The sequence below is a fragment of the Streptomyces sp. NPDC059534 genome (assembly GCF_042743475.1).
GTDB lineage: Bacteria > Actinomycetota > Actinomycetes > Streptomycetales > Streptomycetaceae > Streptomyces.
The window spans coordinates 1-50,659 of the sequence record NZ_JBHWAQ010000045.1; the positions used below are offsets into that span (position 1 = coordinate 1).

The 50,659-nt window shown below is 70.9% G+C and carries 43 protein-coding genes; 17 read left to right on the forward strand and 26 right to left on the reverse strand.

Annotation, left to right across the window (positions count from 1 at the left end):
• Positions 1 to 283: 283 nt before the first annotated feature.
• From ACFVZH_RS34535 to ACFVZH_RS34585, 11 genes are all read right to left on the reverse strand, one after another.
• Entirely contained in the window at positions 284 to 3,421 is a 3,138-nt protein-coding gene (locus ACFVZH_RS34535) for a glycoside hydrolase N-terminal domain-containing protein (protein WP_384903693.1), read from the reverse strand.
• 356 nt (positions 3,422 to 3,777) lie between these two features.
• Entirely contained in the window at positions 3,778 to 4,473 is a 696-nt protein-coding gene (locus tag ACFVZH_RS34540; protein WP_384903695.1) for a FadR/GntR family transcriptional regulator, read from the reverse strand.
• A 39-nt stretch (positions 4,474 to 4,512) separates the two neighbouring features.
• Positions 4,513 to 5,382, reverse strand: a complete 870-nt coding sequence (locus ACFVZH_RS34545) for an amidohydrolase family protein (RefSeq protein WP_384903697.1) — start codon at positions 5,380 to 5,382, stop codon at positions 4,513 to 4,515.
• Positions 5,379 to 5,690 (reverse strand): L-rhamnose mutarotase, encoded by a 312-nt coding sequence (locus ACFVZH_RS34550; RefSeq protein WP_384903699.1) that lies wholly within the window; start codon positions 5,688 to 5,690, stop codon positions 5,379 to 5,381. Before ACFVZH_RS34550 ends, ACFVZH_RS34545 begins: the two co-directional genes overlap by 4 nt.
• Positions 5,687 to 6,337, reverse strand: coding sequence for a lactate utilization protein C (locus ACFVZH_RS34555; RefSeq protein ID WP_384903701.1), 651 nt, complete (start codon positions 6,335 to 6,337; stop codon positions 5,687 to 5,689). Before ACFVZH_RS34555 ends, ACFVZH_RS34550 begins: the two co-directional genes overlap by 4 nt.
• The gene (locus ACFVZH_RS34560; RefSeq protein ID WP_384903703.1) at positions 6,334 to 7,809 is read right to left on the reverse strand and encodes a LutB/LldF family L-lactate oxidation iron-sulfur protein; all 1,476 of its coding nucleotides are present in this window, start codon (positions 7,807 to 7,809) and stop codon (positions 6,334 to 6,336) included. The genes ACFVZH_RS34555 and ACFVZH_RS34560 overlap by 4 nt, the downstream gene beginning before the upstream one ends.
• Positions 7,806 to 8,546, reverse strand: coding sequence for a (Fe-S)-binding protein (locus tag ACFVZH_RS34565; protein WP_384903704.1), 741 nt, complete (start codon positions 8,544 to 8,546; stop codon positions 7,806 to 7,808). Before ACFVZH_RS34565 ends, ACFVZH_RS34560 begins: the two co-directional genes overlap by 4 nt.
• On the reverse strand, positions 8,546 to 9,544 hold the full coding sequence (locus ACFVZH_RS34570; RefSeq protein WP_384903706.1) for an aldo/keto reductase: 999 nt from the start codon (positions 9,542 to 9,544) through the stop codon (positions 8,546 to 8,548). The genes ACFVZH_RS34565 and ACFVZH_RS34570 overlap by 1 nt, the downstream gene beginning before the upstream one ends.
• Positions 9,541 to 10,302, reverse strand: a complete 762-nt coding sequence (locus ACFVZH_RS34575) for an SDR family NAD(P)-dependent oxidoreductase (RefSeq protein ID WP_384903708.1) — start codon at positions 10,300 to 10,302, stop codon at positions 9,541 to 9,543. The genes ACFVZH_RS34570 and ACFVZH_RS34575 overlap by 4 nt, the downstream gene beginning before the upstream one ends.
• On the reverse strand, positions 10,299 to 11,636 hold the full coding sequence (locus ACFVZH_RS34580) for an L-fuconate dehydratase (protein ID WP_384903710.1): 1,338 nt from the start codon (positions 11,634 to 11,636) through the stop codon (positions 10,299 to 10,301). The genes ACFVZH_RS34575 and ACFVZH_RS34580 overlap by 4 nt, the downstream gene beginning before the upstream one ends.
• An 11-nt stretch (positions 11,637 to 11,647) precedes the next feature.
• Positions 11,648 to 12,499, reverse strand: a complete 852-nt coding sequence (locus tag ACFVZH_RS34585; protein WP_384903712.1) for a fumarylacetoacetate hydrolase family protein — start codon at positions 12,497 to 12,499, stop codon at positions 11,648 to 11,650.
• 387 nt (positions 12,500 to 12,886) lie between these two features.
• Here ACFVZH_RS34585 and ACFVZH_RS34590 point away from each other — a divergent pair, with 387 nt between their 5' ends.
• From ACFVZH_RS34590 to ACFVZH_RS34605, 4 genes are all read left to right on the forward strand, one after another.
• Complete coding sequence (locus ACFVZH_RS34590) at positions 12,887 to 13,930, forward strand: sugar ABC transporter substrate-binding protein (RefSeq protein WP_384903714.1); 1,044 nt, start codon at positions 12,887 to 12,889, stop codon at positions 13,928 to 13,930.
• Positions 13,931 to 14,027: 97 nt separating this feature from the next.
• Positions 14,028 to 15,584: a sugar ABC transporter ATP-binding protein gene (locus ACFVZH_RS34595; RefSeq protein ID WP_384903716.1), complete on the forward strand. Its 1,557-nt coding sequence runs from the start codon at positions 14,028 to 14,030 to the stop codon at positions 15,582 to 15,584.
• Positions 15,568 to 16,599 (forward strand): ABC transporter permease, encoded by a 1,032-nt coding sequence (locus ACFVZH_RS34600; protein ID WP_384903718.1) that lies wholly within the window; start codon positions 15,568 to 15,570, stop codon positions 16,597 to 16,599. The genes ACFVZH_RS34595 and ACFVZH_RS34600 overlap by 17 nt, the downstream gene beginning before the upstream one ends.
• A gap of 87 nt (positions 16,600 to 16,686) precedes the next feature.
• Positions 16,687 to 17,370 (forward strand): FadR/GntR family transcriptional regulator, encoded by a 684-nt coding sequence (locus ACFVZH_RS34605; protein ID WP_384903720.1) that lies wholly within the window; start codon positions 16,687 to 16,689, stop codon positions 17,368 to 17,370.
• Positions 17,371 to 17,636: 266 nt separating this feature from the next.
• Here the strand turns inward: ACFVZH_RS34605 and ACFVZH_RS34610 are convergent, their stop codons facing one another.
• From ACFVZH_RS34610 to ACFVZH_RS34620, 3 genes are read right to left on the reverse strand one after another with little or no spacing between them, the layout of a single operon-like run.
• The gene (locus ACFVZH_RS34610) at positions 17,637 to 18,299 is read right to left on the reverse strand and encodes a phosphatase PAP2 family protein (protein WP_384903722.1); all 663 of its coding nucleotides are present in this window, start codon (positions 18,297 to 18,299) and stop codon (positions 17,637 to 17,639) included.
• Positions 18,300 to 18,331: 32 nt separating this feature from the next.
• On the reverse strand, positions 18,332 to 18,973 hold the full coding sequence (locus ACFVZH_RS34615; protein ID WP_384903724.1) for a phosphatase PAP2 family protein: 642 nt from the start codon (positions 18,971 to 18,973) through the stop codon (positions 18,332 to 18,334).
• Positions 18,973 to 19,644 carry a DedA family protein gene (locus ACFVZH_RS34620; RefSeq protein ID WP_384903726.1) on the reverse strand — a complete coding sequence of 224 codons (672 nt, stop codon included), beginning with the start codon at positions 19,642 to 19,644 and terminating at the stop codon, positions 18,973 to 18,975. Before ACFVZH_RS34620 ends, ACFVZH_RS34615 begins: the two co-directional genes overlap by 1 nt.
• A gap of 149 nt (positions 19,645 to 19,793) precedes the next feature.
• On the opposite strand from ACFVZH_RS34620, the gene ACFVZH_RS34625 reads away from it, so the two are divergent.
• The 4 genes from ACFVZH_RS34625 (at position 19,794) to ACFVZH_RS34640 (ending at position 22,571) form a co-directional block, all read left to right on the forward strand.
• Positions 19,794 to 20,168, forward strand: coding sequence for a BlaI/MecI/CopY family transcriptional regulator (locus ACFVZH_RS34625; RefSeq protein WP_384903728.1), 375 nt, complete (start codon positions 19,794 to 19,796; stop codon positions 20,166 to 20,168).
• On the forward strand, positions 20,165 to 21,106 hold the full coding sequence (locus tag ACFVZH_RS34630) for a M56 family metallopeptidase (RefSeq protein ID WP_384903730.1): 942 nt from the start codon (positions 20,165 to 20,167) through the stop codon (positions 21,104 to 21,106). Before ACFVZH_RS34625 ends, ACFVZH_RS34630 begins: the two co-directional genes overlap by 4 nt.
• An 80-nt stretch (positions 21,107 to 21,186) precedes the next feature.
• Entirely contained in the window at positions 21,187 to 21,885 is a 699-nt protein-coding gene (locus tag ACFVZH_RS34635; RefSeq protein ID WP_384903732.1) for a hypothetical protein, read from the forward strand.
• 2 nt (positions 21,886 to 21,887) lie between these two features.
• A complete protein-coding gene (locus tag ACFVZH_RS34640; RefSeq protein WP_384903734.1) occupies positions 21,888 to 22,571 on the forward strand; it encodes a TetR/AcrR family transcriptional regulator in 684 nt (227 codons plus the stop codon).
• A gap of 275 nt (positions 22,572 to 22,846) precedes the next feature.
• On the opposite strand, the gene ACFVZH_RS34645 is transcribed toward ACFVZH_RS34640, so the two are convergent.
• From ACFVZH_RS34645 to ACFVZH_RS34675, 7 genes are all read right to left on the reverse strand, one after another.
• Positions 22,847 to 23,557, reverse strand: a complete 711-nt coding sequence (locus ACFVZH_RS34645) for a response regulator (RefSeq protein WP_384903736.1) — start codon at positions 23,555 to 23,557, stop codon at positions 22,847 to 22,849.
• Positions 23,554 to 24,963 (reverse strand): sensor histidine kinase, encoded by a 1,410-nt coding sequence (locus tag ACFVZH_RS34650; RefSeq protein WP_384903738.1) that lies wholly within the window; start codon positions 24,961 to 24,963, stop codon positions 23,554 to 23,556. The genes ACFVZH_RS34645 and ACFVZH_RS34650 overlap by 4 nt, the downstream gene beginning before the upstream one ends.
• The gene (locus tag ACFVZH_RS34655; protein ID WP_384903740.1) at positions 24,956 to 26,251 is read right to left on the reverse strand and encodes an acyltransferase; all 1,296 of its coding nucleotides are present in this window, start codon (positions 26,249 to 26,251) and stop codon (positions 24,956 to 24,958) included. Before ACFVZH_RS34655 ends, ACFVZH_RS34650 begins: the two co-directional genes overlap by 8 nt.
• Positions 26,244 to 27,236: an alpha/beta hydrolase gene (locus ACFVZH_RS34660; protein ID WP_384903742.1), complete on the reverse strand. Its 993-nt coding sequence runs from the start codon at positions 27,234 to 27,236 to the stop codon at positions 26,244 to 26,246. Before ACFVZH_RS34660 ends, ACFVZH_RS34655 begins: the two co-directional genes overlap by 8 nt.
• Before the next feature lie 306 nt (positions 27,237 to 27,542).
• A complete protein-coding gene (locus ACFVZH_RS34665) occupies positions 27,543 to 28,343 on the reverse strand; it encodes a TIGR01458 family HAD-type hydrolase (RefSeq protein ID WP_384903744.1) in 801 nt (266 codons plus the stop codon).
• 530 nt (positions 28,344 to 28,873) lie between these two features.
• Positions 28,874 to 29,692, reverse strand: a complete 819-nt coding sequence (locus ACFVZH_RS34670; protein ID WP_384903746.1) for an SDR family NAD(P)-dependent oxidoreductase — start codon at positions 29,690 to 29,692, stop codon at positions 28,874 to 28,876.
• A gap of 124 nt (positions 29,693 to 29,816) precedes the next feature.
• A complete protein-coding gene (locus tag ACFVZH_RS34675) occupies positions 29,817 to 34,409 on the reverse strand; it encodes a CHAT domain-containing protein (protein ID WP_384903748.1) in 4,593 nt (1,530 codons plus the stop codon).
• Between the two features lie 160 nt (positions 34,410 to 34,569).
• On the opposite strand from ACFVZH_RS34675, the gene ACFVZH_RS34680 reads away from it, so the two are divergent.
• From ACFVZH_RS34680 to ACFVZH_RS34690, 3 genes are all read left to right on the forward strand, one after another.
• A complete protein-coding gene (locus ACFVZH_RS34680; protein ID WP_384903750.1) occupies positions 34,570 to 34,980 on the forward strand; it encodes a hypothetical protein in 411 nt (136 codons plus the stop codon).
• A 3-nt stretch (positions 34,981 to 34,983) separates the two neighbouring features.
• Positions 34,984 to 35,943, forward strand: coding sequence for a hypothetical protein (locus ACFVZH_RS34685; RefSeq protein WP_384903752.1), 960 nt, complete (start codon positions 34,984 to 34,986; stop codon positions 35,941 to 35,943).
• 237 nt (positions 35,944 to 36,180) lie between these two features.
• Positions 36,181 to 37,695 (forward strand): DHA2 family efflux MFS transporter permease subunit, encoded by a 1,515-nt coding sequence (locus ACFVZH_RS34690; protein ID WP_384903754.1) that lies wholly within the window; start codon positions 36,181 to 36,183, stop codon positions 37,693 to 37,695.
• A gap of 360 nt (positions 37,696 to 38,055) precedes the next feature.
• On the opposite strand, the gene lanL is transcribed toward ACFVZH_RS34690, so the two are convergent.
• From lanL to ACFVZH_RS34710, 4 genes are all read right to left on the reverse strand, one after another.
• Positions 38,056 to 40,623 (reverse strand): class IV lanthionine synthetase LanL, encoded by a 2,568-nt coding sequence (gene lanL / locus ACFVZH_RS34695; protein WP_384903756.1) that lies wholly within the window; start codon positions 40,621 to 40,623, stop codon positions 38,056 to 38,058.
• Positions 40,624 to 40,625: 2 nt separating this feature from the next.
• Positions 40,626 to 40,796, reverse strand: coding sequence for an SflA family class IV lanthipeptide (locus ACFVZH_RS34700; protein ID WP_384903758.1), 171 nt, complete (start codon positions 40,794 to 40,796; stop codon positions 40,626 to 40,628).
• 390 nt (positions 40,797 to 41,186) lie between these two features.
• The gene (locus ACFVZH_RS34705; protein WP_384903760.1) at positions 41,187 to 42,155 is read right to left on the reverse strand and encodes an Ldh family oxidoreductase; all 969 of its coding nucleotides are present in this window, start codon (positions 42,153 to 42,155) and stop codon (positions 41,187 to 41,189) included.
• 71 nt (positions 42,156 to 42,226) lie between these two features.
• Positions 42,227 to 42,691 (reverse strand): thiamine pyrophosphate-dependent enzyme, encoded by a 465-nt coding sequence (locus ACFVZH_RS34710; RefSeq protein ID WP_384903762.1) that lies wholly within the window; start codon positions 42,689 to 42,691, stop codon positions 42,227 to 42,229.
• Between the two features lie 45 nt (positions 42,692 to 42,736).
• Here ACFVZH_RS34710 and ACFVZH_RS34715 point away from each other — a divergent pair, with 45 nt between their 5' ends.
• The 5 genes from ACFVZH_RS34715 (at position 42,737) to ACFVZH_RS34735 (ending at position 48,131) form a co-directional block, all read left to right on the forward strand.
• A complete protein-coding gene (locus ACFVZH_RS34715) occupies positions 42,737 to 42,919 on the forward strand; it encodes a hypothetical protein (RefSeq protein ID WP_384903764.1) in 183 nt (60 codons plus the stop codon).
• Between the two features lie 114 nt (positions 42,920 to 43,033).
• Positions 43,034 to 43,987, forward strand: a complete 954-nt coding sequence (locus tag ACFVZH_RS34720) for a sugar ABC transporter substrate-binding protein (RefSeq protein WP_384903766.1) — start codon at positions 43,034 to 43,036, stop codon at positions 43,985 to 43,987.
• A 608-nt stretch (positions 43,988 to 44,595) separates the two neighbouring features.
• Positions 44,596 to 45,828, forward strand: coding sequence for a hypothetical protein (locus tag ACFVZH_RS34725; RefSeq protein ID WP_384903768.1), 1,233 nt, complete (start codon positions 44,596 to 44,598; stop codon positions 45,826 to 45,828).
• Between the two features lie 26 nt (positions 45,829 to 45,854).
• The gene (locus ACFVZH_RS34730) at positions 45,855 to 46,511 is read left to right on the forward strand and encodes a peptidoglycan DD-metalloendopeptidase family protein (protein ID WP_384903770.1); all 657 of its coding nucleotides are present in this window, start codon (positions 45,855 to 45,857) and stop codon (positions 46,509 to 46,511) included.
• 1,293 nt (positions 46,512 to 47,804) lie between these two features.
• Entirely contained in the window at positions 47,805 to 48,131 is a 327-nt protein-coding gene (locus ACFVZH_RS34735) for a GNAT family N-acetyltransferase (RefSeq protein ID WP_384903772.1), read from the forward strand.
• A 30-nt stretch (positions 48,132 to 48,161) separates the two neighbouring features.
• Here the strand turns inward: ACFVZH_RS34735 and ACFVZH_RS34740 are convergent, their stop codons facing one another.
• A complete protein-coding gene (locus ACFVZH_RS34740; RefSeq protein WP_384903774.1) occupies positions 48,162 to 49,127 on the reverse strand; it encodes a LuxR C-terminal-related transcriptional regulator in 966 nt (321 codons plus the stop codon).
• Between the two features lie 267 nt (positions 49,128 to 49,394).
• Here ACFVZH_RS34740 and ACFVZH_RS34745 point away from each other — a divergent pair, with 267 nt between their 5' ends.
• The gene (locus ACFVZH_RS34745) at positions 49,395 to 50,627 is read left to right on the forward strand and encodes a hypothetical protein (protein WP_384903776.1); all 1,233 of its coding nucleotides are present in this window, start codon (positions 49,395 to 49,397) and stop codon (positions 50,625 to 50,627) included.
• Positions 50,628 to 50,659 lie beyond the last annotated feature (32 nt).

Below are 50,659 nucleotides of genomic sequence, written 5' to 3' on the forward strand. Positions count from 1 at the left end.
CTCCCCCACATTCGGGTGGGCCCCAAAAAGCATGGGGGCCCCCTCCGGTATTGGGGCGTCGCAAACACAGGTGCCCCCGCAGGGGGTACACCAGGGCGCGGATGCGGTGGCCGCGGGCGCTGGCCTACTGAAATACGAGAGTCCCCGTGCGGCCGCCGCTGCCGTGCAGTCCGCGCGAGAAAGGCGCCCGACGGGCGGAAGCCCAGGTCGGGCTCCTCCTTTTGCGCCCCTGGAAGCAGCCGAGCTTCTTCGGCCAGTACGACACCGGAAGGCCCGGCCGGTGTCACCTGGAAGGCTTGAGCGGCCTCACTTTGCGGGCTGTGCCGTTCAGCCGCACCGTGACATTCCCCCGGTTCCGCGCCCGGTCGGCCACGATCCTGTACGACGTCACCTTCCCGTCCCGCCACTCGCAGCTGACCTCGTAACCGCCACGAGCGCGGAGCCCGGTGAACGAGCCCTTGGCCTTCCACGTGTCCGGCAGGGCGGGCAGCAGGTGGATGACGCCGTCGTGGCTCTGCAGCAGCATCTCCGCCACCGCGCCCGTGATGCCGAAGTTGCCGTCCATCTGGAAGGGCGGGTGGTTGCAGAACAGGTTGGGCAGCGTGTTGTAGGTCAGCAGTCCGCGCAGCATGATCTGGGCGCGCTGTCCGTCACCGAGCCGGGCGAAGAGAGCCGCCCGCCAGGGCCAGGTCCACGAGCGGCGGCTGTCGCCCGACACGGTCGCGGCCGTGAAAGGGACGCCTTCCCGCTCGCCGCAGCGTGCTTTGAGCGAGACGAGGGCCGCGGCGGCGAAGTCAGGCGTCTTCGGGGTGATCTGGCGCCCCGGGTAGACCGCGAAGAGGTGCGAGGTGTGGCGGTGGATGTCGGTGGGGCTGTCGATGTCCTCCTGCCACTCCTGCAGTTGACCCCACCGGCCGATCCTGTTCGGCGCGAGCCGCGTCTGCATGTCCGCGACCTTGGCCCGGTAGACGGGATCCGCGTCGAGCGCCGCCTCGCAGTCGAGGTAGTTCTGGAACAGGTCCCAGATGAGCTGCTGGTCGTACATGACGCCGTCCTCGCGCGGACCGTGCTCGGGGGACCAGCCGTCCGGCGCGACGAGGAGTCCGTCCTCGCGCTCCTTGAGGCGGTCCTCCCAGAACTCGCAGATCTCCTTGATCATGGGGTAGGCGACGGTACGCAGGTAGCCGAGGTCCTGGGTGAACGCCCAGTGCTCGTACAGGTGCTGCGCGTACCAGGCGCTTGCGACGGTGTTCCACTCCCACGCGTTGCCGCCGAAGATGCTCTGGCTGGTGCGGGCGGTCCAGCCGCGCGTGTCCTGGCCGAAGGCGTTGCGGGTCGCGACCCGGCTGGGTACCGCCACCTGCCGGATGAACCCGACGAGCGCCTCGTGGCACTCCGGCAGGTTCGTCGTCTCGGCTCCCCAGTAGTTCATCTGGACATTGATGTTGGTGTGGTAATCGGAGGCCCACGCGGGCTGGTTGCTGTCGTTCCAGAGGCCCTGGAGGTTGGCGGGCAGGCCGTTCGGGCGAGAGGAGCTGATCAGCAGGTACCGGCCGTAGTCGAACATCGTCTGCTCGAGTTCCGGGTCCGCCCCGCCCTCCGCGTACCGCACCAGCCGGGACTTGGCCGGCAGAGCGACGACGGCGGCGTCGGAGGTGCCCCAGTCCACCGAGACGCGGTTCATCAGGGCGCGCGTCTCGGCTGTGTGCTCGTCGCGCAGTTCGCCGTAGGAACGGGTCGCCGCCCTGCCGAGGGTTCTCGTCACGACCGGGGCCGGATCGCCTCCGCGCCACCCGGCGGCGGCGTCGAGCCTGTAGTCGGTGCGGGCGTCGAGGAGCAGGGTCAGCGTGGTGCAGCCGCTGAAGCGGAGCAACGAGCCGTCGGTGTGGAAGCTGCCGTCGGTGTGTACGGCCTGGACGGCGCACGCGTGCTTGAGGCCGTTGCCCATGACGCCGGTGAAGGCGATCCGCCGGGCGCCGGCGTCGACGGTCGTCGGGGTCTCGTCCTGTGCGGACGTCAGCGAGATCGCTCCGGAGAGTCCGCCGACTCTGTCCGACGTGTACCGGAAGACCATGACGTCCGCGGACCGGCCGGCGAATGCCTCCCGCAGCACGCGCCGTCCCGGCGCGCCGAAGCGGGTGACGTGGACGCCGTCCACGAAGTCGAGGGCACGCTGGTAGTCGACGACCGCGCGCTGCGTGCGCGTGTCGAAGCCCGCGCCTTCGAGCGCGATCTCCGCGATCTGCAGGCCGGTGGAGGAGGCTCCGGGAGTCAGGGTGAGCCGGTAGCTGCGGTAGGCCGTGGTGTCGGTGATCCGGAAGGTCCGGGTCTCGCCGCGGCCGGCGAAGGGCGCTCCTGGGTTCTGCGTATCCAGGGTCACCCAGGCATCACCGTCCTTCGACGCCTCGAGCGCCCATCGCCCGGGGTCGTCCTGAGGACGGTCGAGGGCCGCTGTCAGGGAGTACGAGGCGACGACGACCGCGCGTGCCAGGTCGACCTGCCAGACGACCGCCGGGGCGGCCGCGTCGACCCGCCAGACGGTGGCCGGATCGCGGTCCACCGAGCACGAGAGGTCCGTGGCCGGGCGGCCGGTCCCCGCGCCGGATCCCTCGGCGTGCCCGCTCGGCGACGAGACGTACATCGCATCGCCCGCGAGGTCGACACCGGTCAGCCCGATCTCGCTCACCTGGAAGTGGCTGACACCTGCCTTGGGGACGAAGTCGAACCGGTAGAAGCGGTAGGCCCCGGCGTCGGCACAGGTGAACTGCTTCGTCTGGAAGCGGCTCTCGAAGGGTGTCGCCAGTGTGCGGCTGTCCAGAGTGGTCCAGTCGGCCCCGTCGGCGGAGCCGGAGAGCGTCCATTCCTGCGGGTCGCGCTGGGGCACGTCGTTGGCACTCGTCAGACGGTAGGACGGGACCGGGACGGGTTCGGGAAGCTCCACCTGCCACTGCACCCTCGAACCGGGTGCCTCGATGCACCACTTGGTGCCCGAGCTGCCGTCGTAGGTCTTGTCGACCCCTTCCGACGAGGAGGTCCGGTACGGTCCCCCCGGGGCCGTGACCTTGGGGGCGGGAGCGAAGGTGACGACGACGTCACCGAAGTTCCGGTACGAGCCGAAGCCGGTCATGCCGGTGTCGAAGACGCTGTCCGGCTCGCCCGCGAGGGCGTTGTCGTAGTTGTCGAGGCCGCCCCACAGGCTCTGCTCGTTGAACTGGATGCGCTCCACATGAGGATCGGCGAAAAGCATGGCGCCGAGTCGGCCGTTGCCGATCGGCAGGGCCTGCGACTGCCAGTCCGTGGCGGGGGCGGTGTACCTCAGCGCCTTGCGGGACAGGGTCGGCCACTGGACGGGGGGCGGGGCGTCGGTGCCTGCGGCGGACGCCTGGGCGATCGGAGTGCCGCCGGTCAGCTGAGTGACCAAGGGCGCGAGGGCGAGGGCACCGCTGAACTTGAGAAGGCTTCTACGCTTGGGCTCGTTTTCATGGATCACGATGAGACCTCCCGGCCAATTCATCGGCTCTTTCGTGGAGAAAGTGGCAGCCGCATCTGCGTTCATCGAGGGCGCCGCCATCATTTCCACTGAATAGATCGGATGTCTAGGGGCGTGCAGCGCCGACTCATCGCACACGGACGGACACGAAGAGTGACCTGTCGGGGGATGGGGCGAGCAGCTCTCTGGCGCAAGCCGGCCATGACGCCCGAAGGGAACGGGGTTCTGTAGGGCCACGAGCGGCGTACCGCCACGACCTCGGGGTCGTACGGCCGCGCCGGGCTGGGTCAGGCGTGTGCGGACCCGTCCACGCCGAGGGTCTCGCGCAGCCACTGCTCGACCTCGCCGACGTGCACCGTCGCCCACGCCTGCGCGAGTTCGGGCCTGCGGGCGGCGATGGCCTCGTAGATCGCCCGGTGCTGCTGCTGGGTGCGTGCCACGGCACCGTCGTCCACGCGGCCACGCCACACCCGGGCGCGTGCGGTGGGACCGGACAGGCCCTCGATCAACGACGCGAGCACCGCGTTGCCCGAGCCCGCTGCCAGCCGGCGGTGGAACTCGAGGTCGTTGTCGATCAGGGCGTCCAGCGACGGGTTGTCGTCGAGCCGGTCGAGGACCTCGCCGAGCGCGGCGACCTCCTCGTCCGGCATCACGCGGGCGGCCATGGCGGCGGCGGCCGGTTCGAGGACGCGCCGGACTTCCAGGATCTGCAGCACGGTGTCGTCCTGCTGGAGGTCCGCCACGAAGGTCAGCGCGTCGAGCAGCAGGTCGGGTTCCAGGCTCGTCACGTACGTGCCGTCGCCCTGGCGGACGTCGAGGACCCGGATGAGCGAGAGTGCCTTGACCGCCTCGCGGAGCGAGTTGCGGGAAAGACCGAGCCGCACGGCCAGGTCGGCCTCGCGCGGGAGTTTGGAGCCCGGGCCGAGTTCACCGCTGACGATCATGGCTTTGATCTTCTCGATCGCCTCATCGGTGACTGGCACGACCTCGCCCCTCTCGAGTTCTGGTCCGTGCAGGATAGGTCACTTCCGTGGGTGGGGCCCAAAGCCGTAGACATCGATCGCGTTGTCATGGAAGACCGCGTCCCGCTCCGCCGGGCTCAGCCGGTCGGTGAGGCGTTCGGCGGTCATGACGACCTCTCCGTAGGTGGCCTGGAGCGTGCAGACCGGCCAGTCCGAGCCGAAGAGCAGCCGTCGCGGGCCGAAGGCGTCCAGGACGGTGTCGACGTACGGAGCGAGCTCCTCGACCCGCCATATGCCGGGGGCGGCCTCGGTGACCATGCCGGAGAGCTTGCACACGGTGTGGGGGAGGGCGGCCAGACGGCGTACGGCTGCTGCCCAGGGTTCGAGAGCCCCGCTGCTGATCGGCGGCTTGCCGAGGTGATCGAGAACGAAGGTCAGCCCGTCGAGCCGTGCCGCCGCCTCCTCGCAGGCGGCCAGTTGATCCGGCGTGACGACGAGGTCGTAGGCGAGCCCGGCGTCGGCGTCGGCGGCCAGTCCGCGCTGTACGTCGGGCCGCAGCAGCCAGTCGGGGTCCGGTTCTTCCTGCACCTGGTGGCGGACGCCCACCAGCCGTTCACCGCCCGGTCCTTCGCGCAGTGCGGCGATGGCGTCGGCGATGTCGGGGGCGGTCAGGTCGGTCCAGCCGACGACGCCGGCGATGAGATCGCTCTCCGCGGCGAGCGTCAGGAGTTCGGGCGTCTCCTCGGGGACACAGACGGTCTGGACGACGACGGTGGCGGCCACGCCGGCCGCCCGCGCCTCGGGGGCCAGGTCGCCGGCCGAGAAGGAGCGGGCCAGTGGTGCGAGCGCCTCGCCGGTGATCCAGGGCTGGGGACGTACGGCCAGGTCCCAGACGTGGTGGTGCGCGTCGATGATCCGTCGGTCCGTCACAGCTGCCACACCACCGGAAGTCCGGCTCCGGCGCCGTGCTCGGAGTAGTCGTGGGTCACGTCGAGGAGGTCTGCCATCCGCGCCTGCCAGGCGACGTTGACCGGGAGGTGTTCCAGTTCGGCGAGCAGGCGGGCGTAGTCCTCGCATTCGAGGAGGTGGAAGAGTTCGTTGCCGCTGCGCCAGATCGTCCAGGAGCTGACTCCCGCGGCCCGGATGGCGGTGGTGAGCTCGTCGGGCACCTCCCGGTGTGCGGCCTCGTACTCCTCGATCCGGTCCGCGCGGACGCGCGTGTGCAGGGCGATCCTCATGGTTTCTCCGGGTGGGTGGGGTCGACGACGATGACGTCCAGGGTGCGGGGGCCGTGTACCCCTTCGACGCGGTTCAGTTCGATGTCGCTGGTGGCGGAGGGCCCCGAGACGAACGTGAGCGGCCGGGTCGGGTCGAGCCGGGCGAGGGCGTCGGGGACGTCGGCGGCGATCTGCTCGGCGTACACGACGCACAGATGGTAGTCGGGGATCAGGGTGAGGCTGCGGCGGCCCTGTCCGGGGCCGGTGTCGAGAACGACGGTCCCGGTGACGGCGATGCCGGCTGCCGCGAGGGTGAGCGTCCCGTCCAGCGCGTCCACGTCGGACACGTCCAGCGGTTCCCTGTGCCAGGTCCAGGGGCCGGGAGGCAGCAGCTCGACGGGAAAGCCGCTCGGCAGGGCCAGGTGGTCGACACCACGGGACGCGAGTGCGGCGGCGATCGCGCCGGTCAGTCCGGCCTCGTCGGTGCGGTGGACGGTGGCGCGGTAGTCGGTGACCCGTTCCGCGAACAGGGCGACGAGATCCTCGCCGGGCGCGGTGTGACTGCGGAGGTAGTCGCGGGGTACGGGAACGTCCTGCGGGGTTTCGTCCGCGGGCACGTCCGCGAGTGCGGTGCGGACGCGGCCGAGGATGGCGTCGCGGCTGCTCATCGTTCCCCTTCGTTCTGCGAGCGGTTCTTGCGCCACCAGGTACGGAAGGACTCGGCCGGGGGTACCGGGGTGTCGCGGGTCTCGGACCAGCCGCGCATCGGTCCGGGCAGGCGGCCGATGCGTCCGCGCCGGGCGAGGGCGCGGCCGCCGATGCTCGCTGCCTTCTGGGCTGCGCCGAGCAGTGCCGGTGAGTCGAGGACGGTGGCGGCGGCTTTCATAGCCAGGGCCTCGGGGGTGGGCAGGCGTTTCGCGGACCGTTCGGCCTCGACGACCTCGGCCCGCAGGTGGGCCAGTACCTCCGGGATGTCGATCTTCACGGGGCAGGCGTCGTAGCACGCGCCGCACAGCGTGGAGGCGAACGGCAGGGAGGCCGCGTTCTCGACGCCGACGAGCTGCGGGGTGAGGACGGCGCCGATCGGGCCGGGGTAGACCGATCCGTACGCGTGACCGCCGGTGCGCTCGAAGACCGGGCAGACGTTGAGGCAGGCCGAGCAGCGGATGCAGGCGAGTGCCTGGCGGCCGACGGTGTCGGCGAGGGTGTCGGTGCGGCCGTTGTCGAGGAGGACCAGGTGGAACGCGGACGGTCCGTCGCCGTCGGTGGTGCCGGTCCAGGTGGAGGTGTAGGGGTTCATCCGCTCGCCGGTGGAGGAGCGGGGCAGGAGCTGGAGGAAGACCTCCAGGTCGGACCAGGTGGGGATGACCTTCTCGATGCCCATGACGGTGATGAGGGTCTGCGGGAGGGTGAGGCACATCCGGCCGTTGCCCTCGGACTCCACCACGACGACGGTTCCGGTGTCGGCGACGGCGAAGTTGGCACCGGAGACGGCCACCTTGGCGGTGAGGAACTTCTGCCTCAGGTGGCGGCGGGCGGCCTCGGCGAGTTCGGCGGGATCGTCGCCGAGGCCGTCGGGCGCCGGCTCTCCCCAGCGGCCCATCTCGGCGGCGAAGAGGTCGCGGATCTCGGTGCGGTTCTTGTGGATGGCGGGGACGAGGATGTGGGAGGGGCGGTCGTCGCCGAGCTGGACGATGAGCTCGGCGAGGTCGGTCTCGTACGCGGTGATCCCGGCGTCGGCGAGGTGCTCGTTGAGGCCGATCTCCTGGGTCGCCATCGACTTGATCTTCACGACCTCGCGTTCGCCGGTGGCCCGGACGAGGTCGGTGACGATGCGGTTGGCCTCGGCCGCGTCGGATGCCCAGTGGACGGTGCCGCCGGCGGCCGTGACGGACTGCTCCAACTGCACGAGGTAGTGGTCGAGATGGCGGGCCGTGCGCTTCTTGATCGCGGCGGCCGACGTCCGCAGCTCTTCCCAGTCGTCCAGCTCGGAGGCGACGGCGAGCCGCTTGTCGCGGATCGTGGACGTGGCCCGGGCCAGGTTGGCGCGCAACCGGGTGTCCTTGAGCGCGCTTCTGGCGGCGTCGGGGAAGGAGGGCGAGCCGAGCCAGACGACGCCGCGGTCCGTGGGCGCGCTCATCGTGTGCCTCCTGCGGTGGCGGCGAGGATCTCCGCCAGGTGCATGGTCCGTACGGTGCTGCCCTGGCGCGAGAGTCCGCCGCCGATGTGCATCAGGCAGGAGTTGTCCGCGGCGCACAACACCTCGGCGCCGCCGTCCAGGATTCCTCGCGTCTTGTCGGCGAGCATCGCGCTCGACGTCTCGGCGTTCTTGACGGCGAAGGTACCGCCGAAACCGCAGCAGGAGTCGGCGGCCGGGAGGTCGACGAGCTCGATGTCCTCGACCGCACGCAGGAGCTGATGCGGCCGGTCGCCGAGGCGCAGGCCGCGCAGGGAGTGGCAGGTGGGGTGGTACGTCACCCGGTGCGGGAACCGTGCGCCGACGTCCGTGACTCCCAGCACGTCGACGAGGAACTCGGTGAACTCATGGACGCGGGGCACCACTTCGGCGACCGCCCGCTGGAGCGCGGCGGATCCGTGGTCCCGGGCGAGGACGGGGTGCTGGTCGCGGATCATGCCCGCGCAGGATGCGGAGGGCGTGACCACGGCGTCGTACCCGTCGAAGGTCCGCGCGAAGCGGTCCACCAGGGGAACGGCCTCCGGCCGGTAGCCGGTGTTGAAGTGCATCTGCCCGCAACAGGTCTGCTCCTGCGGGAAGTCGACGGTGTGGCCGAGCCGCTCCAGAACGGTGACCACGGCGCGGCCGGTGTCCGGGAACATGGTGTCGTTGAAGCAGGTGAGGAACAGGGCGACGCGCATCAGCCGGCCTCCCCGGGGGTCGGGACGTCCACGGGCAGCAGCCTGCGTTCCTTGAGTTCCGCCCACAGCGCGTCCGGGACGGTGTGGCCGAGCATGGCGGCCGCGTCGCGGGCCTCGGCGGCGCTGCGGGTGCCGACCAGGACACTCGCGACGGCTGGGTGCCCGAGGGGGAAACGGAGGGCGGCGGCGCGCAGCGGCACCCCGTGGCGTTCGCAGACGGCCTTGAGGTCCAGGGCCCGGGACAGCAGGTCGGGCGGCGCGGCGGTGTAGTCGTACGTCGCGCCGGGGCGCGGGTCGGCGAGCAGGCCGGAGTTGAAGACGCCGCCGATCACGACGTCCACGCCGCGGTCGGCGGCGAGCGGCAGCAGTTCGGTGAGGCCGCGCTGGTCGAGGAGGGTGTAGCGGCCGGCGAGGAGGATGGCGTCGATGTCGGTCTCGCGGATGAAGCGGGCGAGGAGGTCCGCCTGGTTCATGCCGACGCCGATCGCGCCGACGGTTCCTTCGTGGCGCATCCGCGCGAGCTCCGGGTACGCCTGGTCGAGGGCCGGCCCGGCGTGGTCGTCGGGGTCGTGGAGGTAGACGGCGTCGATCCGGTCGAGGCCGAGCCGCTCCAGGCTCCCCTCGATCGACTGTCGTACACCCCGTGCGCTGAAGTCCCAGCGCCGGCGGTGGGTGGCGGGGACCGCGAAGCCGTTCGCGAGGTCGTCTCCCGGGGCCCCCGGCGTCGGCTCCAGGACGCGGCCGACCTTGGTGGACACGACGTACTCGTTCCGGGGGCGGGAGCGCAGGGCTGCGCCCAGCCGCCGTTCGGACAGGCCGAGGCCGTAGTGCGGGGCAGTGTCGAAGTACCGTACGCCCGCGTCCCATGCCGCGTGGACGGCCTGCTCGGCCTCGGCGTCGGTGACGGCGGTGAACAGGTTGCCGATCGCGGCCGCGCCGAAGGAGAGCTCGGTGACCCGTACGGTGCTGCGACCGAGTGCGTTCCGGTACAGGGTCAAGGCTTCGGCTCCGGTCGCAGGCGCAGTCCGGCCATGCCGCCGTCGACGGCGAGGGCGGTGCCCGTGGTGCTGCCGGCGGCCGGGGAGGCGAGGTAGGCGATGGAGGCGGCGACCTCGTCGGCGGAGACCAGCCGTCCGGTGGGCTGGCGCGCGTCGAGTGCGGCGCGCTCGGCGGCCGGGTCGGCGGCGGCGTCGAGAAGGCGGCCGACCCAAGGGGTGTCGACGGTGCCGGGGTTGACGCAGTTGACCCGGATGCCTTCGCGGACGTGGTCGGCGGCCATGGCCAGGGTGAGGGACAGCACCGCACCCTTGCTGGCCGAGTACAGCGCGCGCTGCGGCAGTCCGGCGGTCGCGGCGATGGAGCAGGTGTTGACGATCGCTGCGTGTGCCGACCGCCGCAGGTGCGGCAGCGCGGCCCGGGTGGTGCGGACGACGCCGAGGACGTTGACGTCCAGGACGCGGTGCCACTGCGCGTCCGGGTTGTCCTCGACGGTACCGGCGGCCCCGATGCCGGCGTTGTTGACCAGGATGTCGATGCCACCGAGAGTCTCGGCTGCCGCCTGCACGGCGCGGCGCACCGACTCGTCGTCGGAGACGTCGGCGGTGAAGCCGTGCAGGGGGGCGGGGGCGCCGCTCGGGTCGAGGTCGAGGACGGCGACGTCCGCTCCGCGCTCGGCGAGCAGCCGGGCGGCGGCGAGGCCGATGCCGGAGGCACCGCCGGTGACCAGGGCGGTGAGCCCCGCGAGTTCGGTCGTCATGCCCGTCCCTCCGTGTCCTGGGCCGCGTCGGCAATCCAGAAGACGCCGTGCGGGAAGGTGTACGTGTCGATGCTGGACTGCTTCATGGTGGCGGAGAAGCCGGGTGTGGTGGGGGCCCGGTAGTGTCCGCGGTCGACCACGACCGGGTCGAGGAAGTGCTGGTGGAGGTGGTCGACGAACTCGACGACCCGGTCCTGGGTGGTGCCGGAGAGCGCCACGTAGTCGAACATCGAAAGGTGCTGGACGAGTTCGCACAGTCCGACGCCGCCGGCGTGCGGGCACACGGGGATGCCGAACTTGGCGGCGAGCAGCAGGATGGCGAGGTTCTCGTTGACACCGGCGACGCGGGCGGCGTCCAGCTGGAGGACGTCGACGGCGCCGGCCTGGAGGAGCTGCTTGAAGACGATGCGGTTCTGGACGTGCTCGCCGGTGGCGACCTTGACCGGGTGGACGCCGCGTCGGATGGCGGCGTGGCCGAGGACGTCGTCCGGGCTGGTGGGTTCCTCGATCCAGTACGGGTCGAACTCCGCGAGCGCGTTCGTCCACTCGATGGCCTGGTCGACGTCCCAGCGCTGGTTGGCGTCGATCGCCATGCGGATGTCCGGCCCGACTGCTTCCCGAGCAGCGCGGCAGCGGCGTATGTCGTCGGCGAGGTCGGCGCCGACCTTGAGCTTGATCTGGGTGAAGCCGTCCGCGACGGCCTTCTCGGCGAGGCGGGTGAGCTTCTCGTCGGAGTAGCCGAGCCAGCCGGGAGAGGTGGTGTACGCCGGGTAGCCCTGCCGCAGCAGGCCGGCGGCGCGCTCGGCCGCACCCTGCCTGCCCTTGGTCAGCAGGTCCAGGGCCTCGTCCCGGGTGAGCGCGTCGCTGATGTACCGGAAGTCGATCTGGCTCACCAGCCACTCCGGGGCGGCGTCGGCGAGGAACTGCCAGACCGGCTTGCCCTCGCGCTTGGCGGCGAGGTCCCAGACGGCGTTGACGACGGCGCCGATCGCCATGTGCATCACGCCCTTCTCCGGTCCGAGCCAGCGCAGCTGGCTGTCACCGACGAGGGCGCGGTAGAGGTCTCCCGGATCGGCGCACAGCTCGTCGACGCTCCTGCCGACGACGTGCTCGCGCAGGGCGTCGATGGCGGCGACCTGGACGTCGTTGCCGCGACCGATGGTGAAGGTGAAGCCGTGGCCTTCGTGCTCGCCCGCGGACGTGCGCAGGACGACGTAGGCGGCGGAGTAGTCGGGGTCCGGATTCATGGCGTCGGACCCGTCCAGTTCCCGCGAGGTGGGGAAGCGGATGTCGTAGGTGTCGACCGCGGTGATCCGGGCTTCGGCTGAGGACAACTCGGTGCCTTTCACGCGTTGATGAACGTCTGGCGCTGGGTGCCGAGGCCGTCGATGGACAGCTCGACGGTGTCACCCGCGCGCAGGTAGGGGGTGCCGGGCAGGCCGAGGGCCACGCCGGCCGGGGTCCCGGTGTTGATGACGTCTCCCGGGCGCAGCACCATGTACTGGCTCAGGTACCAGACGAGGTACGCGACGTCGAAGATCATGTTCTTGGTGTGACCGTTCTGGCGGACCTCGCCGTTGACGGCCAGGCCCAGGCGCAGGGTCTGAGGGTCGCCCGCCTCGTCGGGGGTGACCAGCCAGGGGCCGAGCGGGTTGAAGGTCTCGCAGGACTTGCCGAGGTCCCACTGGGGGGAGAACTCGAGCTGGAACTCCCGCTCGGACACGTCGTGGCTGACGGCGTAGCCGGCGATGTGGCCGGGGGCGTCGGCGGGGCTCGCGAGGTAGCGGGCCTCCCGGCCGATGACGACCGCGAGTTCGACCTCCCAGTCGGTCTTGACCGACCCGCGCGGGATCAGCACGTCGTCGTACGGGCCCACGACGGTGGAGGGGTCCTTCATGAACACCACCGGCCGCTCGGGGACGGGCGCACCGGTCTCCTCGGCGTGGTCACGGTAGTTGAGGCCGACGCACACCACCTTGCCGGGCCGGGCCACCGGGGCCCCGGTCCGCCGGCCGGTGACGTCGAGGCGCGGCAGCTCGCCTCCCGCGAGCGCCCGCCGGACGCGGTCGATCCCTCCCGAGGCGAGGAACGGCCCGTCGATGTCCGTGGTGAGGGTACTGAGGTCGAACGTGGCGCCGTCCTCGTCCAGGACCGCTGGGGTCTCGTCCCCGGGCATGCCGATACGCATCAGCTTCATGTCTCGTCTCCTGTCGTCGCTTCGGGGACCACGCCCCTCAAGCCGACACATCTGATGAATCCGCGGCGGCATGACCATACGAGCCTCCTTCGCCTCACCGCAAGGAGTCATCCGATGTTTGTCGGTTGCGCAGGGTACCCATCCAGCTCCTCCACAGGTCAGCATCCATGTGCCCGCATGCGGTGACCACGCCAAGGGCCCCTGAAAGCGGCTCCTTAACTCATCCGAGGTCTCCTCTTGTCAGTCGGGTTTCCGACTCGTAAGGTCCTCGTTGCCCGGAGCCATCCGATGACTCGGGAATCTCCGGCCGTTCCGCATCGCCGGATCACGCCCCCGGCTCCCCACCCCGTCAGGGGCACCCGCACTCCAGCCAAGGAGATCAGCACGATGAAGCCTCGCTCCTCCAGAATCGCGGCCACGGCCGCCGCCGTGGCCGTCCTGGCTGGGTTCGCCACCGCCTGCAACCGCGGCAGCGACGCGGCCCCCTCCGGCGGCAAGCCGGCGCTCGGCATCGACCTGCCGCGCGCGGACTCCGACTTCTGGAACTCCTACGCGCAGTACATCGAGCGGGACGCCAAGGGCCAGGGCCTCAACACCCTGCCGGTGAGCAACTCCCAGAACGACGTGACGAAGCTCGTGGCCAACGTCCAGGTCTTCCAGAACACCGGCGCCAAGGCCGTCGTCATGGCCCCGCAGGACACCGGCGCGATCGCCTCCACCCTCGAGACGCTCGCCACGAAGAAGATCCCGGTGGTCAGCGTCGACACGCGTCCCGACAAGGGGGACGTCTACATGGTGGTGCGCGCCGACAACAAGGCGTACGGCACCAAGGCATGCGAGTTCCTCGGCAAGCAGCTCGGGGGCAAGGGCAAGGTCGCGGAGCTCCAGGGCGCACTGAGCTCCATCAACGGACGTGACCGCTCCGAGGCATTCGCCGCCTGCATGAAGGAGAACTTCCCCGGCATCAAGGTGATCGAGCTCGCCACCGACTGGAAGGGGGACGTCGCCTCGGCCAAGCTCCAGTCCACCCTGGCCGCCCATCCGGACCTCGGAGGCATCTACATGCAGGCCGGCGGCGTCTTCCTCCAGCCCACCCTCGCACTGCTCCAGCAGAAGGGACTGCTCAAGCCCGCCGGACAGCCGGGACACATCAGCATCGTCTCCAACGACGGCATCCCGGCGGAGCTCAAGGCCATCCGCGAGGGCAAGATCGACGCGACCGTCTCGCAGCCCGCGGACCTCTACGCCAAGTACGCACTCCACTACGCGCAGGCTGCCGCCGAAGGCAAGACCTTCAAGCCCGGCCCGACCGACCACCAGTCGACGATCGTCGCCCTGCCCAACGGCCTCGAGGACCAGCTCCCCGCCCCCCTGATCACCAAGGAGAACGTCGACGACAAGGCCCTGTGGGGCAACAACGTCGGCCAGTAGTCCCCCCGGACCCCGTGAGCGGCGGTCTGCCGACCACCCTCCGCCGCCGCTCACGGTCCCGACCGCACGCCGCTCCAGCCGAAAGGACCACCCCGCCATGGCGGACCCCAGCCCCGTCCGGGGCCCCGTCGTCGAGGCCGACGGGATCAGCAAGCGCTTCGGCGCCACGGTCGCCCTCAGCGACGCACGCATCTCCGTGGCACCGGGCGAATCCCACGCCCTCGTCGGCCGCAACGGCGCGGGCAAGTCCACGCTCGTGTCGATCCTCACCGGCCTGCAGCAACCCGACACCGGCACCCTGCGCTTCCAAGGGGAGCCGGCCCCTGCGCCCGGTGACACCGACGCGTGGCGCTGCAAGGTGGCCTGCGTCTACCAGCGCTCCACCATCATCCCGGGCCTGACCGTCGCGGAGAACCTCTTCCTCGACCGGCAGAGCTCCGGTGCGCTGCGCCCGATCAGCTGGAAGCGACTGCGGCACCGCGCGAGCGACCTGCTCGCCGAGTATGGCGTGGACGTCGACCCGACCGCCCGCGCCGAGGACCTCACCGTCGAGCAGCGCCAGTTCGTGGAGATCGCCCGGGCCCTCTCCTTCGGCGCCCGGTTCATCATCCTCGACGAGCCCACGGCCAAGCTCGACGCCCGTGGCATCGAGAAGCTCTTCGACAAGCTCCGGGCCCTCCAGCGGCAGGGCGTCGCCTTCCTCTTCATCTCCCACCACCTGCAGGAGGTGTACGAGCTCTGCTCCACGGTGACGGTCTACCGGGACGCCCGGCACATCGTCACCGCCCCGGTGGCCGAGCTCGACCAGCAGGCCCTGGTGGAGGCGATGACCGGTGAGAGCGGCCGGGGTACCGAGCCCGCCTGGTCGGTGACCGGCCGCACGTCCGCGGACGGCACCTCGCTCCTCGACGTCTCGGGCCTGAGCCTGACCGGCGTCTACGACGACATCACCCTGACCGCACGCGCGGGCGAGGTCGTGGGGCTCGCCGGAGCGGCGGCCAGCGGCAACGTCCAGCTCGGCGAGACCCTGGCCGGACTGTGGCGACCCCGCTCCGGCACGGTCACGGTCGCCGGCCGTCCCGTCCGCACCGGACGCGTCCCCGACGCACTCGCGGCCGGCATCGGCTTCGTACCCGAGGACCGGCACATCCAGGGACTCGTCCCGGAGCGCAGCGTCGCCGAGAACGCCACCCTCACCGTCACCGATCAGCTCGGCCCCTTCGGCATGGTGCTGCCCTCACGGACCAGGGCCTTCGCCGAGCGGATGATCGCCGACCTCGACATCAAGACGCCCGGGGCCTCCGCCCCCGTCTCCGACCTGTCCGGCGGCAACCAGCAGAAGGTCGTCATCGCCCGCGCCCTCGCCACGGAGCCGCACGTCCTGGTCGCCGTCCGCCCGACCAACGGCGTGGACGTCAAGTCCAAGGAGTCCCTGCTCGGCACGGTCCGCGGGGTCGCCGACAGCGGAAGGAGCGCCCTGATCGTCTCGGACGAACTCGACGACCTCCGGGTGTGCGACCGCGTCCTGGTCATGTTCCACGGACGCGTCGTCGCCGAGTTCCCGCACGGCTGGAGCGACGAACAACTCGTCGCCGCCATGGAGGGCATGACCGGCCAGAACCACACGAAGGAATCAGATGTCTCCCACCACTGAGATCCGCGCGGTCCCGACCGCGGCCGTCCCCGTCCCCGCGGAACGCCGCTTCACCCTGGCCCGCTACCGCGACCTGTCCCTCGTACCGGTCCTGCTCGTCCTGTGCGTCATCGGGTTCGCCGTGTCACCGGCGTTCCTCACATCCGACAACCTCCTCGGCGTCGCACAGCAGGCCACCGAGCTCAGCCTGCTCGTCCTGGCCCAGACCCTCATCCTGATCTCCGGCAGGATGGACCTCTCCCTGGAATCCACCATCGGCGTCGCCCCGGTCATCGCCGTCTGGCTGGTCCTGCCCGACCACGGCGCCCGGTTCAACGGCCTCGGTCTGTTCCCCGACTGGGCCGCGATCCCGCTGTGCCTGCTGGTCGGCGCGGTGATCGGAGCGGTCAACGGCTTCCTCATCCTGAAGCTGCGCCTCAACGGATTCATCGTCACCCTCGGCGCCCTCACCCTGCTCCGAGGACTCCAGATCGCCGTTTCCGAGGGACAGTCGATCGTCAACCTGCCCAGCTCCTTCACGTACCTCGGCCGCGCGAGCTGGCTCGGCGTACCCGCTGCCATCTGGATCTGCGCGCTCCTGTTCCTCGTCACCGGCAGCGCCCTCGCCTGGTTGCGCCACGGCCGCGCCCTGTACGCGATCGGCGGCAACTCCGAGGCCGCGCGCGCCGCGGGCATCCGGGTCGACCGCGTCGTGTGGACCGTTCTGATCCTCGGCAGTCTGATCGCCGCATTCGCCGGCGTCCTCTACACCGGTCACTACGGGTCCATCTCCGCCGACCAGGGCAACGGCTGGATCTTCCAGGTCTTCGCCGCCACCGTCATCGGCGGCGTCAGCCTCAACGGCGGCCGGGGCACCCTCTTCGGCGCGCTCACAGGCGTGCTCACACTCCAGCTCGTGGTCAACGTCATGACCCTCGCCGGAGTGCCACCGTTGTGGAACCAGTTCCTCAACGGCGCGATCATCATCTTCGCGCTGATCATTTCCCGCTTCGCCTCCGGCGAGAAGCAGGAATAGACATCCGCCCTCACCGCCGAAGCGGCGTTGCCCGTACCCGAGGGACGGACAGCGCCGCTTCGGCGCTCACCCCAGGAGAACCACAGCATGGCGGTCACCGACCTGGCCATCGAGAAGATCAAGGAAATGATCGTCTCCGGCGCTCTGCAACCGGGCGCCCGCCTCCCCAACGAGGCCGATCTGGCCGACCAGCTGGGCCTCTCCCGCAGCTCCTTGCGCGAGGCCGTCCGGGCGCTCACCGCGATGCGGATCCTCGTGCCCCGGCAGGGCGACGGCACTTACGTGTCCGGCCTGGAGCCCCATCTGCTCCTGGAGTCGCTCGCCTTCGCGGCGGACGTCTCCCACGGCCACACCGCAGGTCAACTCCTCCAGGTACGGAGGCTGCTGGAGCCGCAGGTCACGGCTCTCGCGGCCGGCCGCCTCACGGACGAACAGCTGAAGGAGCTGCGCGGCATTCTCGACCGGAGTGCCGAGGAGGGCATCGACATCGAGGCGTTCGTCGCCTTGGACATCGAGTTCCATCGCGCGATCGCCGACTCCGTGGGCAATCCGGTGCTCTCGACGCTCCTCGGTATCCTCTCGACGCACACGCAGCGCCTGCGCATCGTCCGCGGCACCCACCACGCCCCGGCCCGCGAACAGGCCCACCGTGACCACGAGGCCATCTGGCGGGCGTTGTCCGTGGGCGACGCCCAACTGGCGGCCGCTGCCAGCATGGTGCACGTCGCCGCCGTCGAGGACTGGCTGGCATCCGGCCTCCCGGTCGAGTGACCAGCACTCGGAAGCGGCCCGGACGGCAGCGTGCACGAGCCGCACTCCTCTAGCGACGTGCGGCTACGCGACCCGTTCCCATCCCGCCGCAGTGCGTCCGTGTGCTTGCAGAGACTGAGGCCGTGGGTTCCCCTTCGGCCTCCGACGCGTCCGATCCGGAGGACGGCGGGGGCGACGCCGCGCCCGAAGGACTGGGCTGGGGTGTCGTACTGGCTCATGCGTGACCAGTGCCGACGAGCAGCACCCAGCCGTCGTCCTCGGCGCGATCAAGAGGTACTCCTGATCGTCGCGGCACCCTGAGTGCGCCACAGCCACACCGATCCGCTCAGGGCCAGCCAGGCGGTGGCGAAGAGCCAGCCGCCGACCACGTCGGAGAACCAGTGCACACCGAGGTAGACGCGGGTCAGGCCCACCGACACGGCCCACCCGCCGATCAAAGCGAGCGGTAGCCGGGGGAGTCGGGTGTCGCGCAGCACCAGGGCCGCGATCACGAGTCCGGCGGTCATGGTGGCGGTGGTGGCGTGGCCGGAGGGGAAGGAGCAGCCCGAGGCGTGCGTCGCCCAGTCCCCGGCCGGCGGGCGCGGCCGGGCGATCGCGGACATCGCCGCGTACCGCAGGGCTTGACCGGCGCCGAGGCACAGGCCGAACCAGGCGGCGGCGGTGACGCGCCGCCGCCGGGTCCCGCCCACGGCCAGACCAGCCAGTACGACCATCGCGTACGGCAACACTCCGGTGCCGGTGGCGGTGACGGCCCGCGCCGCAGACGTGGCGAGCGGGGGCCGGTGAAGCAGGGACCAGCCATGCAGGACTGCGTCGGCGGGCAGCAGGCCCTCCGGGGCGTGGAGCACCGCCGTGGCGAGCAGCGCGAAGGCCGCAACCGCCGCCAAGGCGATCCGGCCGAACCGGTGTGGGGCGCTGCTGCCGGTCACCGCAGCGAGCCGGTTTCGGCTTCCGCGCTCAGTCACCGTCCGGCCAGCAGGGGGCGCAGCGGGCCGCGTACCAGCCGCTCGGGGAGGGAGTCAGGGGCGCGGTGCACGGTCCACGTGGCGAGGAGGGCCACGACGGCGCCGACGAGGAAGCCGACGACGGCGTCGTGCGGGTAGTGCGCTCCCACCCATACCCGGGAGGCGGCCATCAGGACCGCCGCCACCAGGGCGGCCGCGCCCAGCCGGCGCGAGACGAACAGCAGCGCCACGGCGGCCGCCGCTGCGAGGGTGGCGTGGTTGCTGGGAAAGGACCAGTCGCCCGGGGCCGGACATGTCTCCAGGACCGTCACGCGGAGCGACCGGCAGGGCCGGGCTTCGCGCACCACCGGCTTCAGCAGGCTGCTGACGGCGAACGCGGCGACGGTGATCAGCGGCACGGCGAGTGCCCGGACGGCCCGCTCCGGGCCCTGGTTGCGGGCCCGCCACCAGGCGACCAGCATGAGGACGGCGAACAGGGCGAGGCCGTAGGCGGAGTAGCCGCTGATGAGGCGGTCGAGCCAGGTCGGGGTGGTCTGCGCGGTGTGGACGATGTCGAGATAGGTCGTTCCGTCGATGCCGGAGCCGTCGAAGGCCACAAGGTTCGTGTGGACGGTCGCAGTGGCGATCACCCCGGCCATCAGGTGTTCCCGCCCAGCCGGCGCGCTCGCCGGGAGCGGGTGAGCTCCAATGCGACGGGCACCAGGGAGACGGCGACGATCACGGCGATGATCGGCAGGAGGTAGTGGTCGACGTTCGGCACCGAGGCACCGAGCGCGTATCCGGCCAGGACGAGCCCGACCGTCCACAGCAGGCCGCCGAGCACCTGCCACATCGTGAAGGCGCGCGCCGGGACACCTAGGACGCCGGCGAGCGGGTTGAGGACGGTCCGTACGATCGGCAGGAAACGGGCCAGCACGATCGCCTTCGCGTACCCGTAGCGTTCCAGGATCTCAGCGGCCCGGTTGGCGCCCTCGCTCACCTTGTGGGACTTGGCGCGGGACAGGAAGGCCGGGCCGGCCTTGCGGCCGAGGAGGTAGCCGGTCTGAGCGCCGGCCAGGGCTCCGGTGGCGGCGGCCACCAGCACCCAGGGGAGCGACAGGTGGCCGGGCCGGGTGGCCGAACCGGCGCACAGCAGACCCGCGGTGAACAGCAGCGAGTCGCCCGGCAGGAAGAAACCGATGAGCAGGCCGGTCTCGGCGAAGAGGACGACGGCGATGCCGAGCGTGCCGAAGGCAGCGAGCAGGGACTGGGCGTCGAGGACGTTCACGGCGAGGTGCACCTGTGACGCGGCAGTCAGCGCGGGGGTCATGGGCGAAGCCCTTCTGGTGGGCAGGACGGATACGGCCGAGCGGGGAACGGGTGCACGACGGGCACGGGCCGGCGCCGACCGCCTATCCTGTCTACAGGACAGTAGTCGGTCTACATCACTGTAGACCTAATGTGGGTGGAAGGGGTTCCATGGCGGTCTCCGAAGGTGAGCGCAGGCCCGCCGGCGAGCTGGAGGCCAGCGTCCTCGCCGCACTCTGGGCAGCCGGCGCACCCCAGACCGCCGCGCAGGTGAGGGCGTCGCTATCCCAGGACCTGGCGCGCACCACGGTTGCCACACTTCTGGCCCGGCTCCACGACAAGGGAGTGATCGGGCGCCGTCCGGGCGGTCGGGGCTTCCTCTACTTCGCCATAGAGGACTCGAACGGTCTGACCGCCCGCCGCATGCACCGCGCGCTCGACCAGGGCGGCGACGACCGCAGCCTCGTCCTGGCCCGCTTCGTCGAGGGGCTCGGCCCCGACGACGAGGCCGAACTGCGCCGCCTCCTCCACGAAGAACGCCCATGATCGCCCTCCTCCTCATCCCCCTCCTGCTGCCCTGGGCCCTGCCGCCCCTGGCGCGCAGGACCGTCGAGCGTGTGCGACCGGACATTGCCCTCGTGGCGATCACGGGCGCCGCGGCCGCACTTGCCGTCGGTGTCGTTGCCTGCCTCGGTGTCCTGCTGCTCCCGCTCGCGGTCCGTGTCCCGCAGCTCGCCGCCCTCCTGCATCTCCTCCAGCCGCTCCAGGCCGGTCCGACGGCGCTCGCGTTCACGGCGTCCGCGGTGGCGGCCGGCGCCATCGTGGTGACCCTGGTTGCCGTCGCCCGCGGTGCCGTGGCGGAAGCGGGTCGGCTGCGCGCGGCCCGGCGCAGGGTGGCGGGGCTTCCCGAGGTCGGGGGCATGTGCGTACTGGATGATGATCGCCCGGACGCGTTCGCGCTGCCCGGCGGCCCCCGAGGTACGGGCCGGATCGTCGTGACCGCGGGCATGCTGCGCGCCCTCGACATCCACGAGCGCGAGGCGCTCCTCGGTCACGAACGCGCCCACCTGGCCGCCCGGCACCATCTCTTTCTCGCGGTCGCGGCCCTGGCCGGCTGGTGCCACCCGGCCTTGGCCGCCGTCGTCCCCCACGTCTCCTTCGCGGTCGAGCGGGCCGCCGACGAGACTGCCGCCCGGGCGTGCGGGGACCGCCGCCTGGCTGCCCGGGCCGTCGGCCGCGCCGCCCTCGCGGTGAGTGCTCGTCCGGCGGGACCGGAGCTCCCCGTCCTCGCCGCGGGTGGGACCACCGGTCCGGTCCCTGCACGGGTCAGGGCGCTGCTTGCCCAGACCCCTGTCCGTCGTGTCGCCCCCGCTCTGCTGGCCATGATCCTTCTCTGCTCCGCAGCGGGTGTCTCCTCTGCCGCCGGGGCCGTCTGGCTGCACCGCGGGGTGGAGATCGCCCAGGGGGAGCACCCCTCCGACTAGGTCCTGGTGATCGGCGACTTCGTCATTCGGGATCGCCTCTGGTTGAAACGACCGTAGGTATACGACATATACTTCTGCTTATGTCGTACACATCGTTACGTCCCGGCGGCCTGTCGCTGCGCGGGTTCACCGCAGTCACCGGCGTGGCGTTCACGGTCCTGCAGGTCATCGAGGTACCGCTCTACTTCATCCATGACGGGGCGCCACCCGACTCCAACGTGCTGACCCGCATCATGCTCAGCCTCGTCGTCCTCGTGCTGCTTCTGGGCTTCGTCACCGGGCTTCGCCAGCTCGTCCGTGAGGCGGAACCTGCCTGCGGATGGGTCGCGGATCTCGCCTACGGCGCGGCACTCGCCTACATCGCGGTCACCTTCGTCGCCCACTCCCAGCAGGCGGGGGAAGTCATAGCCGCCGAGGCGCCCGTCGATCCGACCATCACCGCCGAGGGCTCCTACCTGCTCTACGGCTCGATCGGCCGCATCCTCACAGCGGTGTTCCTTGCGGCCGCCGGGTACGCCGCGGTGCGCTCGGGGCTGCTGTCGCGTTGGGCCGCCCGATCGGCGTACGTCATCGCCTTGATCAATCTCGCGTTCGTCCCGTCGCTGTATTTCGGCAACGACACCGGACGGTTCTTCAGCGCCAACGGCTGGGGCACCACGGCGACCATCGCCAGCCTCTACGCCTACTGGGTCCTCGCGGTCGGCATCGCGCTGCTCCGACACCGAAAAGCCCGCCACTATGCTGTGCGACCCGGATCGACCTCGAAGAATCGGCGGTAACAGTGTCAGTGGACAAGAGCGCGGCGGCTACCTTCCGACTCCTCTGGGAGACGAAGAAGAGCGCTCGGTCCTCCCTCAGCGTCGACCGCATCGTCGAGGCCGCCATCACGCTGGCCGACGCCGAGGGTCTGGGCGCGGTGTCGATGCAGCGGGTCGCCGGCGAACTCGGCTACACCGCGATGGCGCTGTACCGGCACGTCCCCGGGAAGGACCAGCTGGTTGCCCTGATGGTCGACCGCGCGCAGGGCAACCCCCCGGCCGAATCGGGTAAGGAATGGCGCACGGAGATTCTGAACTGGGCCGACGCGGCCTGGGACTTCTACCTCGCCCACCCCTGGACGCTGCGAGTGGCAACCACCGGGGCCCCGACAGGCCCGAACGAGCTGGCCTGGTTCGAGGCCCTTCTGCGACCTCTGGCCCAGTCGGGCCTCGCCACAGAGAACTTGGCCGCCACCGCCATGTTCATCTCCAGCGCCGTCCGCGACCTGGCTCGGATCGCCACCGAGATCGTCCCGTCCAACCCCGACTACGGGAACCTTCTCGCCGAGGTCGTCCAGGCCGACCGGTTCCCCACCCTGTCGTCCCTGGCCAGTTCAGGCGCTTTGGAGGACGACGGCAACGTCAGACCCGCCCTCGACTTCGGCCTCAACGTCATCCTCGACGGCCTTGGGTCCCGGACTTCATGACGCGGTACTGCCCCGTTGGCCTGTGACGCTCACCCTCAGCGGCGAATGGTGGCCATCATCCGGGCGAGACCCTCGTCGCTTCGCTCCTGTGCCGACACAGGACTGGCGCTCCCACCACGCCTCGGCGATCCGGCCGCGTCGTCCCAGTCGCGGCCCCTCAGGGTTGCGGGCGTCGTTTCGATGAGCGTCAAGTTCGGCCCCGCCGCCCGTAGCCGTACGTGGCGGGGGGCCGAGTGCCGTCCGTGTCGTCTGCCGTCCGCTGTCGGCTTCCGCCTTCAGATCCCGCCGGGGCGGACCAGCCCCGTCTCGTACGCGTGGACGGCGGCCTGTGTGCGGTCGCGGAGCGAGAGTTTGGTGAGGATCCGGCTCACGTACGTCTTCACGGTCTGCTCGGCGACCACCAGCCGGCCGGCGATCTCGGCGTTGGACAGGCCCTGGGCGATGAGGGTGAGTACCTCGGTCTCGCGTTCGGTCAGGGCGCCCACCCGGTGCATGAGCGGGGAGCGGGGCGTGGGGCTGAGCCGGGAGAACTCGGCGATGAGCCGCTTGGTCACGTTGGGGGCGAGGAGGGCGTCGCCGCGTGCCACGACCCGTACGGCCTGGGCGAGTTCCTCGGCGGAGGCGTCCTTCAGCAGGAATCCGGACGCGCCGGCGCGCAGCGCCTCGTACACGTACTCGTCCAGGTCGAAGGTGGTGAGGACGAGGACCTTGACGGTGGCGTCGGCGGGCGCGGTGAGGACGCGGGTGGCTTCGAGGCCGCCGGTGCCGGGCATCCGTATGTCCATCAGGACGACATCGGGGGCGAGTTCGGCGGTCTTGGCGATGGCGTCGGCGCCGTCGACGGCCTGGCCGACGACCTGGATGCCGGGCTCCGCGTTCAGCAGGACGGTGAAGCCCTGCCGGACCATCACCTGGTCGTCGGCGATGAGCACCCGGATGTCGCGGCCGGAACCGCTGCCGTCGAAGCCGTCGCTGCCGTCGGTCATGAACCGTCCTTCGTGTGGGGTGGGTCGAGGAGAGGGGCGGGCAGGGTGGCGGTGACGTCCCAGCCGCCGTCGGGGGTGGCGCCGGCCGCGAGTTCGCCGCCGAGCATCGCGGTGCGTTCGCGCATGCCGAGCAGCCCGTGGCCGGGCTCCCGGACCCCAGCCGAGGGTACGGGGCCGACCGGGCGGGTGGCGGCGGTGTTGGTGATCCGTACGGTCAGTCCGTCGGCGTGGTAGTGCGTCGCCACGGAGGCCCGGGCGCCGGGTGCGTGCCGCATGGCGTTGCTCAGGGCCTCCTGGACGATGCGGTACGCGGAGAGTTCGGTGCCCGGGGAGAGCGGCCGGGGTGCGCCGACGGTCTCGGCGGTGACGTCGAGGCCGGTCGCGCGGACGTTGGCGAGGAGTTCGCCGAGCCGGTCCAGGGTGGGCTGCGGAGCGTGCCGTACGCCCGCCTCCGCATCGCCCGCGGACCCGTCACCGCGCAGGACGCCGAGGACGCGGCGCAGTTCGGTGAGGGCGTCGACGGCGTTCTGCCGGATGCCGGCCAGGTTCTCGCGGAGCTCCGGGGAGGGGTTCTCGACCAGGTGGGGGGCGACCTGGGCTTGGATGGAGATGACGGACATGTGGTGGGCGACGACGTCGTGCAGCTCGCGGGCGATCCGGCCGCGCTCCTCCAGCAGCGCGCGCCGGGCGCGTTCCTCGGCGGTCAGTTCCTCCTGCTCGACGAGCCGGGTGCGCGAGACGCGGGTCGCGCGCAGGGAGGCGCCGACGACGGTAGCGGTGGCGAAGGCGGTGATGCCCGCCCAGAGCGTCGGCAGGTGCGGAACGCCGCCGGGGCTGAGGGCCCCGAGTCCGGTGAGCACGGTGATGCCGAAGGCGGTGGCCGCGGCGACGGGCCGGACGCGCAGGGAGAGGAGCAGCAGCACGAGGGTGTGCTGGGCGATGGCGCCGGAGTTCCAGGGCCATTCGGCGCCGAAGACGGAGGAGGCGACGTTCACCGACACCATGAGCGCGGCCGTGGAGAGCCACCAGCCGGGGGCGGGCCGGGTGAGGGCCAGGACGGAGGCGGCGCTCTGGGCGACGACGAGCAGGGTGACGCTGCCGGGGGCGTGGTCCATGTACCGCGCGTAGAGGTTGAGGTTCCACACGCCCAGCAGCACGGTGAGGAGTACGAGGTGGGCGTGCGGCAGCCAGTTGAGCCAGCGGTTGCGCGGCAGCGGGTCGCGGCGTGCGGTCCACAGATCCGCCCGGAGGGTGCCGGGCACCGCGCGCAGTGCCGCCTCCCACCGTGTGGCGTCCTTCACCGTGCTCCCCCTGCCGAGTGCGTGGTCGTCGTCGTGGTGCGGATGGTCGTCGTGGTGCGGGTGGTCGTCGTGTCGAAGATCGTCGTGGTGGCACAGCCTAGGCATGTCGTGCCTCCGTCCGGGCGTCGGGCCGCCGGTCGGCCGGGCGGGGTGGGCTGGACAGGCCGGACGGGCGACTCGCGTCGAGAGGCGGCCCAGCCGACCGGGCCCTACGCGCCGGACGCTGCGTAGTCCGCTCGTACGCGTGGAACGCGGCCCCGCAGATCACCAGAGCGCACACGAACAGCGGCAACCAGCCCAGTCGAGCGAGGACCCACGCATACCCGTCCGGAACGGTGTGGAGTCCGGGCAGCGGCCCGTGTCCGAGGAGCCCCACGGTCAACAGTCCGCCGACGGTGACGGCGATCATCGCGGTCTGGTGCCAGAGGAAGACGGTCATCGCGCACAGATTGAGCAGGGCGACGGCCGCCCAGGCGGCGGGCCGGTGCAGGACCTGGCGGAGCGGGCCGAGGAGCAGCAGGGCGCCGCCGGACTGGGCGAGGCCGAAGGTGACGGCGGCGAGGGTGGGCGGGTTGAGGTTGGAGACGGGGGCGCCGGGCACGCCGACCATGGAGCCGGGGTAACCGGCGCAGGCCACGAGGAGCCCGGTGGCGGTGGCCCCGCCGAGCAGCAGCGCCCAGGCGGTGCCGCGTGTCAGCGGGCCTCGGCGGGCGAGCAGGGTGCCGAGGCAGTACGGGACGAGCCAGCCTGCGGGCAGGTTGAGCCAGCTGAGCGCGTCGGGCCCGTCGAACCCGAAGCGGATCAGGTCGACATGGAGGACGACGGCGAGCGGCCACAGCGGGTGGATCCGGGCGACCAGCGGGGTGGCGGCGGTGAGCGCGGCGAGGACCAGCAGGAACCACAGGGGGGAGAGCACCAGTTTGCCGAGCGTGTGCAGGGTCTGCCAGGGCACCCCGCAGGCGAGCATGACGGCCGTCGCCACGGTCCAGACGGCGAGCAGGGGGACCACCGGCCGGAAGAGGCGCCGCAGTCGGGCGGCGATCCAGCGCCCGTGGCTCTCGCCGCGGGCGCGGGCGGCGATGTGCCCGCGCGCGGCGACGTACCCGCTGACGAGGAAGAAGACGGCGAGGGTCTGGAACACCCAGGAGACCGGGGTGAATTCGGGCAGATGGCCGAGCGGGCTCTCGACACGGAGGGCGCCGCTGTCGGTGACCAGCGCGGTCACGAGCCAGTGCCCGAGAACAACACCGAGGATGGCGAGCCCGCGGAGAGCGTCGAGGGCGCGGTCACGCCCGGGCGGGGTGGCGGCCTCGACATGCTCGACGAAGGCACGTACGGGAGTGACTACGGAGGTTCGTGCGGAGGTACGGAGCCGGCGGGTGGACTCAGGCACGACGGGGCTCCCGTCCGTCGGTGATCCGCGCGATGTTCTCCAGCGGTACGGAGCCGGGGACGAGGTAGTCGCTGTGGCCGCCGGCACCGGCGTCGAAGGTGCGGGCGCCGAAGTCGGGGTCCAACGGGTCCTCGCCGAAGCCCAGTTCGGTGCCGGGCAGCAGTGGGAGGCGGACGTGCGGGACGTCGCGGATCCAGTCGGCGGCGCCACGTCCGGCCCAGACGGCGGCCCGGGTGCGCAGGTCTGTGACGGTGTCGGAACCGGTGCCGGGGCTGCCGTAGAGGACAAGGGCGTCGACAGGGAGGTCCGAGGCCGCGCGGGCGCAGACCACGGAGCCGTAGGAGTGGCACACCAGGGTGATCCGGGCACCCGGTTTCACCCTGCGCAGCTCGTCCACGAAGGCACGGAGCGCGGGTGCCGCCTGGTCGGCCCGGCCGGGGGTGAGGGAGGGGGTGCTGCCGGTGGCGGGGGCACGGTAGCCGAGCCAGGCGACCACGGCGGGGCGGGCGCCGCGGTCGCTCCGGAGCTCGTCGTGCAGGGCGACGGCGCCGGCGCGGAAGCGCCCGTAGCGGTCGAGGTCGGTGTCGGCCCCGGGTACGAGCACCGCGATCCGGTCGGCCCGGGCAAGGTCGCCGACGACCTCGGCGCTTCGACCGCCGTCCCGCCCGTCGAAGGAGAGGAAATGCCGCCCGGCCGCGGCCATCGCGCGCAGCGAGGCGGCCCGCTCGTGCGCCCCGTACTCCTCCGCGCTCCGCTCCGCCTCCCGCACTTCCTCCCGCCCGGCCGCGTACCGCGCGGCAAGCTCGGCGGACGTCGCCGAGGCCAGCGGCGCGACCGGCGCCGGGGCGGGCGCGGGCACGTCCACGGGCCGTGCGGCCCCCGCGACCGGCACCACGACGCCGGCGGTGACGAGCGCGGCGAGCAGCGTACGGCGAAGCCGTCCGGGAGAGGGGGCGCGGCGGGGGCCACGCGGGAGGGGCGCCATGGGAGTTCCTTCCGTACCGGGGTTCGATCCGGTTCCGAAACTAGGCAGCCCGCCTTGTGGTCGGCGTCCCACCAGGGAGCCAAACCCCGCGGTAGCTCTCAGGTATGACGGGTGGTCCGCGAGGACCGTGGAAACGGGGAACGCGGCCCGCACCCCGATCAAGTTCCCGCTGTCCGGCGCGCAACTGGACCTCCGACCATGCCTTCACGGGCGCGATGGGGTACGACGGAGAGGCAGGATCCGGGCGCCGTGGGATGGCGTGTGGGGGTGGGGCTGCGGGGCTTCCGGTGCGCCGGTCGGGACCCGTCAACGCCGGGGCGTCCCGCCGCGCTCGGCGGCGAGCAGGGCGGGAAGGTCGGCGAAGGAATCGAGGACGTGGTCGGGTGTGCCGGAGGCGGCGCGGTGCGTCTCGGGGAGGTACTTGCCCGTCTTCACCAGGACGCCGGTGATGCCGGACCGCTGGGCGGCCAGGACGTCGGATTCGATGTCGTCGCCGATCATCAGCGCCTCCGCCGCGTCGACGCCGAGATGGGCGAGGGCGCTCGCGAAGAACGCGGGGTCCGGCTTGCCCGTCACCTCGGCATGGGTGCGGGCGGCTTTCTCGAGCCCTTCGAGGAAGGCTCCGGTGTCCAGGTCGAGGCCACTTTCGGTGCCCCAGTACAGATTGCGGTGCATGGACACCAGCCGGGCCCCGCGCTGCAGTTGCCGGAAGACCCGGTTGAGGGCCTCGTAGCCGAACTCGGCCCCGGCGCCGCCGAGCACGACCACGTCGGCGTCACCGTCCTCGACGAGCGTGACGCCCGTCAGGTCGTCCCGTACGTCACCGCTGTTGAGCAGAAGGCAGCGCGCACCGGGAAAATGTTCGCGCAGATACGCCGCCGTGGCCGCCGGGGCGGTCAGGATGTCGCCCGCGTCGACGGGGAAGCCCAGGTCGGCCAGACGTGAGGCGATGGCGGCCCTGGTGCGGGACGTGTTGTTGGTGACCAGCGCTACGCGGAGCCCCGCGCCACGCAGCTGTTCCATGGCCGAGACCGCTCCCGGCAGGGCCTTCCAGGAGACGGTGAGGACGCCGTCGATGTCGACCAGGACCGCTCGGATTCGTTCCATGGAACCGACGGTAGCCGCGATGCCGGGCACCCGCGCCTCACCTGCGTCGACGACGCCGCACGCCACTGCACCTGGGCGGTGCGTTCGAGGGCGTCCCGGCCGCCGTCGTCATCCAGCAGCGCCGCAACCGCGAACGCGCGGTCGGCCTGCCCGCTCGATGGGCCGCCATCCGGCCGGGCCCGGATCTGGGGGTGTGCGTAACCGTCCCCAGGCAGCCGGCCGGACTGGCAGTGGCCGAGCGTGCCGACGCCTTCGCGGCGACGGCGTCGATGGGCGCGACGGTTACCCGGTTCGTGGTGAAGGCCGACTGACACGATGTCAAGGGCGTGGCCGAGCGACTGGTGACCTGTCTCCCGTCGCTCTGGCCGCTGATCGTGGTCGTCTCGTGCGCCTCCGCCACCAGCGGCGCGCCGCCGGCCGTCCCGACCGCGCGGGATGACAGCGACCGCTTCCGACCGTGCGGGGTGGGCGGTCTGTGGAACGTGACCGGTCTGTGGAACGCGACCGGTCTCTTCGGCCGTGGCTGTCGGTCAGGCCCGCGGGGCGCGTGGGTCCAGTCGGAAATCGAAGCCGAGGGTGCCCGGGTCGAGGGCGGTCGCGCCGCCGTCGACGGTGAGCACGGCACCGTTCACGAACGAGGCGGCGGGCGACAGGAGCCAGACGATGGCCTCCGCGACTTCTTGCGGCTCACCGGGCCGCCCGGCGGGCAGGACCCGGGTCACCTCCTCGTACGCCGCATCCAGACCGTTCCCGCCCAGGCCCGCCTCGTCGGCGAACCGGTTCATTCGGCGGTCGGCCATGTCGGTGCGCACCCAGCTTGGGCACACGGTGTTGGCGCGCAACCCCGCGCCCCCGTAGTCGACCGCGAGCGAGCGGCACAGCTGGAGCAGCGCCGCTTTGGAGGTGGCGTAGGCGGCGTTCCCGACGCCGTTGCGCAGGGCGGACACCGAGGCCACCGCGACCACCGCGCCGCGGGCGTCGAGCAGGTGCGGGAGCGCGGCGCGCAGCAGCAGGAACGGACCGGTGAGGTTGGTCCGCATGACCTCGTCCCAGTCCTCCAGGGTCACCTCTCCCACCCCGCCGCCCCGCCCGATGCCGGCGTTGAGCACGAGACCGTCGAGCCGCCCGTACGTGCCGACCACCGTCTCGACGAGCGAGGCCACCGCGGCGGGGTCCCCGATGTCCGACGGTACGGGCAGGGCGCCGGTCTCCTCGGCGACCAGCCGCAGCGGCTCGGGGCGGCGCCCGGACACCGCCACCTTGTGTCCCGCCCGGGCCAATGACTGCGCGGTCGCCGCCCCGATTCCCGTTCCGCCCCCGGTCACCAGGTACACGCGCTCGTCCGCCATGTCCGCCGCCTCTCCCGTGTCTCGTCCGACGCCCCCGTCCCGGTGATCTTAGGCGCGCGACGTTCCGGGGCCGGGCGGGCCGTACTTCGGATCACGATCCACCGTGTGTGCTCGTGGTCCTCTCTCAGGCGCCGGCGTGGAGGTAGGCGGCCCACAGGAACGGGGTTCGGGTCCGGTTCATCCGGCCGGGCAGGTCGTGGCCGTCGCGGATGCCGCGCACGGCCTCGTGCAGTGCCCGGGCTGCCCGGCTGGTGTCGATGGTCCCGTCGGGCGTGCGCAGGTGGGCGTAGAAGGAGTCGGCGACGGTCACGGCGATCTGGTCGTCGATCTCCCATAGCGTGCCGACGACGTGGGGGAATCCGGCCAGCTGGAAGGCGGAGGTCAGATGGATGGCTTCGTCGACCAGGTCGGCGCCCGCGATGGCCGCGGTGCGGCAGGCGGACAGGTAGACCAGCTGGGCATGGTCGAGGCGGACGGGGGCGAGGCCGGCGACGGTGAAGGGGTCGCTTTGGTGGTCGTGGAGCAGCAGCAGGCTCTGGGAGGGGTCGGTGGGGTGGCTGGCGCCGTGGCAGGCGAAGTGGACGATCGGGCAGTGGGGCAGATGCTTCAGGACGGCTGCTTTGGTCGGCGTGCGTGGTGTCGGGTCGGCAGGGTGGCCGTCGGGGTCGGGTTCGCGCAGCAGAACGGTGCGGGGCAGATGGCGCCGCAGCATCTCGGCTTCGGCCGTGACGTGGTTCAGTCGGCCCTGCTGAGGGAGGCCGGGGGTGGTGGGCATCGCGACGATCAGCCCCTGGGTGGGCGTGTCCTGATGCCGGGTGTGTTCCCGGGTGTGCTGGCGGGCGTAACGCAGGGCGCGGACGGTGGGGGTGTGGGAGGAGATGACGCGGTCCATGACGGTCCGCCGGTGCGGGTCGTCGGCGGGGTCGGAGTGGTAACCGGCGGCGTGTACGGGAAGCAGCCCGAGCAGTCCGCCCGGCGCCCACCAAACCTGCGGCCAGTCGGCGTCCGCCGCGGGTTGGCCGTGATGGCCCAGGGCCTCCAGGACTGGCCCGGCGGCGGTATCCCACAGCCATTGCAGGACCTCGGTCATGGTGTCCTGCGCCTGCCGCCGCTGGGATTTGTCCCTGCCCGTGATGGCCGTGTGCACTGCCTGGTGGAAGGAGCTGACCTTTTCGGCCAGGGTGTCGGCGGTGAGTCGGGGGAGCTCCAGATGAGCGATGCCCTCCCGGCTGAGGAGCAGGGCGTCACTGCGGTGTGTGCTGATGTTGAACACGGCGACGGGGCCGGATTCCGCCTGGGTGAGCAGTTCATCGGTGGTGGGAGGAAGAGCGAACGAGGCGAAGCCGTCCATGCCGCGGATCTCGGCCAGTGTCTGACCGAAGTCACGAGCGAGCTGGTGCCGGTCGTGCACGACGCTGTCCTGCCGGACCGTGAGGATCTCCGTCCTCTCGCGCCCGCCGGCAAGGAGGGCAGCGCCGGCGGGCTGGTCGAGCTGGTCGCGCAGCCCGACGAACCGTGCGGCCAGGTCGGGGTGCTGCCGGCTCAGGTCGCTGAGATCGCTGCGGGTGTCCAATGCCTGGCTGAGCAGTACCGCCCGCCCGGCCTCCAGCAGCTGCAACGCACGGGCGGAACGTTCCTGGCGGGTGCCGCGGGGGTCGGCGAGAGCCAGCGCCGCGGCATCCCCGGCCAGCCCGGCGAAGGGGACGAGAGCATGCTGCTGATCGCTCCGCCCCAGCTGGCGCAACGTCACCTCCGGAAGAAGCCGCACCGCGGCCTCGGCTGTCTCCGCCGCCCGCCCAGGATCGGATCGTGCGACCAGCTCGGCCACCACCATCGCCGCCTCGATACGGATCGAAGGCGCTGCCGATAGCGTGCTGCTCGCGTCGGTGAAGGCGGACACCACGGCGTCCAGATCCGTCTGGCTCCCGGTCCTCCGGAATCGCTGGGACAGCGCGACCCCGAGATTGGACAGGTACGCCGCCCGGTTGGGGTGGTCGGCCGGTATCGCGTCCACGGCTTCCTGCCCGATGGTGATGGCCCGCTCCAGATCCACCGGATCCCCGGCTCTCTCGAACCGGCGTGTCAGTGCGGTCCCGAGATTGGACAGGTACGCCGCCCGGTCGGGGTGGCCGGCAGGTGTGGCGTGTACGGCTTCCCGCCCGGTGGTGATGGCCCGGTCCAGGTCCGCCGAGTCCCCGGAGCTCTCATACCGGGCATGCAGCAGTGTCCCGAGAGCGGAAAGGCGCATGGCTTGGTCGGGGTGGCCGGCCGGTGTGGCGTGTACGGCTTCCTGTCCGGTGGTGATGGCCCGCTCCAGATCCGCCGGATCCCCGGTCCTCTTGAACCGGCGGGACAACGCGACCTCGAGGCCATAGAGGTACATGGCCTGGTTGGGGTGGCCGGCCGGTGTGGCCTGTACGGCTTCCTGCCCGGCGGTGATCGCCCGCTCCAGATCCGCCAGATCCCCTGCTCTCTCATAGCGGACCCGCAGGGCGCTCCCGAGGTTGGACAGACCCGCCGCTCGGTTGGGGTGGTCGGCCGGTGTGGCGTGTACGGCTTCCTGTCCGGTGGTGATGGCCCGCTCCAGATCCGCCAGATCCCCTGTCGCCTCGAACCGGCGGGACAGTGCGGTCCCGAGGCTGGACAGGTGTGTGGCCTGGTTGGGGTGGCCGGCCGGTGTGGCCTGTACGGCTTCCTGCCCGGCGCTGATGGCCCGCTCCAGGTCCGCCGGATCCCGGGTCCGCTCGAATCGGACCCGCAAGGAGGTCGAGAGGTTGGACAGGCCCATCGCTCGGTTGGGGTGGCCGGTCGGTGTGGCGTGTACGGCTTCCTGTCCGGTGGTGATCGCCCGCTCCAGGTCCGCCGGATCCCCGGTCTGCTCGAACCGGATCCGCAAGGAGGTCGAGAGGTTGGACAGGCCCGCCGCTCGGTTGGGGTGGCCGGGCGGTGTGGCGTGTACGGCTTCCTGCCCGATGGCGATCGCTCGCTGCAGATCGGTCAGATCCCCGACCGTCTCATACCGGCGAGTCAAGGCGGCGCCAAGACTGGCCAGGCCCGTCGCTCGGTTGGGGTGGCCGGTCGGTGTGGCGTGTACGGCTTCCTCCCCGGCGGTGATCGCCCGCTCCAGATCCGCGGGATCCCCGACCGTCTCGTAGCGGATCCGCAGCACGGTCCCGAGATTGGACAGGTGTATCGCTCGGTCGGGGTGGCCGACTCGTGTGGCGTACAGCGCGGTCCGGTGACCGTCGACGGCCTGGTCCAGGTCTGCCAGGTCCCCGGCTCTCTCGAACCGGCGGGACAGCGCGACCCCGAGTTTGGACAGACTCCCCGCTCGGTTGGGGTGGCCGGCCGGTGTGGCGTGTACGGCTTCCTGCCCGGTGGTGATCGCCCGCTCCAGGTCCGCGGAATTCCCGGCCCTCTCGAACCGGAGCAGAAACGCGGCGCCAAGACCGGACAGGTACGCCCCTCGGTTGGGGTGGCCGGGCGGTGTGGCGTGTACGGCTTCCTGTCCGGTGGTGAGGGCCCGCTCCAGGTCCGCCGGATCCCCGGTCTGCTCGAACCGGACCCGCAACGAGGCCGAGAGGTTGGCCAGGCCCACCGCTCGGTTGGGGTGGCCGGCCGGTGTGGCGTATACGGCTTCCTGCCCGATGGCGATCGCCCGCTCCAGATCCGCCGGATCCCCGACCGTCTCGAACCGGCCCCGCAGGGCGGTCCCGAGGTTGGACAGGTACGCCGCTCGGTTGGGATGGCCGGCCGGTGTGGTGTGCACGGCTTCCTGCCATGCGGTGATCGCGCGCTCCAGATCCGCCGGGTCCCCGGCCCTCTCGAACCGGCGGGACAGCGCGGCCCCGAGAAGGTGCAGGCCCCCAGGCCGGTTCGGGTCGTCCGCGGCTGTCGTGTGTGCGATGTCCTGCCCGGCGGTGATCGCCTGCTCCAGATCCGCCGGGTCCCCGGCCCTCTCGAACCGGTTGAACAGCGCGGCCGCAAGGTTGGACAAGCACCCCGGCCGGGCGGGGTGGCCGACCGGCGTGGCGTGCACGGCTTCCCGCGCGGCGCTGACGGTCCGTTTCAGATCCGCCGGGTTTCCGGCCCTCTCGTATCGGAACAGCAACGCGCTCGAGAGGTTGTACAAGCACCTCGCCCGGTTGGGGTGGCCGACCGGTGTGGTGTCCACGGCTTCCTGATCGACGGTGATGGCCCGGTCCATATCCGCCGGATCCCCAGTCTGCTCGCACCGGAGAAACAGTGTCAGCCCCAGGTCGGTCAGCCTTGCGGCCCGGTCGGGTCCGGCAGGCGTGGCTTGCGCGATCCGCTGCCACAGGTCCGCGGCGGAGGAGAGCAGCTCCGGGTCGGCGGCCTCGAACGCCTGCTGGCGCAGGTTGTCGGCGTACGGTTCCGCGGCGTTGGCGAGGTGGGGCAGGAGGGGTTCGGGCAGGGAACCGAGATCGGCGAGGAAATTGGCGGTGAAAGCCTCGACCGCGGCGTCCAAGTCCATGCGGCCCTGGCTGTCCGGGAGCGCGGTGTACCGGTGGAAGTGGAGCCAGCCGAGGGCGTTCCACGCTGTCAACTCACCGAAGTCGACCGTGTCGGTGTGGAGGAGTTCGCGAAGCTGTCGTGCCGCGGTGAGGGCTTGCGGGCTCAGCGCTGGGGAAGGGTCGCCGGTGCCGGCGATCCGTTGCAGCAGTTCCCAGACCGCGGTCAACCGTTTCTGAAGCATCCCAGCCCCCTGTCGCCACCTTTGGCTCCATGACACACCCATCCTGGAGTAGCGGGGAAAGTCCCGCGTACCCTCGTGGTGCCCGGACAACTCGGCAGCTGCATCAGCGTAGTTGAGAAGAGTCGAGGGTAGTGGGTTGGATCAGGCGGGAAGGGGACCGATGGGAGACGGGCGCGAGGAGGCGGCGTCGTCAGACGCGGCCGAACGGCTGGCCGCGGTGTGCACGCATCTGGAGGCGATCCGTGAAGATCTGCGCGGCGGGCCGGGTGGGGACGAGGGGCCAGTAGAGGACGTGCTGACCACCGCGCGGAACGGCGGGGACGTGGCGAGCACGCTCGCCGTCCTGCATGCCGTCCTGCAAGCCGACGGCGACCCTCAGGGCCTGGACGGCTACACCGACCACGCGAGTGCCACCCGAGGTCTGCGACCTGCCGGGATCAGCAGCGCCCGGGCAGAGCTGGTGTATCTGTGCCCGGCAGGCCGGTGTGCGCGCCACTGGTGGCCCCAGGCCGCCGCCTCGGTGCCGCACTGCGCGATCAGCGGCAGCATGCTTCGCCGGGAAAGGCTGTAACCGATGGGCGGCTTCCTGGCGGAGTTGGGCAAGAAACTCGCCGAGCGATGGCTGTCCTTGCTGGTCTTGCCCGGTGCCTTCTATCTCGCCGTCGCCGCCACCGCGCACACCCTCGGCCACGCACATCCCTTCGACCTGTCCCGGCTCACCCATCAGATCACCACCTGGGCCGACCGACCGGCCACGAGCACCGCCGGCGGTCAGGTGGTGTTGCTGGCCGCGATACTGGCCGGCGCCGCCGCGGTCGGACTTGCCGCCCAAGCCCTCGGCTCCGCGGCCGAACGGCTCTGCCTGGCCGTCGACTGGCCCGCCTGGCCGACCCCACTCCGCCAGCTCGCCGCCCAGCAGACCGCGCGACGGCACAACCGGTGGAACGACACAGCCCGAACCTGGCACCACCACCGCGAGCAGAACGCCCGAGCGCGGGCCCACGGCCAACGCACCGACCCCGCCCCACGGCACGCCGCCGAACGCGCGATGAACCGCATCGCACCCGAGGACCCCAGCCGCCCCACCTGGAGCGGGGACCGCCTCAACGCCGTAGCCCTCCGGCTGGAGCGCGACCACCACCTCGACCTGGCCACCCTCTGGCCGCACCTGTGGCTCGTTCTCCCCGAGGAGATCCGCGCCCAGATCACCCTCGCCCGCCAGAACCTCACCCGCGCCACCACACTGTCCGCTTGGGCCCTGCTCTACCTCCCGCTCGCCGCCTGGTGGTGGCCCGCCGCCCTCATCACCGCGGCCCTCGCCCTCACGGGCCGGGCGCGCACGCGCACCGCCACCGACACCTACGCACTCCTCCTGGAAGCCACCGCCCGTCTCCACACCCGCGACCTCGCCGAACGCATCGGCCTCACTCCCACCGGCCCCCTCACCCCCGAAACCGGCGACACCCTCACCCATCACCTGACGCCCACCCCACCACCGCCGCCCCCCAGCGACCCGAACTTCCCCCACCGCTGACCCGCGCATGCACCCGGCCGACCCTCGGCCGGCCGGGAGTGATCACGTGGGCGCCCACGCGGAAGCGTTCGCCTGGGTGACCCTCCGACCGGGTCAGGAGACCTGGAAGGCGAACGGTCCGCGTCGGTAAATGGGTTGAGCCTCGGCGGCTGCAACGGGAGGATCGGGGAACACCGATGAGTTCTTCCCGGCGCCGTGGTCTGTCAGAGTGACCTGCCCCGAGCGGAGGACACTCACATGACGGAAGGCATCATGCTCGCACCCCACACGGCGCCCGCGCTCCCGCCCGCCCGCGTCACCGCCGTGCTGCGGATTCTCGTGCTGTCCACCTTCGTCGTCCTCCTCAACGAGACGATCATGGTCAACGCGATCCCGCGGCTCATGCGCGAGTTCGAGGTCACCGCGGCAGCCGCGGGGTGGCTGTCCACCTCCTTCATGCTCACCATGGCCGTCGTCATCCCGGTGACGGGGTGGTTCCTCCAGCGTGTGACCACGCGGACCGCCTACGGTCTCGCCATGGCGCTGTTCCTCGCCGGCACGGCTCTGGCCGCGGCCGCGCCCACCTTCTCCGTACTGCTGGCCGCCCGTGTCATCCAGGCCGGCGGCACCGCCGTCATGATGCCGCTGCTCATGACGACGCTGATGACCCTCGTGCCCCCGCACGACCGCGGCCGGGTCATGGGGAACATCACCCTTGTCATCTCCGTCGCACCCGCACTCGGCCCCGCGGCCTCCGGCGTGCTGCTGCAACTGGGGACATGGCGCCTCCTGTTCCTGGCCGTGCTGCCCATCGCCGGAGCCATGGCCCTCTTCGGTCGGCGCCAACTGGTCAACATCGGCGAGCCGCAGGCCGGCCCCATCGACTGGTTGTCCGTACCCCTGGCGGCAGTGGGCTTCGGCGCCCTCGTCTATGGCCTGAGCGGGCTCGGTGCAGAGAACTCGGCCCAGGCCCCCGTGCCCCCGGCGGTCACGACCCTGGCAGGCGGCGTGCTGGTAGGTCTGTTCGCATGGCGACAGCTGGCACTGCAGCGCACGTCCACACCGCTGCTTGACCTGCGTACGCTGACATACCGGCACTTCTCCGTGGCGCTCGGCCTGATGTGCCTGTCCTTCATGGCCCTCATGGGTGCGTTCATCCTGCTGCCGATCTACCTGCAGGAGGTGTCCGGCCTGACCTCACTGCAGACCGGGCTGCTCCTCATCCCCGGCGGCCTGACCATGGGCCTGCTCGGACCGCAGGTCGGCAAGCTCTACGACCGGCTCGGCGCAGCACGCCTCGTCGTACCCGGAGCCGTGCTCACAGCGGTCTGCCTCGCCCTGTTCGCCCTCACGAGCGAACAGACCTCGCCGTGGCTGGTGCTCGCCCTTCACGTGGCTCTGAGCGCCGGCATGGCGTTCGTGTTCACCCCCGTCTTCACGTCCGGCCTGTCCGTACTGCCGCCGCACCTCTACCCCCACGGCTCCGCCATTCTGGGCTCGCTCCAGCAGGTCGCGGCCGCTGCCGGCACCGCCCTGGTCATCAGTGTCATGTCGGGACACGCCGCCACGGCAGCAGCCGACGGTGCCGACACCACCGGTGCCCTGGCGACGGGCATCCGGTGGGGATTCGGCGTCGGCGCCGTGATCGGCGGACTGACCGTGCTGGTCGCTCTGCTGGTCCGCACCCCGCCTGCCCCGCAGCAGCCCGCTGAACCGGAGGTCCAGGACGAGGACGGCACCACGAACAAGACCGCCCGGACACCCGCCGGCTGACGTCGGTTCACCGCGGGCCGGAGCTCCGATCCTGTCCGCGGTGTCGCCTACGACCCGGAGCGGCGGAAGGGCGACGTCGGTCCCGCCGGGGACGACCGGAGACCACCCGCTTTCGGTCCGTCCTGGCGGCGTCGGAGGAGGCGGCGGCAGCCTCAGTGCCGCCGGACCCGGCTCAAAGCGGCGGCGGTGGGTCTCTTGGGCGGGCCAGGGAGGGCATCTCACCTTCAGACCGGTGAGGTGACCGCCCGGCCAAGAACCGGACCACGTTGTCGGTCTCGAACCTGGCCGGTCCTGCCCGGTCGTCGGGCATGTCCGGTACGACGTGGGCGGCGGGGGCGACCGTGCCGGCGGTGGTAGCGGTCAGGCGACGAGGCCGAGCCGTGGACCGCCCCGGTCGTGGAGCCGTCTGAAGAAGGCCAGCACGCCCGCGGAGCCGCCGGCCCAGGTGGCGGTCGACCGGGCGAGACCGGTGTCCGGAAACACGGGTCGGGACCAGGTGCCGCCGCTGCGGCTCAGGATGAGCAGGGCGACGGTCTCGGCCGCGTCCCAGAACTCCTCGGACGCGGATGCCTCCGCGACGTCCACCATCAGGTCGCCCACTCCGGCCAGTCCGCAGCACTGCGTGACCAGCGGCATCCGCGGTGCCAAGGCGACGCAGGCGCGCGCGGCCCGCTGGGCGAGGTCGAGGTATGCGGGCTCCTCGAGGCGTTCGGCGGCCCGGACGAGTACGGTCCCGATGCCGGCCAGGCCCCGGCACCACGAGCCGTAGCGGCGTGTGGCCCCCGGTTCGGCGGCCGCCGCGATGATGTCCGTTGTCACGGCGGCCAGGCGTGCGGCGGCCTTCTCGGAGCGGCTGATCGCGTCAGGGTCCCCGGTCGCGCCGCTGTACTCGAGCAGGAAGGCGGTGACGCCCGCCTCGCCGTGCGCGATGCCTTCGCGGAGAGCGGCGCTGCCGGCCGTCTCCGAACCGGTCGGGGTGAGTCGGGCGGCGCCCGACACCAGCATCCGGTCGCAGTCGGCGGCGACGGTGAGGTGCCGGTCCGCGGCGTGTCGGTCACCGGACCGGCGGGCGTGCCGGGCGAGCAGCAGCCGGCCAAGGCCGATTCCGGCGACGCCCGCGATCAGGTCCGCCTCCGGAGGTCCGCCGTCCGGTGCGCGCTCCGGTAGGGCGGGGTACTCGGACCGCGGGTCTTCATCCGTCCTCGGCCCCGAGCGCGACCCCGACTCCGCCCCTGCCTCCGCCTCCGCGAGGAAGAGTTCGACGCCGGTGCGCCCCGTGTAGAAGCCGGGTGGCAGGTTCCTGGACTGTTCCGCCGTCCACCGCGCCAACGCGGCGACGGTAGAACGTACATGGGGCCGGTGCTGATGGTGGAGGAGTTCCAGTCCGAGTCCCGAGCTGCCGCTGTAGACGTCGATCGAGGTCGGGACGTTCAGCTGCGCGGCCTGTACCGGGTCCACGATCGTCTGTGCTTCACCGACGCAGAACGAGGTCGTGTGCTCGATGATCTCGTCCAGGAGGTCGCTGTCGATCCGTGGGCTCGCGGGCCGGCATGCGGTCTTGGTCGTGCCGGTGCGCAGGCGGGCGGCGGCGGCGGTCCGTACGGCCGGGTCGAAGCTCAGGAGACCGGTGATCGACGACCGGATCTCCCGGTGGGCGCGCCCGGGAAGCGCCGATGCCAGGCAGGCCAGCGTCCGGTCCCGGTTGACCCCGTGGTCGGTGTCGACGATCACCGGGTCCATTCCGGTGGCGGCGAAGAAGAGGGTCGCGCCGAGGGCGTAGTAGTCGTCGGCGGGGGCGGCCGGTCCGGTCGCGCGCAGAACCGGCTCGCTGTATCCGGGGGTCGCCCCGCCCGGGCCGGCGCCGTCCCACTCGCTGATCCCGAAGTCGATCACGTGACAGTGGCCGGGGCCCGAGTCGTCGAGCACGACGTTGTCGGGCTTGAGATCGCGGACGACCACGTTCCCGCCGTGGATCGCGTCCAGGACGCGCAGGAGCCGGGAGGCGAGGACGGACAGGGCGCGCGCCGGCCGGGTGTCGTCGTCCCGGTAGGGGCCGTTCCGCAGAACCTCTCCGCGCAGGTCTCGGTCGCCACAGCTGCTCATCACCAGGTACTCGTCCGACTGGTGAGCGAAGTAGTCCAGTGCGCGGGGCACGCCCGTGACGCCGTCGAGCGCGGTGAGGACCATGCGCTCGTTGCGCAGCCGGTGGCGGGCGTCCGTACCGAACTCGTCCTCGCCCACGAAGGCCCTCGCCTGTTTGACCACCACCGGCCGCCCGAGAGTACGGTCGACCGCGCGGTAGACATTGCCCTGGGGCGCACGCGCGATGCCGGTGGTCACGGTGTAGCGTCCGCCGCCGAAGCCGGCCGCGGACGGCTCGTCACCGTGGCCGGAGTCGAGCGCGAAGGGGTCTTCGGCCCAGGGCGGGCACCTGTAGCGGCCGACGGCCAGGCCGTCGAAGATCCGGCCGTCCGGCCCGGTCATGACGGATTCGAGCCGCCCGCTCCGGCCGGTCCGATAGTCGCCCGTGAAAGGGCCGTAGCGGTAGTAGACCGGGGCCCCCGGGTCGACCCGCCGATCGCTGACGACCCGAGGGCCCTCCCGGCCACGCAGTACGGCGGCGAGTTCCCGGCCGACCTCGACCACGGCCCCGGACAGGGGGTAGACGGTGATCGCCTTGCCGACGGCCCCGGCGGTCGCCACCCCGGAGTTGAGGCGGCGCAGGGTCTCGGGATCACGGGCGAACTTCGCATGGCAGACGTGTCGGGCCAGGACCGGCAGGACGAGCCGGGTCATGGCATCGAGGTCGCCGGGACGCGCCGATACGTGCAGTTTCCAGCCGTGTTCCATCGCCGGCATCCGCGGATCGTTCAGATACGACCATGTGCCATCGGACCAACCGCTGCGACCGGCGATGGAAACGGCCACCGCTACGAGTTCAGGTCACAGGCGAAGCGGGTGGTGGCGGTCACCCAGGGGTCGGCGAGACACGCCGTGTGTTCGCGGTCGCTGCGGTCGTCGTCCTCGAACACGATCGCCTCGTCGTCGATCTCCAGCGGACCCGCGTCGCGAAATCCGTCGGCTTCCAGAAGATCCGGCACGGCTAAGGGCATCTGACGCCTCCATGGTTGGTCGTGCGCTGAGGAGCGGGCAATGGCCGACGCGGACCGGTGGACCCGCCGGGCCAAGGGACTTGCTGAACAAAAGTAGGGAGGGGCGAACTCGCTGACAAGAGGGCAGTTAGGACAGCTCTGGAGGACTCCCACCCTGGCACCGACCGCACGGTCTTGGAGGAACATCGTGCTCAGGCGGGCAGTGCGCGTGGTGGTTGGTGACGCGCGCCTGTGAACGGGACATGGTTCCTCCTCGGAACTGCCGGCGATCAGGGGTGGGGACGGGACAGGGGAGAGCGAACGCACCGCGCGCAGCTCTCACCCCTCGGGAGTGCTGCGCGCGGCTTCCCTGTGCCCCGGGCTTTCGCCGCCGGCTCGCTAGCCGGCGGTGGCAGGCAGGGCGACGCCCCGGTCCGCCGCCTCGGTCAGTTGCTTCCAGACCTTGGGGACGACGGGGATTCCGCCGGCTGTGCGGTCGGCGGCGGTCGCGGCGCTGCGTTCACCTGGGTAGAACACACCGTGGGAACCGTCTGCCGGGGGCAGGGTCTTGAGGGTGGACAAGGTGGCGTCCACCGACTGGATGAAGGGCTCGGTGCCGCCGAAGGCGGCGGGGTCGAGGGCGATGAGCAGGGCGTTCTGGCGGTGCTTGCGGCCCTGGGGGTTGTCGGAGTGGAAGTCGGAGAAGATCGGGGCGCCGACGAGCACGCTGGTCAGGAGTTCGAAGGCCAGGGACATGCCCGAGCCCTTGGCTCCGCCGAGCGGCAGCGGCATGGTCGCGAGCGCCGGGTCGGTGGTGGGCGTGCCGTCCTCGGTGGCGGCCGCGCCCTCGGGCAGCGGGGTGCCGCTCGCCTTGGCCTGACGGATCTTGCCGAGGGCGATGGTGGCGGTGGCCATGTCCAGGAGGAGCGGGGCGTGGTCGGTGGCGGGGACCGCGATGGCGAGCGGGCTGGTGGCGACGGCGGCGCCCTTGACGCCGGTGTAGCCCATGTTGGGCATGCCGGCGACGAAGCCGATGCCGACCAGGCCCTGTTCGGCGATCTTCGACACGTAGTAGCCGATGGCGCCGGTGTGGACGGTCCGGCGGACGCCGACGGCGGCGATGCCGGTGGTACGGGCGCGGTTCACCGCCTCCTCGGCGGCGGCGGCCGGGGTGGTGGACTCGATCGTGATCTCGGGCTTGGCGTTGGCGACGCCCTTGGCGAGGAGGTCGAGGTAGGCGGGGACGCGGGCGGTGCCATGGGAGTCGACGCCACGCTGGGCGGCCCAGACGAACACGTCGGCGGTGGTGCGGGCGTGCTCGGGGCTGAGGCCACCCGTCTCCAGGAGCGCGGCGGAGAGGGCGCACAACTCATCGGCGGAGACGAGGACCTTGCCTGGCTTGGGGGAGGTGTGTCGGTCATGGTGGTGGGGCTCCTGGGTCAGCGGGTGACGAGGACGTCGACGACGGCGGTGGTGTCGTCGGTGACGGCCTTGAGGGCCCGTTCGAGGGCGGGGGCCAGCGCGTCGGGGGTGTCGACGGTCTCGGTGTGCATGCCGAACGGTTCGGCGAAGGAGGCGAGGCGGGGCAGCCGGTGGAGGTCGGTGCCGAGCCACTCGCCGGTCTCGGCCGCCGCGCCCTCGGGGTAGAAGCGTCGGTGGTTGAGGTTCATCGACTTGTAGACGCGGTTGTTGAACACCACGATCAGGACCGGCAGGTCGTATGCCCGGGAGGCGTCGTAGGACGGGATGACCGGGTTGTAGGTGAAGGCGCCGTCGCCGACGGTGAACACCACGGGACGGTCCGGTGCGGCCAGTTTGACGCCGAGCGCGACGGCGATGCCTTGGCCGAGCCCGCCCTGCACGTAGTAGTACGAGTCGGGGGCATCGGCAACTGCGACGAGCACGTCACGATCCTCGACGGCGAGGCGGAGGTCGTCGTCGACGGCGAGGTGACCAGGCTGGAGCGGTACGACACCACGTACGTCCCCTCCCCGATACCGCACCTCTTCCGCAACGTCGGCGACACACCGCTGCGCATCCTCTGGGTCTACAGCTCGGGCCATGTGACCCGCACCTTCACGGAGACCGGCAAGACGGTCGAGCATCTGACGGCGGAGGACCAGATGGGGTGAGCCCGACAGTTCGTGGCCGCACCGATGCCGTGCGGCGGACCCGGTCCGCCTTTCTCGTACCTACCTCCCCGCATTGCTCCCTTCCCCCAGTACGTCACCGAAAGGCGGTCCTCCGTGTTCCCGACCTCTCGATCCCGAGCGGTGGCCGCCGCGGCCGCCGGCGCTGTCCTGGTGATGACGTGTGGCTGCGGTGGCGGCTCCGGATCCGGGTCCGGCGACACCGTCACGGTCACCGTCGGCTTCGTCAACGGAGCGCACTCCGACTTCCACACCTGCCTGCAGGGTGCCGTCGAGATGGCCGCCGAAGTGGCGGGTGCCGAGCTCACCACGGCGAACTCACAACAGGACCCGGCGCGGGAACTGGCCCATATCAAGGCCATGGTGTCCCAGGACGTGGACGTGCTGATCGTGCAGACGGTCGATGCGGAGAAGCTCAAGGACGGTATCGCCGTGGCCAGGGGCGCGAACGTGCCGATCTTCCTCACCTCGGTCGTGGGCGACGACACCGCCGACATCCTCGGTGCCGTGGTCGTCGACCTGAAGAAGGCCGGTCGCCTGGACGCCGGATGGGTGGGATCGGACGCCGGAGGGAGGCAGGTCGAGGTCGGGGTGATCGCCGGTGCCCCGGGTGCCGCCTCCGACCTGCTCGTCTCCGGCTTCACCGAGGCCCTGCCGCCGAACGCCAAGGTCGTGGTCAACGCGCCCGCGATGTTCGACCCCGTCAAAGCCGAGGGCGTTGCCACACGCGCGATCCGCGCTCACCCCGGACTGGACTACGTCTTCGTCGCCAACGAGGAGAGGGCCCTCGCCGCCCGAGACGCCTTCGACGCGACCGGAGCGAAGGGCGTCAAGATCGTCACGATCAACGGCACCCACAGAGGTCTGGCCGCGATCAAGGACGGTCGCGTCTCGGCCACGGTCACCAACTCGCCTTTGACGAACGGCAGGATGGCGGTCAAGAACGCACTGACCCTGCTCTCCGACGAGCCGGCCCCCAAGATCGCCACGGTCCCGCTCACCCTGGTCACACGGAAGAATCTCGACCACGCGCCCCCGTGCTGCCCTTGAGCCCTGGTGGACATGTCTGACTGGTGAGGGGTCCTGGAAGACAACTGCCTTCCAGGACCCCGGGTTCACCCCTCTAGAAGAAGCCCAGCTTCTTGGGGGAGTAGCTGACCAGCAGGTTCTTCGTCCGCTGGTGGTACAGCGGCAACACGACGCTAACCGGCGCAGAAGGCTTCCGTGGGGCTCGTAGTCGGCATTCTGGTCCGTGAACGGCCCGGATCCTGGTCGGGGCCTGCTGCAGAAAGCGGGGAACGATCCGCGGCCGAGTCGACCGAGCGCTTGCCTCCTGCTCACTCGGTGTCGCATCGGCAGGGCGTTGTGCTTGAGCTGCCTCAGGCGCTCCACCCGGTGTGATCAACAGCGCAGGACACCCGAGGGCCATACGGTCATGGGCTCCGCATCAGGACCGATCGACGTCAGCGAAGCCGGCTGGGGCAACCGCCCCTCTCCGGTGGCGATCACCAGCCGTGGCTGTTTCGCTGGAAGTGGTGGCCTCCGTACCAAAGTCCTCTCGGATTCCCTGAACGCCGACTCATCGAAAGGATGGGCGGACGATGGCAGCACTTCAATGGCGGAGACTGGTCGATCACATCCAGAGCGTTCCCGAGGGCGTGTACGAGACGAACGTGCCGGGGACCGGTTACGACAACAGGACACAGTTCGGAAGGCAGTTCGGCGAGGACGGCGAGCCGTGGTGCGTCATGTTCAACTGGGACATGTACGCCGACATCGGCCTGGACCACATCGTTCCCAAGGTCAACAACGTCTCCGTCTTCACCGAATGGGCCAGGACGCGCGATCAGTGGTCCGACTACCCCTCCATCGGGGCGTGGACGAACCTGTCCCAAGGCGGACACACCGAGGTCGTGGTCGGTTTCGACGAGACCCACGTCTACACCAAGGGCGGCAACACCGTTCCCGAGAACGCCGAAGACGCGGGCCAGGGCTACGGCGTCTACTCGCACAGTACGGAGCGGCGCAGCATGAAGGTCGTAGGTTACTTCGCCCCCGAGTTCGAGGACGGCTGTCCGCCCACCGCCGACCCCGACGATCACCGGGGCGGTACGGCCGTCGCCTCATGGCGCTGGGCCGGTCTGGTGCTGCCGCCTTCGGACATCGCGGTGACAGCTTCGGAGGTCGTGTTCGGCGCGCGGAACACCTCAGTGAGAATCGTCCAGGGCGCGCTCGCCAAGGAAGTAGGGCTTGACTACGCTGCGGCACCGGGCACGTTCGGGCCGCGTACGAAAGCGGGGGTGGCCGCCTTCCAGCGCAAGCTCGGCTTCACCGAAGGCGACGCGGACGGTGTGTTCGGGCGCTTCTCGCTCACCGAACTGGGCCGTCGGCAGCAGTTCACGGTCCGTGGGTTGAGCTTCTTCGACCGGCCTTTCCCGCCGGACGGCGAGGTCGCAGGGCACTCCGCCATCCCCCTGTCGAGCGTCACGTTCGATCACGTGCAGGACGGAAGCACCACGGCGGCGGCGAAGGATGCCTGCCGCATCCTCCGCGTACCGGAGACTCATTGGGTGCCGGGCATCCTGGTCGCCGCCCGGCGCGAGTCGTCGTACCGGTTCAACGCGGTGAATGACTGGGACAGCAACGCCACCGGGCCCAAGCAGAGCGACGGCCATCCACGCAACTGCTCCCGCGGAGTCATGCAGGTCATCCCGCCGACGTTCGCCTCGTTCCACCAGCCTGGTACCTCAAAGGTCATTTACGACGGCGTGGCCAACATCTGCGCAGCCATGAACTATGTGATGGCTCGATACGGCGTGTACCGCGACGGGACGAACCTCGCAGGCCGCGTCTGCCAGTTCGACCCCAACCGCGGACCGTGCGGCTACTGATCACGGTCCCCGAAGGGACGCCCATCATGTCCAAGGTCGTACATCTGTCGGAGCTGCACCCAGGTGCGCACAACGCCAGCGTCCTGGTGGTCCAAGAGGCCCTGGCCCAAGCGGTGGGACTCGACTTCAGCTCGGGCCCGGGTGTCTACGGTGAACGCACCAGAGATGCCTACGCCAAGTGGCAGCGGCACCTCGGTTTCTCCGGCGCGGGCGCGGACGGCCTCCCGGGAATGGAGTCGCTCAAGAAGCTCGGTGCCCGCTTCGGGTTCGAAGTCCGAGGCGAAGGGGAGTCGGGAAGGGTGGCCTCCCCGGTGCCCGGGCATCTCGTCACCTACCGTTACGGCATCCAGAATCCGCGGTACCAAGCCGGCTACCACACCGGGGACGACTATGCCTCGGCGCAGGGAACTTCGGTGGTGGCCGTCCGGGACGGCTCCATCCAGTGGTCCAACGACAACGGCGGTGCCTACGGCCACTGGGTCGGCCTCCAGGCCGGCAACGGCCGGGTGTACGTCTACTGTCACCTCTGGCAACGGGGCGTCATCACCGGCCAGCAGGTCAGGGCGGGCCAACAGCTGGGCATGGTCGGAGCGACCGGCAACGTCACCGGCCCGCACCTCCACTTCGAGGACCACCCGCCGGGCCCCTTCGTCTATGCCCGTACCCGCAAGCCGGCGTGGTGAGGCGGCCGGAGCCACCGTGCCGGGCCAGGGCTCCGGTGATGGCCCGGCCCGGATGGTGATCTCCGAGTTCGTGTGTCGGTCATCGCTGATGGCCTCGGACGGCCCATCAGCTGGAGCATCGGCTCGAACAACCGGCGTACCGCACAGTGGAGATGAAGCCGACTCGACGCGCAGGAGGTGCGGGAGCCGGTGGACCGGCCCGCACCTCACCCACCAGCGGGGACCACGCCAACCGTCCAGGCAGGGAGGACCGTCTCAGGGCGCCATCAGGCCCGGCGTCATCCCACGGTCAGGCGCCTCTTTCGCAGGCTCTAGAAGAAGCCGAGCTTCTTGGGTGAGTAGCTCACCAGCAGGTTCTTCGTCTGCTGGTGGTACACGTCTAGCGTGGCCGCTGACCAGCGGAAACGGCCACGATTCGGCCAAGCTGCAGTCCGCTGGTCCGCGTATGGCCCGGATCTTGGTCGGCGCGGAGGGGGCCTCTGATCGGTGGCCCGTGGCAGCGGCTAATTGGCACACAAACGAGGGGTGGGTCGACGGGTCGCCACGGAGCATGCCTCGATCCAACGCGCCACGAGAGAGAAAGTCGCCAGGGCTTACACGAAAATCAAGACACTCCCGCGCTTCAGCTACTCGACCAGGCCCGTGAGAAGCGTGTGGAGCTCGGCGGTGTGGTCTCGCATCTCCTCGCCAGCCGCGGGCACGGTGGTGGTCTCGAGGTGCCACGGCTCGGACGGGGGCAGCCGTCCGCTGCCCGCGCACCGAGGCCGCTGCCTGGGCCGTCGCGGCTGGTCGCGTAACGCCGCCCTTGGTCAAGCTGGCCCGATGCTTCTGTGCTTGGTTCATGGCACACCCGGGCAGCGGCCGTACGCGGGAGTGGCTGACCAGGCATGATGACGGACCTGGAGTGGCTTGATCACTGGTTGCTGCGGGCACCGGCTCTGCAGCTTGTCGGCGGGGACTGAGGCGGTGGCCTCTTCAAGGGGCATGGCCGGGTCGGTTTGGTGGGCGGTGATCAGGTTGCCGACACGGAGTGCGTACTGGCACTTGTCCTCATGGGCGTTCGCGAGGTGCAGCGCCCGGCCCACCGAGAGGAACAGTGCATCGAGCAGCTCTGGTTCCCGGCTTTCAAGAGGCTAAGTGACCAGCTCATGCCCGTCACGCTAGCGCGCGGCTCCCGGTTGCCGCGGTCCTTTCCGGCGGACGGCTACTTGCCGCGGGCGATGTCGATCTGGAGTTGCACTTCTCGGTCGACGGCCATCACGGCTTTCTCCACGAGCTCCTCGAAGGGCTCGAATGCGTCCTCGATGGCGGCATACTCGTGTACCAGCTCGTGCTTGCCAGCGGTGGACTCCAGGGGTGGCCGGCGCCGGATACCGGAACTGGCCCCGCCGGACCGCCCACATCAGCGTGCTGACGGCCCCGGAGGCCCGGGGCCGCGGACTCGCCCGCATAACGGCTTCGGCGGCGGTCGCCCACGCCCTCGCCGCCGGTCTCGTTCCGCAGTGGCGCGCGCGTCCTCCGGCCTCCCGGCGGGTCGACGCCGCACTGGGCTTCGAGGAACGGGCGTCCAGCTTTCCTTCGAGATCACCTAGGAGGTGTCGCGCCACCATCCCGGTCTGATCGACAGGCCCCCGCCAGGGGTGTCGTACCTCAGAGCCAGCCGCGGCGGCTCGCCTGGACGCCGAGCTGGAATCGGGTCCGGGCGCCGAGCACCTCCTGGAGGCGGGTGATGCGGCGGGCCACCGTCCGCTCGCTGACGCCGAGTTCACGGGCGATCGACTCGTCGGTGAAGCCGCCGGTGAGATAGGTGAGGAGCTGCCGGACCTCGGGGGTGGGAGTCGTGCCGAGTTCGTCCGCGGTCTCGGCGGCGGGCAGCGGGACGCCTATCCGCCAGAAGGACTCGAAAATGCCGGTCAGCGCCTCAAGGAGGTCCGACCGCTGGACGACGATGTGATGGCGGCGCTCCCAGTCGCTCGCAGGGGGGCACACGAGGGCGAGACGGTCGTCACAGATGGCCATGTTCAGAGGTACGTCGGGAAAGACGCGCGCTCGCTCACCGAGATCGACGGATGCCTGGACCGCTTCCCGGGCAGACCGGTCGCGCAGCACGTGGGATCCGTAGACGACCGAGCACGTGACGCCACGTGACAGCGCCTCCCGGAAGCCGGGAGCCAGGGTGTTGGGCTGTGCCGATCGGCCGGTGTAGCCGATGGTCAGGGCACGGACCCGCTCGGTGGCCTCGTCGTAGATCCGCCGGACGAGTGCGCTGCGGGCCGCCTGAGTCCGGGCGATCTCGATGTAGTCGGCTCCTCCGGCATGGTGGTCGCGCCAGAAGCGGGACAGGTCCTCGATGCCGGTGCGCAGCGCGCTGAGCTCCCTGCTGCGGCTCTCCACCACGCCTTCGAGCGCGGCGCGCGGGGGGCAGGCGACCAGCCGCGCCCCTTCCGGTTCCACCAGCCCGAGGGCGGCGAGTTCGTCGACCGCGGCGCTGATGGCCTGAGGGGTCGCGCGCAGGCTGGTCGCCAGTTCGAACGCGGCCATCGGGCCGCGCTCAACGAGGGCGAGGTAGGCGTTCTCGGCCGTTGAGCCGACGCCCACATCGCGGAGCGAATACATATACCGATTGTCACATGCACGTATCGGGGTGGATGAGTGTCCTAGGCCACAGCGCCCACACCCCTTGCGCCAGGGCAGGCGCAGCGAATGCCGCGCTCTTCGAGGGCGCGAGACCTGTCGCGTTTCTGCCATGCCGGATTCAGACAAACGCCAACCCTTCATCGGAGCACGAGGTTCCACGCAGACTCTGCCTACGGCACAGCCGACCGTCACTTCGCCTTGAGGTGACGCTCCTGCGCGTCGGCTCGCATACCTAGGAGTTTCCCCGTGAAGAAGACCCTGGCCTGGGCTGTCACCGTGGTGACCGCGGCCACCTGCACCCTCGGTACCGCTCTGCCGTCCGCGGCCGCCGACGCCCCGACGTCCGCCGCCGTCACGTCCGCGCTCACCCCCGGCGCCGCGTTCGACACCTCCCGCCTCTCCCCGGAGGCAAAGGCCCTCGTCGACCAGATCGTGGCCAAGCTGCCGGCCGACTGGCAGCAGCGCCGCGATGCCGCCGCCGCCAAGTACGGCATCCACGACACCCAGTGGGCCGGCATCCGCGACAGCGTCCTCAACCCTGCTGACTACCAGTGCCAGAACACGGCGCTCAGGGACTATCAGGCGACCCTGCTCCAGGGCGGCAACTTCGAGCTGCTCTTCTTCCTCTACTTCCTGGGCGTGTTCGACATGCCCACCTATGACGCGCTGTACTTCGGCAGCGAGTCGAAGGACAACACCTTCGGTGTCAACGGCGAGTACACCAACGAGCTGACGGCCGAGGGCAAGGACCTGAAGAAGTTCTGGGACATCTACTCCGACGACATCCAGATCGTGCCGATGCACGGCGGTGAGGTCTTCTCCTCCCCGGAACGGCTGGCCCCCATCGTGAGCCTGATGTACGGCATCCCGGAGGAGAACCACGATGCGGCGCTGGCCCTGGCCAAGCTGTTCATCTACGTGATCAACCTCGAGCCCGTCCTCCAGGGCGGCGACAACCCGTTCTTCACCCTCAACGCGTTCGCCTTCTCCGAGAAGGGCGACCCGAACCCGGCAGGCATCTCCGACCGCATCGTCATGGGTGACGGCATCCTGGAGGCCATGAAGGCCGTCGGCCTGGGCGACACCGCCCCGCGCGCCATCCTCGCCCACGAGTTCGGCCACCACGTGCAGTACGAGGACAACCTGATCGGCGCCGACGTCGGCACACCGGAGGGCAGTCGCCGCGTCGAGCTGATGGCGGACGCGTTCGGTACGTACTACCTCACGCACTCGCGCGGTGAGGCCCTCAACGCCAAGCGGGTGCTGGGCTCCGCGAAGTCCTTCTACACGGTCGGCGACTGCAGCTTCACGAGCCCCGGCCACCACGGCACGCCCAACCAGCGCTTCGCGGCCTCCTCGTGGGCCGCGAGCGTGGCCGACAACGCCGCCGACCAGGGTCACATCCTGCCCTCGCGGACGTTCGACGAGTTGTTTGAGGCGAAGCTCCCCGACATCGTGAAGCCCGACGCGACGAACTGAGTGCTGGGAACACGGGTGCGGCCCGGTGGGGG

What these genes read in the sequence shown, in the direction of transcription:
- ACFVZH_RS34625 (WP_384903728.1), top strand. Translation starts at nt 19,794, where the DNA reads ATGGCGGTCTCCGAAGGTGAGCGCAGGCCCGCCGGCGAGCTGGAGGCC.
- ACFVZH_RS34605 (WP_384903720.1), top strand. Translation starts at nt 16,687, where the DNA reads ATGGCGGTCACCGACCTGGCCATCGAGAAGATCAAGGAAATGATCGTC.
- ACFVZH_RS34615 (WP_384903724.1), bottom strand. Translation starts at nt 18,973, where the DNA reads ATGGCCGGGGTGATCGCCACTGCGACCGTCCACACGAACCTTGTGGCC.
- ACFVZH_RS34630 (WP_384903730.1), top strand. Translation starts at nt 20,165, where the DNA reads ATGATCGCCCTCCTCCTCATCCCCCTCCTGCTGCCCTGGGCCCTGCCG.
- ACFVZH_RS34565 (WP_384903704.1), bottom strand. Translation starts at nt 8,546, where the DNA reads ATGCGCGTCGCCCTGTTCCTCACCTGCTTCAACGACACCATGTTCCCG.
- ACFVZH_RS34645 (WP_384903736.1), bottom strand. Translation starts at nt 23,557, where the DNA reads ATGACCGACGGCAGCGACGGCTTCGACGGCAGCGGTTCCGGCCGCGAC.
- ACFVZH_RS34600 (WP_384903718.1), top strand. Translation starts at nt 15,568, where the DNA reads ATGTCTCCCACCACTGAGATCCGCGCGGTCCCGACCGCGGCCGTCCCC.
- ACFVZH_RS34740 (WP_384903774.1), bottom strand. Translation starts at nt 49,127, where the DNA reads ATGTATTCGCTCCGCGATGTGGGCGTCGGCTCAACGGCCGAGAACGCC.
- ACFVZH_RS34665 (WP_384903744.1), bottom strand. Translation starts at nt 28,343, where the DNA reads ATGGAACGAATCCGAGCGGTCCTGGTCGACATCGACGGCGTCCTCACC.
- ACFVZH_RS34675 (WP_384903748.1), bottom strand. Translation starts at nt 34,409, where the DNA reads ATGCTTCAGAAACGGTTGACCGCGGTCTGGGAACTGCTGCAACGGATC.
- ACFVZH_RS34650 (WP_384903738.1), bottom strand. Translation starts at nt 24,963, where the DNA reads ATGCCTAGGCTGTGCCACCACGACGATCTTCGACACGACGACCACCCG.
- ACFVZH_RS34595 (WP_384903716.1), top strand. Translation starts at nt 14,028, where the DNA reads ATGGCGGACCCCAGCCCCGTCCGGGGCCCCGTCGTCGAGGCCGACGGG.
- ACFVZH_RS34670 (WP_384903746.1), bottom strand. Translation starts at nt 29,692, where the DNA reads ATGGCGGACGAGCGCGTGTACCTGGTGACCGGGGGCGGAACGGGAATC.
- ACFVZH_RS34620 (WP_384903726.1), bottom strand. Translation starts at nt 19,644, where the DNA reads ATGACCCCCGCGCTGACTGCCGCGTCACAGGTGCACCTCGCCGTGAAC.
- ACFVZH_RS34575 (WP_384903708.1), bottom strand. Translation starts at nt 10,302, where the DNA reads ATGACGACCGAACTCGCGGGGCTCACCGCCCTGGTCACCGGCGGTGCC.
- ACFVZH_RS34585 (WP_384903712.1), bottom strand. Translation starts at nt 12,499, where the DNA reads ATGAAGCTGATGCGTATCGGCATGCCCGGGGACGAGACCCCAGCGGTC.
- ACFVZH_RS34680 (WP_384903750.1), top strand. Translation starts at nt 34,570, where the DNA reads ATGGGAGACGGGCGCGAGGAGGCGGCGTCGTCAGACGCGGCCGAACGG.
- ACFVZH_RS34685 (WP_384903752.1), top strand. Translation starts at nt 34,984, where the DNA reads ATGGGCGGCTTCCTGGCGGAGTTGGGCAAGAAACTCGCCGAGCGATGG.
- ACFVZH_RS34555 (WP_384903701.1), bottom strand. Translation starts at nt 6,337, where the DNA reads ATGAGCAGCCGCGACGCCATCCTCGGCCGCGTCCGCACCGCACTCGCG.
- ACFVZH_RS34560 (WP_384903703.1), bottom strand. Translation starts at nt 7,809, where the DNA reads ATGAGCGCGCCCACGGACCGCGGCGTCGTCTGGCTCGGCTCGCCCTCC.
- ACFVZH_RS34590 (WP_384903714.1), top strand. Translation starts at nt 12,887, where the DNA reads ATGAAGCCTCGCTCCTCCAGAATCGCGGCCACGGCCGCCGCCGTGGCC.
- ACFVZH_RS34730 (WP_384903770.1), top strand. Translation starts at nt 45,855, where the DNA reads ATGTCCAAGGTCGTACATCTGTCGGAGCTGCACCCAGGTGCGCACAAC.
- ACFVZH_RS34550 (WP_384903699.1), bottom strand. Translation starts at nt 5,690, where the DNA reads ATGAGGATCGCCCTGCACACGCGCGTCCGCGCGGACCGGATCGAGGAG.
- ACFVZH_RS34690 (WP_384903754.1), top strand. Translation starts at nt 36,181, where the DNA reads ATGACGGAAGGCATCATGCTCGCACCCCACACGGCGCCCGCGCTCCCG.
- ACFVZH_RS34735 (WP_384903772.1), top strand. Translation starts at nt 47,805, where the DNA reads ATGCGTCCTCGATGGCGGCATACTCGTGTACCAGCTCGTGCTTGCCAG.
- ACFVZH_RS34635 (WP_384903732.1), top strand. Translation starts at nt 21,187, where the DNA reads ATGTCGTACACATCGTTACGTCCCGGCGGCCTGTCGCTGCGCGGGTTC.
- ACFVZH_RS34660 (WP_384903742.1), bottom strand. Translation starts at nt 27,236, where the DNA reads ATGGCGCCCCTCCCGCGTGGCCCCCGCCGCGCCCCCTCTCCCGGACGG.